The organism is Aquirufa sp. HETE-40SA (assembly GCF_054558635.1).
Map to the genome: position 1 here is coordinate 44,221 of NZ_JBPXKN010000004.1, position 47,004 is coordinate 91,224.

Below are 47,004 nucleotides of genomic sequence, written 5' to 3' on the forward strand. Positions count from 1 at the left end.
GTAGTGAAAAGGTAAATGAGGATTATACTGAAGTAGTAATGAGAGAGAAAGTAGTAGATATAATAAGTTTTGAAAATAATTACCTACTAAAAAAATAAAATTAGTGAAAAGGTAAATGAGGATTATACTATAAGTATGGGGTATGAAAACTACTACCTCAAAACCAAATGGAAACGTAGTTTAACTAAAACCTTATGGTGTATAGGATTGGAAACCATTATTAAAATTATGAGTAAAAGTGAAATGTTTGCGGAACAGTTGTACAATGAATTAGAATCTTTAGGATTTTATGTTTGTAGTAGTGGAAGTGATTTAGAATCAAAAAGAAGTTTGTTTAAACCAAAAGTTAAACCAAATTTTTCTAATCAGACCGAATTAGTAAATTATCTTCATGATTTTGAAGGTATTAAACAATTTACGGAGAAGTATTCAAACGTATGTGAATTTTCAGTAGAATTAATCGGAAAGAAGGAATACTATGTTATATGGGACAGAAGAGTAAACCAACCATACGAAAAGAGTAAAAACTGTGTTCGAAAAGGATTTTTTTACGGAAAATATGACTTTAAAAATAAATCAGAATTTCTGAACCATATTCAATCTGATTACGGATTGTCCGATTAATTATGGAAAAAAATAATATTAAAAAATAGTAACAGTTGATTTGCATTTTATATAAAAGTTTGGTTTTGATTAAAATACTCACTGACTTTGTTGGTGAGTATTTTTGTAACTTTTCATTTCAAAAAAACTGTTTTTTATACTTTTTAAATATTAAACAAATAAAATAAGAACAAAAAAATATAAACGTATAAGGTTTCACTTTCTTTGAGGAACATTTTAAGAGGTTCCTTCCTTTCATTAGGTTAAACTTCTATTTAATTCTAATTTAAGATTTGAATATTCTTCTTTCAGGGTTTTTAGATCACTTTTCAGTTTGTATCCATCGTACATTAATTGCAATACTCTGGGACTGTTGGGAAATTCACCTGAAACCTCAGGTAAATGAGATGCAATATTCTCCAGTTCAGATTCCTTTTTAGGTATTATACGGTTTAATGCATTTATCCTACAACCAATTTGCCATTTTCTTCTCTCATCCATAATACCTAAAATTAACTAAGATGATATTTTCTCACTTTAACGATTGTACTTGATGAAACCCCTAACCTTCCAGATATATCCCTTACGGATTTACCTTTATCCAAAAGGGATATAATCTTCTGGTTAGTTTCCTTCTGAAGGAATTCTTGACGATTCTCTACCGTACCAACCTTTCTTCCTAATTTTCCTCCATTAATTACGAACATCTTTCTCCCCATCTCTGTCCTCTCCATAATGTTCTCCCTCTCTAATTCATATAGGGAACTCATAACGGAAGTAATCAAATTCCAAATTGGATTCTTCTTTCCATTCACTTGGGATTGCAAATTCCCCATCCCTCTCACAACTACATTAACCCCATTGTCCTCTAACCATTTCAAAGTAGTTAGTGTATCAACGGTATTTCTACCTAAACGAGATAGTTCCTCCACTACCAACTCCGTTACCTTCTCCTCCAAAACCAATTTCACCAATACCTTACCATTCTCTCTTTCCATAAAAGGAATCTTACCTGATACCCCTTTATCAAATAGGGTTAAATCATAAAACTCTTTATCCAGTTTAAATCGTTCTCCGTCTTGGGAAATGGTGGAAGTTCTGTTGTATTTGATCCTCATAATGTTTCGATTTAGAATTCAGTCTAAAACTAAAACAAGATTATTCAGGAGTCAAGCCAAATTTCGGGAAAGGTGTATTAAATTTTATTTTAATTAAATAAAACACACTTTATTTGTCCAAAATATAATTTCCGAACTAATTAATAAAAATTACATCCTCTAAATAAAATTATTATCAGAATCAATAAATTATTCGTCAATTTGTATCTTGAAGTAGTTATATTTTGAAATCGAAGTAACTGCTGAATTCAAAAAATACCTAAATATGAAACTATTAAATATTTTCTTCTATTTGTTTCTTTCTTTTTCCTCGATTGGACAAACAATTCAAGAGTTAAAGAAAAAGGTATCTGCAGATGTACAAGCTAGGAACTTTGATAATGCAATTTTAAATTTAAATAAAGCTATTAAAATTACTCCCAAAGATTTTTCATTATTAAAAATGAGAGCTTATTGTTATGAAAATATCAATATGATTGATTTGGCAATTAAAGATAATATTGAGGTATTGAAATATGATCAATCAGGTGAAACACATTTAAGAATAGGATTTGAATATATGCTCCTAAATAAGAATAAAGAGGCAAGAGTGTATTTGAAAAACGCATTATTACTTAAGCCTAATGATATACAAGGAATTTACAACTTTGGACTTTCATTTCAAAGAGATAATGAATTTTTAGAGGCAATCAAAATTTATGATGAATTACTAAAAATAGATAATAAACATATTCCAACTTTAATCTCCAAATCTAGGTGTCTTTTACTTTTAGGTGAGTTAGATAAATCAAAAGTAGTCGTGGATAGGTTTTTTGCAGATAATTATTTTGATCCCGAAATGTTAATGATTCGTGCGGAAATCAATCAAAAAAATGGTTTATTAGAACAATCCTTAAACGATTACAGTAGAGCTATAGTTTTACTTCCTGACGATACGGATTTATTAAATAGATCTGCTTCAATATTGGGAGAACTTGGTTTTCAACAAGAAGAGGAATTTATTAGAAAAAGGATAATTACTTTATATAAGTTAAATAAAGTTGATTCTGAAATGTTGTCATTAGAATATGGACTACTTGCAATTGCTCAAATAGGTTCATCTTCTTTTAAAGATGCCAAAGAGAGTTTAGATATATCAATTGACTTAAATAAAAATAAATCCAATTTGTATTTCTACCGATGTATAACAAAGGTCAAATTGAAAGATTTCGAAGGAGCTTGTGTTGATTTGAAAAAGGCTAATGAATTGAATCCTGAAAAAGCTAATGAGAATAATGAGTATTTTGATGATGATATTGAATTTGGTGAGTTTCAAAAGGTATGTTTTTCAATACCATGAAGGTTTAAAATTTGAATATTATGAACCTGTCTGTTAATTAGGGGTACTTACATAATATTCGGGTGGATTTGAAGAAAATGTTCTGATAATTCTTGGGGGGTATATTCTAATTTAACCTTACAAAAGGGACATTGATATTTAAAAGTCATTTTTTCCATAACTAATCTCAGTTTAGAATTTTAGACAAAATAGTTTCAACTATAAATTCAATAAATCCCACCTATTTAGATATACTTGTTCTATATCTTTAAATTTTCTCATTGAGCTATCATTGTGTTGTTGACCTTTCTTTCCGATAGTTGACAACCACTTTTTATGGTCATTAGTAATATAATCAGATACTACTTTACTGGGAACAATATAAAACTCCGGTAGGATATTTTGGGAAATAAGATTAACAAAAACATACATAATATTTGTATCAATCATTTTTTCAGATTTCTCATTTAACATCCATTCTCTCTTATTGATTTGGTTAGTTTTCACTTGAATTCCTAAAGTTTTTGTTGAGTCTTCGTTGCATACCAATATATCAATACCTTTTGTATTCTTCAAAGTAACAGAACATATATAACCTCTACGAGATAATTCCGCAGCAACGAAATACTCACCAGACACTCCGGCTAGTATACTTGATATTTTCATAATTGTTATTATTTGATATTCGAAGTTAAAGTATTCAGTATTTCACCTTTAATTACTTTACCAATACTAAAAGTTAATGGTGGCGGTACTGAATTTCCAATCAAACCCCATTGTTCATTAAAAGTTCCTAATAATTTAAACTCCAGGGGAAAACCTTGAAGGATTTTCAACTCCTCAATCGTAGGTTGTCTTTTAACTCCATTTTCAATAAAAAACATTGAGGGTGTTTTAGTTACAGTATAAGCAAAGGAATTAACCCCTTTTAGTTTTTTGTCAAATTGACCTCTACTGTGAAAATCAATTCCTTTAATTACATCCCCAATAAATTCAATATGTTCACTATGTTCTGGGAAAACAGGTTCCAAATTCAAATCCTCCCTAACCCCCATAATTATTACTCTTTGTCTTGATTGAGGAACACCGTAGTATAAAGAATTCATGGATTTCCATTTTATCCTATAATTCAAAGTTGAAAGGTCGTCTATGATTTTATTGAAAATACCTTTCATTGGACCTTTCAATAATCCATCTACATTCTCAATAATAAATGTTTTAGGTTGAAGTTCTAAGATAAATCGTTTTACTTGAAAAAAAAGATCATTTCGTTGGTCTCCAATCATCCTTTTACCTGCAATAGAAAAACCTTGACAAGGAGGAGATGCATCTAAAAGATCTAGTTCTCCGACATTTAACCTTAAAGTGTGAAGTAATCCCAGTGGATAAACATCATTTATGTTTTGATTTAACACTAAGGTGTCATTAAAATTTAACAAATAGGAATCACAGGCTAGTTTATTATTATCAATTGCTGCAATTGATTTAAACCCACTTAATGTATATCCAAGTGAAGATCCCCCACAACCAGAAAAAAGAGAAATGAATTTTTTAATGATTTCACGATTTGATATTTGAATTTGTGCATTTTGCACAAAAAAAGCAAATGTCAAATCATAATTGGGAACAGTTTGAAAAAAAGTCAGAGAAATATTTGAATGACCATTTATCAGAATTAGGATATAAGGTTATATTGAAAGGAGGAAGTAATTCTCACGAAACTGATTTGTACCTATATGACAATTTAGGTCATTTTTTGTTCTGTTTGGACTCTAAATTATGTCCAGCACAATGTGGACAAATTGTAATCATTGATAATGGTAGCAAATTTGAACTGTCTAAAGAGCTTAAGTCATCAAATCCATATTCGGAATCTATTTTATCATTGATTAACAAGTCTTACAAACAATTTTCTGAAAATTCAGATGATGTCATTCAAATCCTAGGTGTTGATGAAGTACTTGTTAATTGGGTAAAAAATCACTACCAAGAAAAACAATGTTTATATATAATTACAACCACGAAACTTGATAGTTATTACAGTATAATTCCTTTAGATGAGATTGAAAAAGTATTTGCTGTTTCAGCTGTCTTTAGAAGAAAAAGAAGTGGTACTCGTGATGTACCTAGAAAGAATTTTAAGTCTGTAACTGATTCTCTCACACGTCATTTAAATTCAAACGGTATATCAAAATATCAAATTAGAATAATCGGGAAACAATTGTTACTTGACCTACATCAAAAATCATTACCCAAAGGATTAATGTATTTTGAAGATTATTTCATATCAGATTTAGGACAGGGACTTTATAGAGTAAAAAATAGAGCAAAGACCAATAATGTAAATGTTGTTTTCACTATGAACTACACTGGAAATAAAAGTAATATCGGATTAGAGGTATTAAAGAACTATTTAAATTCCCGATAAAGATTTATTAACCTCTATCAGGATATGTTGAAGAACATCAACAACGACAGAATTCCCAAACTGTTTATATGAATGATTCTTATTCAATGATAATTTGAATGATTTAGGAAAACCTGTAATATTAGCACATTCCCGAGGTGAGAGTTTCCGTATTTTACCATCAATTAAATATAATCCCGTTTTTGCACCAGTGCCTCCACCATAAGCAGACAGGGTTATTGCATTACCATTAGGAGAATAAATTCGATCCCCTTGACTTGCTTTTTTAATTGATCCCAATCTAATAGATTTTCCATCATTTAAATCAAACAATGTATTATTTGAATAATACAGTTCCTCATTTAATTTGAGATTTTTCAACTTCTCTTCTGGAATAATACAATCACTTACATTTTCATTTTCAAGAAAATCAATCAACTTAACATTTTTATTTATTGGTTCTGGGAATTTGAACTTCGTAATATTTAAATCTTTTCTAAAACACACGAAGTAAATCCTTTTTCTAATTTGGGGAACTCCAAAATGTGATGCATTTATTACTTTATAAAAAGTATTGTAACCGATATTAGAAAGTACTTCTATAACAGTTTTCAATGTTTTACCATTATCGTGTTTTTCAAAATTGAAAACATTTTCCAATAATAGTAACTTAGGTTTATGGTAATCAGCGATTCTAGCAATATCAAAAAATAATGTACCCCTACTATCTTCGAACCCTTTTTGTTTACCAGAGATACTGAAAGCTTGACAAGGAAATCCTCCACAAATTATATCATGTTTAGGGATATCTGACTCATTGATTTTTGTAATATCTCCATTAATATCAATGTTGAAATTGTCTTTATATACATTTTGTGCTGCTTTATCCCATTCGGATGTAAAAACACAATCCATTTTAAAAGAACTAAGTGCTAAGTGAAACCCCCCAATTCCAGCGAAAAGGTCTATAAACTTCATCCCACTTAGATTAACATAATCACTTTTTTTAGGGTCTATCATTATATTACAGTAATTCTGATTTATTTATGAAACAAATGGTATTTCTATTAATTTGATCAAATTGACTACCACTTTTTGCCAAACTAACACATTCAATTTTAGAAATTGATCCTATAAATTTTATATATCTATATCTGTCGAATAATTGAAATATTAGATACATATCAACCTCAATATCAGGAATTGCAATTCTACTCGACTCATCCACTCCCAATAGTAAAGTTCTTATATTATTATGAATTACAATATTAGAGGTTTTCAATATCTCCTGTTCATTTATAAGATTTAATTGATTATCCTTTTGAAAAATATAAACAGGAAGTATTTTCTTATACTGATTATTTAGAAATAATATCCCATCTAATTTATCATTCAATTGAAATGAATTTTTCAATTGAAATTTGTTAACAACAGCAGATTTGATTTTATCTAAAAAAACATTGGGTATAATATGTTGTTTATCTTTTTCCATTTACTCAGTCTTTTACCACTTATAACCACAACAAGGGCAATTGTTCTTTGTTAATAATTGACCGTCTCCCTCAACTTCTTTGGGTAAAATTACTTTCATTTCAGGATTATACCTATTTAACCATCTCCTAACCGTCTCCTTACTTAAGCCAACATCTATCAAATAGTTCTCCCATCCTAACTTCGACCCATTTGGGTCGAGGTCATTTCTTACTCCTTGGTTTGTAAGTTTACTTTTCGCAATATATAATTCATTTAGTATTTCAACTGAGATCGTTTTCCAATTCAAAACTAACCTCTTCATTTTCTTGACTGATCCCTTATAATTCCATTCTTCAGGAATTGAAGGGTTTTTTAAATCATAAATTATAATATCATCCATACTTTAGATTTTTAATATTACAATTTAAATAAATGGGAATAAATGCGCAAATAATATTAATCAACCCGAGGTTTATTTTTCAGTTCCAATATTTTTATATTCTTCCATTAGGGTAACTACAGTTGATTTATATAGTTCATCAGTAATAATACCCTCGCCTAACCAAACTTTCAATTCAATTAATTTGTTTTTTAATGTACTACTCGGGGTAATTGACGTCTCCACAGTATGTTCAATCTCAGATTCCCCGTTGACAAAGGAGTACATTTGTTTTAATTTCAAATCATAAGATTGAACATAATTTTTAGTCATACCTAACCCTGTATGTCCCATAGCTGAACTTAAACTAAATGGGTCAATACCTAATATGTTTGCAATTGTTGAATACGTCTTTCTTCCCATGTGAAAAGAAATTGTTGAATGTAGTGGGATATTTTGGTCTTCAGGAGTGTTTCTCCCCACAACTTTCCTTACTAACACTAAATTTTTGAATTCTAGTATTTTCGCAATCTCCTTTAGGTGTCTGTTTGCTTTTGTATTATAATTATCTCGGGTCGTATCATTTTCAATGCAATTCAAAGGAAACAAATAATCATTTTGTGATCTATTCTTAGAGTATTTTCGATATATCCATTCGGAAAGGGGATTCTCTATGATATTTACAGGTTTCTGGGTTTTTCTTTGAATTATTGGATACACTTTTTTTATGAAATCATAGTTACTTATTTTCAGACGGATTAAATCACTCCACCTTATTCCAGTACTACAAGAGAATAAAAACATATCCTTAATTACCTCATATACAGTGAAACAGATCACCTTTTCAGTTGATTCAGATCCTATTATTCTATATTTTGAATCCCTTAAAGCCAAATTGTCCTTTCCACGGATTGTTTTATTTACTTGAACCTTTATTATGAAATTATTATTCCTCCATTCTTTTAAATAATGTTTGTAGCATAAGGGGTACTTATTTAAGAATAATTCATCTGATTCTTGAATAAAATCAAATTCCCTATATTCAAAGAGTTCTTGAATTTGCTCTAATGTCAAAACATTTATTTGTTTATATGAAACATTAAGATTGTGTTTAAACTCTACATTTAATTCAGAAATAAGTTTTTTTCTTTTAGCCCAATTCAGAGATTGTTTTAGTGTTTGAATTACTTTAACGGAGGTTGTATTACTCAGTTTTTTTTGAATTAGGTAATTCAGTAATAACTTGAAGAAACCTTCATCTATTTCATCTGTACCAAATTCTAAGGAGTATTTGTTTTTAATAAATTCCTCAACAATTCCAAGTCGATATTTTGTTGATCGATTTTTATTTTTATCTCCAAGTTGAATAAATTTTACATATTTGTTTATTACATAAAGTAGTGAATATGTGTCTTTTGAAGATTCAACATTTGTTTTTAAACTTACAGATTTTTTCTTTTTATGAAATTCGTCAGATACAAGTTTTACAGTAGGATTATTTCCTCTGGATTGAATTTGGAAAATTACCTCTGAAACTGATTGTTTGAATTGCCTGAGGATTTCATTTTTTAAAATGTAATCTTCTTCAAGTTTCTTTATCGGTGATTCCTGTTTTTCTTTTTGGAAATTTAGGGACAAACATTTTACCCCAGGAGAGAAGTCAACTTGTTCCGAATTGTGATTATAACGGAGCAAAATATATGCATCCTGAGTCGCTTTAATACCTCTTGCAATATACCTTAGTTTCATTCGTTTGAATTAGTAACTGAAGTTACAAAAAATTAGTGAACAATTACACCATAAACGTGTAATTTTTACACGTTTATGTAGATATAATTTAAAATAAAATTATATTAAAATATTGACAATGAGGTAATTATGTTAAATATGATTCTAGAAGTTTGAATACGGGATCTACCACAGCAGTTCAAGCAAGAACCCTTCCTATTTAATTAGGAGGGGTTTTTTGTTGTCCTAGACTCCTGTATTCATTACAACTGACGCAAAACTGACGCAAATATGGGGTGAAAACATCTAATTTGTTGAGCATTTTGCTCATAGTAAAGGTAAGAAATATACTGTTTCAAATTCCCTAGACAAGAAATTCAAATTTGTCAGTAGGTTATTATTGCTCGCACTTCGTGCTCGCTGCATCCCCAAATACTATTATTGCTCGGACTTCGTCCTCGCCCAGCGCTGACGCCACATCCCCTTTATAGTATTGCTCGCACTTCGTGCTCGCTGCATCCCGTGCATTAGAACCGATGAAAAGCGAATCGTCTTATGGCGTATCATTAATATGGGGGCGGTGGGGCTGGTACTGCAGCTCGTGGCTGTAGGGGGCTACGCGTATCATCCCTTATAGTACGAAATCTTCATTTCCCAGGAGGGGGGCATAGAGCCGTTCTTGAAATCGCCACCATTTTGGGGCAAAAATTGGAGTTGGTGAGATGATGGTGATTTCTAAATTTAAAATTTTCTGAAAAAAATGGCTAGGCATGAAAAAACCACCACACTCATTGGCTTGGGATATTGGTATATAGCGGTAATACCTAAAATTACTGGTTATTGAATTAGAAGATCAAGCGTAGATAAATGAAGATTTAAAATCTGTCGCAGCCAGTGTGAACATGTTCGTTGACAGAATCGTCAGTTAATTCTAGTGATATTAGAGCTGATCTTTGTATTTGACATGCGGGCAATTGGTGGGTTAGAGATCAGATTGATAAATTGAGCAGATCATAATCGAGCTATTTTCATAAAACCATTGGTGGCTCCTTGTGTCTGCTATAATTTCAAGTTGATTATTAAATTATTTTACGCGATAATAATTATCAATTTCAAAGCTTAACCAGATTTCATTAGTACCCTTCTCATAAAAATCATCAGTAGAACCAACACGCCATTTCCCCATTTTTTTATCTGTAATTTCTAGAAATTGAGAGACTAAAAGAACAAAATTATAGTTTTGATTTTGATTTGAAACACCATGAAACTTTAGTAAAAAACCTGATACATCACCTCTTTGATTTTTACCAATTATATCACCATATTTATCTGTAATATCTCTATCTAGATTTCTGTATTGTTTTATTTCTTCAATTTCAAATGTACCTTTTATAGTTGCTTGGTATGTATCATAAACTGGTTTAGCATTATAAACATCGTTTAAATTAAACGGGTTTCCTTTAGCCCTACCCGTGCTGAAGCCTAGCATTTTATCTTTTCTTTTCCATGTTACTATTGCCTTAAAATCTCTACCATTTATATTAATCCATCCCCCTCCATCAAGTGCATGCTCTCCCTGAAGTGACATTAATAATTGATTTTCATTAACTGTTCTTAAATCTAAAACCTTTAACTGTTTAACTAGATTAGCAATATCTTTCTTTTGCCGATTTGATTCTAAAGTTTTTCTAATTTCAGCAAGGATTGCATCAGAATTTTTAATGTGAGTTTTCTCAAAATAGCTTGCTGCAATTTCGAGGTTTTTAACCACCCCCTTTCCTTCTAGATAAAGTGCACCAAGATCAAAATTTGCATCTATATTTCCAGCATTAACAGCATTTTCATAATATTGTCTTGCCTTTTGATAATTAATTGGTACTCCTTCTCCTAGAAAATAGCAAGTTCCTAAATTTTGCATAGCCAATCCACTTCCCAAATCGGCAGCTTTTTCCCAATAATATTTTGCAGTGTAGATATTTTTAAATTGTCCAGTAAAGCCGAAATAATGCGCTCTCGCCAAATATATGTATGCCGAGCTTATTTCGTCTTTAAAATTTGAAATATTTGCACCATTTACAAATTTCCCCAACCAATATGCTCCTTTTTCAAAGTTTTCTGGCCCCCAATCTCCATTAAAATATCCGGCTCCAAGGATGTACATAGAAGTGTAACCATTTTTTAAAGCACCTTTTTCGAACCAGGAAATTGATTTGTCAATGTTATTAAAACCTGAATCTTTATCTCTATAAATAAACCCAAGCATTTTCATACCTAAAGCATCTCCTTGATTTGCCAATTCTTCAAACAAGTTTATGGCTTTAATTATCGATTTCGCTGGACCTTTACCATTTAGATACATCATTCCTAGTTGGAATTTTGAAACAGAGTCTAATTGTCTTTGATCAACTGAATTATATATATGGAATGCTTCATCAAAATTTTTGGAATAATAATAGCTTGAAGCAATTTTTAAACTATCATTTAATGACTTTGCTGTTTGACTATTGGTGCTTTGCGCATTTGAGACTAACGAAAACAATGTAAAAATGGAAACAAACGCATATATTTTCATAATCTTGTAATTTTTATTTATTTAAATTTAATAAACTAAAGTTCTTTTTTTTATATAACATGAAAGTATTTAATCGTGTTGCATGGGTGTGCGCGTCGCAACTGCCCTGTCTGTGTTGAATATGATTTTGCAAAGGAAGATTTATGTACCTTCTTCGAGTAATCAATAGGCTTAACATCGCAGGCGAATAATAGAATTATTAAACTTAAATAGATGAGGTTTCTCATTTGATGTATCCTATTGATTTAAGATGTTTCATGCAGGCTTTACGATACCTTTCAGCAAATGCGTTTGCTTCTTGCTCAAAAGGATTAGAGCTGTGCGAAAACACTGCAGCGTAGTCATCATAGTTATCAAAGTCCGGATTCGTGCAATTTTGAATGTGGTGCTTCAATTCATGGAGCGTAGTTCTAACTAAATATTTAAGATTACTCTGCACATGCATTCCATCTGGAAGTTCTTCAAACATGGACAAAACAGTAAATTTTTCAAAAGCCGAGAACTCCTGAAAATTGGAATAGTCCTCGCTCATTAATCTTTGCAAGTCAGCATTGGGAACTAAAAACTTAACACCGAATCGACTTAATGCTAATTGACTTACAGCATCTGAATTATATCCGTAATTCGTGGCAAAGTTGACCAACGCTCCATATAATCTTTTAGAATAAAATCTTCCTTTTACTCCATCTAATGTTACAACCATCGGTAAAGCATAGGTGAAAGCCTTCCGAGAAATAGTGACGAATTTGATACTATTTCGTTCCACGATTTGGATATCATCAACTACATCCTGATCTGTGATATACCAAACAGATTTCACCTCAGCTTTAAACACTGCCAATAAATCATCATTTATCAGTAATGATGGGATTCGCTTAACTGTTTGAAACAGACGAAATGCATCCTCTGGCGTCCAAGGACTAATTTTATCGGATAAAGCAATCCCATGTTTGTTTAATAGATTGATTGAATTGAAGTCCTCTGGAATCTTAATACTTTGATCAAGTACCTGAATCTCATTCGGTTGATTAATGTAACTCTGCTGTGCATGTCCTACAAAACTTGAATCATCTTGCCACTTGTATACGTAATTAGTAGAATTCGATAAAGTGATGGGGTTAAGCGTGATTTCAAAGGTTTTAGCAGTTCCATTTAATTCAAATACTTGAGCTGTCGGAAAATAATAACCTGTTGCATCTAGTTTGAGAGCCCACTTACCATTACTTAAACTTTGGAAGGTATGTTCAACAGTTGAATTTGATGAACCCCCCAATTTTTTAAATTGAAAATTTTCAGAACTTTTCTGAATTTGAATTGTGCATGTATCCCCAGTCTTAAGACCACTTACCTTTACCGTTACAGCATTTTGCGCCAATAAAGTATAATTACAGCAAAAAGCGATTATAAAAAGTAATATAAATCTATGTAGCGAATTGTAGGATATTCTCATTGCTCAAGAGTAGTTTGTAAATAAAATTATGTAAATATTATTTTCTATTACACTTTTAATGGGAGAAAGTATGAAAATCGTTATCTAAATATCTTATCAACACCCGAAACCCACCTATACCAAACCACAAAATTTTTACTATTTTTAGGAGAAATTACCCCTTATGCGCAAATTCCTCCTAAACCTCATTGAACAATTCGGTTACAAAGTCACAAAATTCGATCGCAAGGCCGCTGGGCCCTACGCGGATATTCAGGACAAAACCTTTTGGAGCTTTTACGAGAAATGCCAGCCCTACACAATGACCTCGGTAGAGCGGATGTTTGCGTTGTATCAGGCGACGAATTATGTGATTGATCAACAAATACCGGGGGATTTTGTGGAATGTGGCGTTTGGCGTGGGGGTTCGTCGCTGATGGTGGCGCAGGTGTTAGCGCACCGCGGGGTGAGCGATCGCCACCTCTATTTATACGATACTTTCGAGGGGATGTCTGAACCTACGGCGGAGGATGTGGATTTTAGGGGCCAAAAAGCGGACCAAATGCTCGAGCAAACCCAGGACCAGAAGGAGACTTCGGTTTGGTGTTTGGCAAACTTAGACGATGTGAAATTAACGATGTCGAACAGCTCATTTCCTGCAGAAAATATCCATTGCGTGGAGGGGAAAGTCGAAGACACGATTCCTGTCACAGTTCCCACAGGCGCCATCGCCCTGTTACGTTTAGACACGGACTGGTACACTTCTACCAAGCACGAATTGATTCATTTATATCCTTCTTTAAGCGAAAACGGCGTTATGATCATCGACGATTATGGCCACTGGGAGGGCTGCCGAAAAGCAGTGGACGAGTATTTCGCAGAGCAAAAGACTTCGATTTTATTACAGAGAATTGACTACACGGGCCGTTTGGCGATAAAAAAATAAACCTATGCGCATCCTATTTTTAACCCTTTTAGCATTCAGCACCTTCGCAAAGCAAACACAGCAGAAACCCATGCGATTGTGGTACGATAAACCGGCGACGTATTTTGAAGAGGCGCTTGTGCTCGGAAATGGGAAGCAGGGGGCGACTGTTTTTGGCGGGACAAAAAGCGATAAAATCTTCTTGAATGACCTGACTTTGTGGTCTGGAGAGCCGATGGATCCCTATATGAATAAGGAGGCCTATAAAAATCTGCCAGCGGTTCGCGAGGCTTTGCGTCTCGAGAATTATAAGGCGGCTGATTCTTTGGTCCGTAAAATCCAAGGTAAATTCTCGGAATCTTATGCGCCACTGGGAACCTTATATGTAGACTTTAATCACGAGAATCCGACGGAATACCGCCGCGAATTGAATTTAGACAAGGCGGTTTCGACAGTCCATTACCACGCGGGGACGAACGAGATTCGCAAGGAATATTTCTTCTCGCATCCAGACAATGTGTTCGTGATTCACTTAACGAGTAAGGAGAAAAAAGGGCTGAATTTTACGGTTCAATTCAAGTCGCTGTTGAAATATGCGACTAAATCGACCATCAATCACTTGCACGCGAAAGGAACGGCGCCGGTGCGAGCGGATCCGAATTATGTCCGCAAGCAAGGGAATCCCATTATGTTCGATGATTCAAAAGGAACACGTTTTGCATCCGATATTTTGATTCAGTCGGCGGATGGAAAAGTAGTGAGAACGGATTCGACTTTGCAGATGGTGGGCGGAACGGACGCGACGATTTTAGTGACGATGGCGACTAGTTTTAATGGTTTTGACAAGAGTCCATCGAAGGAGGGTTTGAACGAAGACGAGCTGTCGGAGAAGCGTTTGCAGGCGGCCAGCTTTAAGGGTGCGGAGCAATTGTTAGCGCGCCACTTAGCGGATTACCAGCCGTATTTCAAGCGCGTGAACTTGAGTTTGCCGGCGGATAATGCACCGGAATTGCCTACGGATGAGCGTTTACGTCGTTATGCCAAAGGCGAGAAGGACAACTACCTCGAAACTTTGTACTTCCAGTTTGGGCGGTATTTATTGATTTCGAGCTCGCGGACGCCGGGCGTTCCAGCGAACTTGCAAGGACTGTGGAATCCACACATTCGACCACCTTGGTCTAGTAATTATACGATGAACATTAATGCCGAAGAGAATTATTGGCTGGCAGAAAATACGAATTTGAGTGAGATGCACACGCCGTTTTTAGGCTTCTTAGAGAACTTAGAAAAGACGGGACGCATCACAGCGAAGACATTTTACGATGCACCAGGTTGGGTGGTGCACCACAATTCAGATATTTGGGCGATGTCGAATCCCGTGGGGGATTTCGGAAACGGAGATCCGAGCTGGGCAAACTGGCCTATGGGAGCGACTTGGGCTTCGACCCATTTATGGGAGCATTATTTGTTCACGCAGGACAAGAAATTCTTAGAGGCGAAAGCCTATCCTTTAATGCGCGGTGCGGCGGAATTCTGCCTGTATTGGTTAATTGAAGACAAAAAAGGTCGCTTGATCACGTCTCCATCCACTTCGCCTGAGAACAAATTCATCACGCCTTCGGGCTACGAAGGAGCAACGGCCTACGGAGCGACAGCGGATTTGGCGATGATTCGCGAGTTGTTTTTGGACTTAATCGCAGCAGAAAAAATACTTCAAAAAGACCCGTCTTTCCAGGTGTCTTTAGAAAAGGCTTTGGCCCGTATACTTCCGTATCAAGTAGGTGCGAAAGGTAATCTACAAGAATGGTATTTCGACTGGGAGGACACGGATCCGAAACACCGACACCAATCGCATTTATACGGTTTATACCCGGGAACGCACGTGACGGTGGCAGAAACGCCAACGATAGCAGCGGCGGCTAAAAAGACCTTGGAGATCAAGGGAGATGAAACAACGGGCTGGTCCAAAGGCTGGAGAATTAACCTTTGGGCACGTCTTCGGGACGGAGATCACGCGTACAAAATGTACCGCGAACTCTTGAAATACGTAGAACCAGACGGCGTAAAAGTGAACTACGCTCGCGGCGGTGGCACCTACCCGAACTTATTTGATGCACACCCTCCTTTCCAAATCGATGGAAACTTTGGTGGTTCCGCGGCTGTTGCAGAGATGTTAATTCAATCCACTCCAGAGTTAATTGAAACTTTACCTGCTTTACCAGCTGCTTGGGCTTCTGAAGGAACGGTTTCAGGCTTGAAAACACGTGGCGGATTCGAGGTTTCGATGAGCTGGAAAGACGGCAAAGTGACGTCTCTACACCTGAAAGGACTGAAAGGAAGTACGGCGAAAGTAAAGGTGAATGGCGAGATTAAAAGTTTGTTGATAAAAACGGGAGAAGTTCACGTTTTGTGAAGTTTTAGTGGTATGTTTGTGAAGGATTAGTGCTAGGTTTGTTTTTGACGAAACCACCTAACCACCATGAAAGTCCATACACAGTAAGCAGCTATTAATCCCATGAATTCTTCCCTGAAATACCGCGTCATTGACTCAGATACGCAATACAAAAGCTATTGCGATACAGTAGAAAAACTCGTCTTTAGCACTCACATTACCCCGGCCATTCAAGATGAGATTAATCTCTTGACCTTGCTGATCGAGACCTACGATAAACAAAACAGTACATTCCGGAACCTGGATCCTGTCCAATTATTGAAATCACTTATGACAGAGCACCGCATGAAAGCGGCGGATCTAGCTCGTAAACTACAAGTCAGCGAGGGTTTGATTTCCGATATCTTGAAATACAAAAAGGGAATGTCTAAAAAGACCATTCGTGGGATTGCAGAACTATTTAAGATGCAGCAAGAGGCTTTTAACAGACCTTATGTGACTTCCTCGACCAGCGAACTCACCCAGTCCTGATACAATTCCGTTTCAATCTGAACGGCCACAGCGGCATGCTGTTCCCAGTCTGGCCAAGTAGCTTTTAATTGCGAAATCATCTCTTCTAAGTGCCCCTCTTCTTCTACGATGATGGATTTTACTTGGACTTTTGACTTAGTGTCTGTGAGGATTTGCTGGTAGATCGGATACAGTTCGTCTGCACGTAATTCGATGGCGTAGGTCACTAATAGATAGGCCGCCCATTTCACGTCGTAGCCGGTTAGGCCTAGTTTTTTCTTCGCATATTGGCTGACACGCAGGTCAAGAACGTCTAGATAGAAGCGGGAAGAGCGTGGGTTGATCAAAAAGGAATCGTCGTAAGTCTCGAAGCCGGACAGAACTAATTTGCTGATTTGCTTCTTTAAATAGTAGGCGTGGCGGTGTTCTTCTGCGGCGTGTTTTAGGATGATCAGGCTGACCTCTTTCTTGTGTTCAAACTTAGAAATTTTTCGCGCACCAGAATTTTCCATGAAGGAAAGCGTGTTCAAAAAACGGGCATGGGATTCAGGATTCGCCACAAGGGTGGCGATGGTATTAGCGGTATTCATGATTGACTTAGGCAAAATGTGTAGACAAAGATAGGCTAAAGACAAAAAATTTCTATCTTTAATTTCCAACAAAAATCAACGAATGAAAAAATTTCAACCTTTTTGGCTGGGAGCCCTGTTCCTCTTCGTGAGCACGTCTCTCTTTTCTCAAGTCACTTTCCCAATTAATGACGTCGCAAGTCCGTCGAATGGCTATTATGCCTTCACGAACGCAACCATCGTGAAAGATGCAAAAACGACTTTAACCAAGGCTACTTTGGTAATTAAAAACGGTAAGATCGAATCGGTCGGAGCTGTGGCAGTCCCTAAAGACGCGGTGGTGATCGATTGTGGCGGTAAGTACATTTACCCGTCTTTCATTGATCTGTACAGTGATTATGGCATGAACGCTGTGGCAGCTGGCGGTGGTAGTTACCGTTCACCCTCTCAAATGATTTCGAACACAAAAGGCCCTTATTCTTGGAATCAGGCCATTAAATCAGAGGTTTCGCATGCGAAATTATTCGAGGTGAATGATTCGAAGGCGAAGGAATTGCGCAAGTTGGGCTTTGGCACGGTTTTAACGCACCAAATGGACGGGATCTCTCGTGGAACCGGCGTTTTTGTGAGCTTAGCGAAGCAAAGAGAAAACTTGGTGGTCTTGAAAGAAAAGGCATCTGCACATTATTCCTTTAATAAGGGATCGTCGACGCAGGATTATCCGGGCTCTTTGATGGGTTCGATTGCCCTTTTACGTCAAAACTTCTTAGACGCTGCTTGGTACAAATCGAAGCCGGCGAAAGAGGGAACGAATTTATCTTTGGCCTCATTTAATGAAATACAAAGCCTTCCTCAAATCTTTGAGGTAACCGACAAGTGGTCTGCTTTACGTGCAGATAAAATTGGTGATGAGTTTGGCGTTCAATACATTATCAAAGCGAGCGGTAACGAATACCAACGCATCGACGAGATGAAAGCGTCGAATGCGAAATTCATTTTGCCTTTGGACTTCCCGCAAGCGATGGATTTAGAGGATCCGACGGACGCGCGTTTTGTGAACGTGGCGGATATGAAGCACTGGGAATTAGCCCCTACGAACCCGGCGACTTTTGAAAAAGCGGGTCTATCGTTCGCAATCACGGCGAATGGATTAAAAGACGTGAGTAGTTTTATGCCAAATCTCCGCAAGGCGATTCAATACGGTTTGAGCGAGCAAAAGGCGCTTGAGGCGTTGACTTCAACTCCAGCAACGATCTTAGGCGTTTCTGACATGGTCGGAAGTCTGGATGCAGGCAAACTAGCGAACTTCGTGATCACGAATGGTCCCGTTTTCGCGGAAAAAACGACTATCATTGAGAATTGGGTGCAAGGCGATGCGTATCCGATTGCGAAGGAACAATGGAGTTCTTTGGCAGGAAAATATGATTTACAATTAGGCGCGAACAAGGCGACTTTAAGTATCTCTGGCGAGCCAGGAGGGTATAAGGTTCAGATTTTGGCCAAAGACACCACTTCAGTTGACTTCACCCAAAAAGAATCCCTTATCAACTTAAGTTTCTCTTCGAAAGTAGACAAAGGTAAGCGCACACGCTTAACGGGAACATTCGGAGGCGCGAGCTTCGCGGGAACTGGCCAATTAGCGAACGGCGACTGGATTTCGTGGAAAGCAACGGTATCAGCTGCGGCAGATACGGTAACGAAAAAAGCAGGTAAAAAAGAAGATAAATTAGAATTAGGATCCGTTATCTACCCATTTGCGGGATACGGAACACCCAAGCCAGCGACGGCCGAAACGATCTTGATAAAAAACGCGACGGTTTGGACGAATGAAAAATCAGGCGTTTTAAAGGATAGCGATGTGCTTTTAAAGAACGGTAAAATCGCGGCGATCGGCAAAGGATTGAAAGATCCAACGGCGCGCGTGATCGACGGAACGGGCAAACACGTGACGGCGGGTATCATCGACGAGCACTCGCATGTAGCGGGAACCGGCGGCATTAACGAATGTTCGCAATCGGTGACGGCTGAAGTACGTATCCAAGACGTCATCGATCCAGATGATGTGGACATCTACCGTCAATTGAGCGGTGGCGTAACGTCTAGCCACATCTTGCACGGATCTTGTAACACGATCGGTGGCCAAACGCAATTATTGAAGTTCCGTTGGGGAGCTAACGCCGAGGGAATGAAGTTTGCGAACTGGGATCCGTTTATCAAATTCGCATTGGGCGAGAACGTAAAACGCTCTTGGAATACTTCGAATCCGCGTTTCCCAGACACGCGTATGGGGGTGGAGCAGGTGTTGATGGATGCGTTTACTCGTGCGAGAGACTATGAAAAACAAGGTCCTGGCAAGCGTATTGACTTGGAATTAGAGACTTTGGTCGAGATTTTAAACCACAAGCGTTTCATCACGTGCCACTCGTATGTACAGAGCGAGATCAACGCGATGATGAAGGTGGCGGATCATTTTGGATTCACGGTGAACACGTTTACCCACATTTTGGAAGGATATAAAGTAGCTGATATCATGGCCAAACACGGCGCAAATGCATCTACATTCTCCGACTGGTGGGGCTATAAAATCGAGGTGACGGATGCGATCCCACAAAATGCGTACTTGATGCAGAAGACGGGCGTGAACGTAGCGATCAATTCGGATGATGCGGAAATGGCGCGTCGTTTGAATCAAGAAGCTGCGAAATCAGTGAAATACGCAGGTATGTCTGAGGAAGATGCGTTGAAAATGGTGACGTTGAATCCTGCCAAAATGTTACACGTCGCTGACCGCGTCGGTTCCATCAAAGAAGGTAAGGATGCAGACATCGTGGTTTGGTCTGACAATCCTTTATCGATTTATGCTAAATCTGAGCACACCATCGTAGATGGCGCAGTAGTTTTCGATCGCGCGGCAGATTTGATTCGCCAAGCGGAATTGAAAGCAGAAAAACAACGCTTAGTGCAAAAGATGATTGGCGCGAAAAAAGGCGGCGCATCGACTCGTCCAGCAACTCCATCGTACAAGGCGGAGAACGAATGCGAGGAGGATCACCACCACGGAAACAGCATTTGGGACCGTATTTCGAACCGTTGGGCTAACACTGAAAACTAAGATTCAAGATGAAAAAACAGATCATATATACTCTTTTCTTTGCGCTTAGCGGGATCTCTGCATTCGCACAAGAAACTATGCACCCATCCCCTGCCCAAAGCAAGACCATCGTCATCACCGGCGGTACCATCCACGTGGGTAATGGAACCATTATCGAAAACGGCACGCTCGTTCTCGAAAAAGGTAAAATCAAAACCGTTTCAGCCACTCCTGTGACTATCACAGGTGACGTAGAACGCATTGATGCCACCGGCAAGCAAGTCTATCCAGGCTTAATCGCCCCTAACTCGAGCTTAGGTTTAGTGGAATTCGCTTCTACGAAGTCGACCATCGACATCGAGGAATTAGGCGAAATGAACCCGAACATCCGTTCGATCGTAGCCTACAATACCGATTCGAAAATCATCAACACGGTGCGTTCGAATGGTGTTTTATTAGCGCAAATCACCCCACAAGGCGGGATGATCCCTGGTTCTTCTAGCGTCGTGCAATTAGATGCGTGGAACTGGCAAGATGCCGCTTACGCGATGGACAATGGCATTCACTTTAAGATGCCAGCCTTGATCAATCGTCCAGCTGCTTTTCAAAGAAGAGGAGCGAACGCGGATCCAGTGGCGGCTGGTTTGGCGCGCCTCGAAGAGGCGCGGTCCTTTTTTAAGGAAGCAAAAGCATATCTGAACGAGAAGACGCATACAAGCACGAACTTGAAGTTCGAAGATACTAGAGGCTTATTCGACGGAAGCAAGCCCTTTTTCGTGCACTGTGATTTAGTGAAAGAGATGCTGGCGGCGATTAATTTTGCCAAAGAATTCAACTTCAAACTTGTCTTAGTGGGAGCCACAGACAGCTGGATGATTGCGGATATTTTGAAGGAGAATAAAGTAGCGGTGATTTTGGGAGAAATCCACAGCTTACCCGCTGCGGAAGATGATGCCGTAGATCAACCATACAAGACACCAGGAATGCTTCAAAAAGCAGGCGTCTTATTCTCGATGGGCTTCGAAGGCGGAGACGGGAACTGGCGTCAACGCGACCTTCCTTTCCACGCTGGAACCATGTCCGCTTATGGGATGACTAAGGAAGAAGCGCTTTCAGCTATTACGCTGAATGCTGCCAAAATCCTAGGCATCGCTGACCGCACCGGCAGTATCGAAGCAGGCAAAGACGCAAACATCATCATCTCCACAGGTGATGTGTTGGATATGCGTTCAAGCGTATTGACGAATGCCTTTATTCAGGGCCGCGCCTTGGATTTAGACAACAAACATTCTCAACTTTTTGAGCGTTATAAGTACAAGTACAACGTGAAATAAATTGAATTAAAGTTTAGTATAGAAAGTCCTCAAAAGCCGATTTTGTCTTTTGAGGACTTTTTTTATACTCTCTTTGCGCCTCATTATCAGTGTTTTCATAAAGTTCCGTTATATTGTGACTTAAGTTTTGTTTTTGCATTTATTCTCTGAATATTATCAAAAATATCACTGTAACCACTAATAAATTATGAAAACCAAACTAGTCTTTTCGACCGTTTTGATCAAGTCCCGCTTGACATTACGGATGACACAACAGGAAGTTGCTTCCGCCGTAGGAGTTTCCCAAAGCGCCTACAATTATTGGGAATCCGGCAAACATTATCCCAACGCCACCAAAATTTACCTCCTCATCCGAGTCTTGAAGATTCCCATTGAGGATGTGTTCTCCACTTAAAATTTCTTACCTTTGGGGGGATGATTCGCCTCAGCATTTTACTCTTTTTGACATTCATTGCGTGCACCCCCTCCCCGGAGCCGGCCACTCATTTCTATGACTGGAATAAAGAGCTGAATCACCTATCATCTTCCCCCATTTCGGTAAAAAAGACCGTCATCCTGGATGGCACAGCAGAAGTAATCGATTTGGTTCAGGTGGATTTGGCCAAAGAATGGGCCCTCTTCCGCGAAGCCGACCTCAACAAACCCGCCTACGCCCTCAGCTACGAGAATCACAGCGCTCCTGGCCTGATCCTTTACGTGCTGAAAAAAGGCGAAAATCTTCCCGTTCGATCCTTCCAAATCGCTTTAGACTCAGCCGGCAGACCTTCGTCGGTAGATTTTGAGATCTCATCGGAGAATTTGATTTACATTACCTCCAAAAAATTATCCATGCACCTCATCTCCGGTCGCGTGGTTTCCTATACCATTTCAGGTTCACAAGCTTTGCGCTGGTTTTCATCGCCTACTCGCTATTCAGTTAGTGGGGTGGTGTTGTAGCACTTCGTGCAGTCACTAGTCTCTAGTCGGGAGCCGCTGAGCATATTCATTGCTACGCAATCTGGTCGTCACTTCGTGACTTAGTCGACTTCACTGAGATTATAGAGTAGAGTATAGATTTATGCTTCCCTGCTGCCAATATCCAAAACTACCCTGAAATGCCTGAAACGGCATAGTGTTAAAATATCTTTGAGGCACTCAGAGGCGTTTTCAGGTTTTGACACAATCTGTCAATACCTGAAATTCGACTTTTACGCCTGACGATTTATTTCTCCATTAGTCGATTCTGAGCAATCAGAGCAGTTTCGAACAGCAAGTCGATTCTGAACAACCAAGCCCTTTTGAACAGCAAGGCCATTCCGAAAACCAAGCTATTCTGAATAGCCAGGCAATTCTGAACAATCATACCATTCTTAACGTCTAGGCTATTCAGAACAATCAGAGTCTGTTATGCGTTTGTAACTATACACCCATTCAATGAGGAGCGCGAAAACATCGAAATAATTCGTATTTTTAAGGCATGATTTTACGGACAGAGAATTTAGTCAAGAAATACGGCCAGCGATTAGTGAATGATCACATTTCGTACCAGGTGGCGCAAGGGGAGATTGTGGGTTTATTGGGGCCAAATGGTGCGGGTAAAACTACGTCTTTTTACATCGCGACGGGATTAGTAAAGCCGAATGAGGGGAAAGTGTTCTTGGATGATTTGGACGTTACAGACTTACCAATGTATAAGAGGGCAAAGCTTGGAATCGGGTATTTAGCGCAGGAGGCGTCGGTTTTTAGGACGCTGAGTGTGGAGGAAAATATTCAGGCGGTGCTAGAGATGACGGATTTGTCGAAAGCGGCGCAGAAAGAGAAGGTGGAGAGTCTTTTGGAGGAGTTTTCTTTAACGCATGTGCGAAAGAGTTTAGGTCAGGTGCTTTCTGGGGGGGAGAGAAGAAGAACGGAGATTGCGAGGGCGCTGGCGGTGGATCCTAAATTTATTTTGTTGGATGAGCCGTTCGCGGGGGTCGATCCGATCGCGGTGGAGGAGATACAGACGATTGTGTCGAAGTTGAAATACCGGAATATTGGGATTTTGATTACGGATCACAATGTGGATGAGACGCTGTCGATTACGGATAGGGCTTATTTGCTTTTTGAGGGAAAGATTTTGAAGGCGGGGACGCCACGAGAATTAGCGGATGACGAACAAGTTCGTCGTTTGTATTTGGGTAAAAACTTTAAGCTTAGAGAAAATCAGCGATGAAAAAGGAGACGATTGCGGTACATGGGAGTCATTTGAAGGATGAAACGGCGGGGGCGATTGCGGCGCCGGTGTTTTTGACGACGACTTTTGAACGGGCTTTGGATGGAAGCTATCCGAAAGGCCACATGTATTCCCGCAACTCCAACCCAAACCGCACGGCACTTGAAAAAGGCCTGGCTGCCTTAGAGGGGGCGTCGCGAGGCTTCACCTTCGGCTCAGGCCTCGCCGCAGTCAACGCTGTCTTCCAATGCCTGCAATCAGGCGATCACATCCTGATGCCGGAAGTAGGCTATTATGCCTCGTATAAACTGGCAGAAGAAATTTTGGGTCCCTGGGGACTAGAGGTGACGCAAGTGGATATGACAGATTTAGCAGCGGTAGAAAAAGCGGTGCAAAAAAACACAAAATTAATCTGGGCAGAGACACCGGCGAATCCAATGCTCAGCATTACGGATATAAAAGGTCTGTCTGCCATTGCTAAAAAACACGGACTTAAATTAGGGGTGGATAATACGTTGGGGACGCCCGTTCTCCAAAACCCCATCGCTCAAGGCGCGGACATCGTGATGCACGCGACGACGAAGTACATAGGTGGTCACTCGGATATTATGGGTGGAGCGGTGCTCTTGAAAGAGGATGATGAGTGGGCGAAAAGAATTGAAAGAGTGCAGATTTTGATGGGGGCGACGCCTAATCCGTTGGACTGTTATTTATTAGCGAGGGGTTTAAAGACATTGCCTTTGAGAATGCGCGAGCATAGTGCGAATGCGTTGGAACTGGCGAAGCGTTTGGAAAAACACCCCAAAGTAGAAAAAGTACATTACCCTGGCCTGGAATCTCATCCACAGCACGCTTTAGCAAAGGCCCAAATGCCTCAAGGCTTTAGTGGAATGATTGCTTTGCAAGTCAAAACGGGGGAAACAGAAACAAGGGAGATGGCGGGTAAACTGCAAATATTCCAACAAGCGACGAGCTTAGGTGGCGTAGAATCATTGGTGGAACACCGCAAGTCCATTGAAGGACCGCAGAGTACGACGCCAGGAAACTTGTTACGTTTCTCGATCGGACTTGAACACGTGGATGATTTGTGGGCGGAATTAGAACAAGCCTTGAATACGATTTAGAGATCCTTCTCTAATTTCACCTCAACTTCTTTATCGATTCCTTTCAATTCGATACGTTGGCACTTGTAGCCAGACTTCGAAAGGGAGATAAAATTGTATTGCTTTTCGTCAATCTTAATTTCGATGGGCGTTTTCCCCACGAAGTAACCGTTTAATATAACTTCCGCGCCCGCAGGATCCGATTTAACAGAAATAGTCTTCGTAGCAGGAGCAACGAAAGAACTTAAGGCACTGATTAGCAATACAATAAGAATATTTTTCATATAGATCCTGAACACGATTCGACAAATCTACCGAAAAATAAACGAAATTGTATCCTGAAGGCTAAAAATATCTAGTAGCTGATAAATACAATTGTGTATTTAGCACATTTTTGTCGAGCACCCATTCGTAGTTGCGCATCCAGGCGAAATTCAACTTGCCTGTAAGGGAAAAAGAGCCAAGATGTTTTTGGTAATATCCACCCCACATGAGGTCGACCCATTTGGAATCGTAGTTCTTGAATGCGTCGTAAAAATAGTCCATGTTGTGCGCATAACGCTCGATGCTGAAGCCTGCGATGGAGGAAGGGCGAACGAAGGCGAGGTCGAAGGTTTGGAGGTTTGATCCGGGACCTATGCCCGCGCCTAATACTTGACCTTCATTCGTATAGCCATGGCGCACAAAATCGTGGCGGTACCAGGGACCGTTATTGCGAACGAGGCGATCGGCGGTCATTTCCATGGTGGTGTTTTCGATAGCAAGGCGAATGTAACGGCCTGGAGATTGTTTGAACACCTTACGCATTCCTAAAATATAGGCACGAGAATGTTCCATGGACGTCAACCAATCCCAGAAACTATTCTTGTAATCATTGTAGCCTAGTTCCCCGTAGACCTCGACATTCGAAGCTGGAAAAACCCAGCGCAGGTTAAAGGAAGCTAACTGATCTCTTCGTTTCGCGTCTTCAAAGGGTAGGTTCTTTTTTTCAAAGGGAAGCAAGAACGGGAACACATCTGAAAAACCCGATCCCATTTCAGACGTATATAGGTGGAATGCGCGAGAGAAACCGAGGAATAGTCCGGGCACCCAGCGTAGTTGGTAGTTCAGGGTGATGGCTGAAATGTAGCGGGCATCCGTGGATTTTGGCTCTAAATAATTGATGCCATTAACAATATAGTCGGATGCCAAAGGCTGTACATCAGAACCTTCCAAGCGACCGCCAATGAGCTGGAATTCGAAAGAGCCCAGGAAGGTTTTCAAAGGTTTCACGCTATTGAATGTCCCGTGCAAGAAGCCTGGAGCATTGTTTGATAGGATGAGTGAGTTGCGGAAACCCGGACCCCACCAAAGGTTTTCGGTGGAGATTCCGACAGAAACAGAACGGGAAGAGAGGCGGAGGGCGCTTTGGCCCAGGCGAAAACGGGAATAAGAAGAGGTACCAAAACGTTCCGGGATGTCTGTACTATTCCACAAGACTAGCATGGGGGCACGCAGGGGGCCTTGAAGGGAAAAGGTTTCGAAGTCGCGGTTCTCTGCGTACACGAATTCCGGCATGAGCTGGAGACTGAGGGCTTTGTATTTGGCAAAAAAACCTGCCGTTACATACGTTTGCAAGCCTCTCGCCGGGATCATCGCGCCGTCATTCCAGCCCATGGGAGCGAAGGTATTCAACGAGGTCAGGACAGAGGCGGGCAGCAGACCGGTCGCAGTCGAATCGGAAACGGGCCTGATAGTAAACGAATTATGAGCCCCAGAAATCAATTGCTGATTCCGGAAACGCTCTTCAGAAAAATCCGGCCGACCCACGGGAATGGTCTGTGCATAGATTTGTGCTGTCAGAAAGAAAAAAAAGATCCTTTTAAGCATGGACAAATTTAGGGAGAAATGCGCGCAATGTTGTAAATTTGAGCAATAAAGATTTCAATGAACAAAAAGTCCAACCGGTTTGTGCTGATTCGCTACGTAAACGATGCCCTGGTGGTGATCGCGGCGTATGCGCTTGGACTTTGGAATACCGGTCATCTGGATCAGTGGAATCCCGCTTTTGCGGTGCTTTCGCTCGTATTGTGGTATTTCGTTTCCTCTTTTTCGAAATTGTATGCGGATAGACGCTCGAATAAATTCGCGGAGGAGATCATTTTCATCGTTTACCATCTGATTTTATTTACGATTTTACTCAGTTCGAGTCTCTTCTTTTTGAAGCCGACCGGGGCCTATGATTTCGTCTTTTTTGCCTACTTTATTGGGGCTAATTTCGTCCTAGCCGCCGTAACGAAGTACATTTTACGGAAGAATCGCCACGCCGCCTTTTACCAAGGACGGATGAATGACGTGGTTTTATTAGTGGGTGCGACGGCCGCGGCGAAGAATTTTTACGATACGGTACAGAAGTATTATTACTACGGTTATAAGGTGGAGGGTTTGATTGACGATGAACTGAACAATATTCCGGGGTGTGATTATTTAGGCAAAATCAGCCAGCTGGACTTGATTTTGAAGTCACGCTATGTGGACGAAGTGGTGATTGCCTTGCCTACGGAGGATTATTCGACCATTCAGCACTGCATTACCATTTGTGATTATTACCGGATCAAAGTCCGTATTTTGCCTGACTTCAAACAATATGCTGCCTCCTCGGTCAGCATTCAGACAATCGGACAAGTGCCCGTAATGAACGTGGGACGTCTTCCGCTGGATCGTTTAGAGAACCGGATTTTGAAGCGCATTTTTGATGTGACGTTCTCGCTAGTGTTCTTCCTGACTTTTGGCCTACTACTTTTCCCGCTGATCGCTCTGTTGATTAAGTTGACGTCCAAAGGGCCTGTTATCTTCAAACAAGAGCGTTGGGGCCTCAATAATGAGACCTTGATGTGCTATAAATTCCGCACGATGGTGCAGGAAAGTGAGGATGTGGATGAGGAAGGACATTACCTGCAGGCGCAAATAGATGATCCGCGGATTACGCGTATTGGGGCGTTCTTGCGCAAGAGGAATTTGGATGAGATTCCGCAGTTTTGGAACGTATTAATGGGTGATATGTCCGTGGTAGGACCGCGTCCGCACCCGACGCCTTTGAATATCGAGTCGATGAATACGGTCGATAATTACATGTTGCGCCACATCGTTTTGCCGGGAATTAGTGGCTGGGCGCAGGTAAATGGATGTAGAGGGGAAACGCGGACGACGGAAGATATGCAGGAACGCGTGGACTTCGATTTGAGTTATATTCACCGCTGGTCGTTTTGGTTAGATTGCCAAATCATCCTCCAGACCGTCATTAACTTCTTCAGAGGCGACCAGAACGCGTACTAAGTTCGCTTACTAAACTTTTGTTGTATGATGAGCGGAATGAACACCGGTGCCTCCACAAAATAGCGCCTAAACATCCGCTTAGGCTCCTGCAAGAATCGGTAGAACCATTCCAAACCGCTCTTTTGCATCCATAGCGGCGCGCGTTGAATCATTCCCGCAGCCACCTCGAAGGCTCCTCCGATTCCGATGGCTACGTGTGTATCTAATTCCCCGAGATTTTCTGCAATCCAAATATCTTGCTTAGGCGCTGTCAAACTCACCAATAAAATATCAGGTTTGACTGCATTAATTGCCTCGATCATCGCTTCGTTTTCTTCCTTCGAAAACACCACTCTGAACGGCGGCACGAAGGTTCCCACGATCTTCACCCCAGGATGCTTCGTCTCCATCACTTTTTTTAGTGTTTCAGCCACTCCGGGAGAGGCGCCTAATAAAAAGATGGAGAAATCGTTCCGTGAGGCAAAAGGAAATATCCGCGGCAACACATCCAAGCCCGTAATGCGTTCTTTAATAGGATCCCCAAGGAAGTCTGAGGCCCATTTCACGGGAACGCCGTCGCAAAGAACGTAATCCGCGTGCTGGTAAATCTCTTGAACGCGCGCTGTCGCGCGCGCAGCCAATATCGAATTAACAGGCGTGATACACACCTGCGCCTTTTTCCCTTCTTTGATCACAGTCTCCCAATCGCTGAACAATTCATCCATCGTCAGCGAAGAAACGGGGGTACCTAGAATATTGACTTTATTATGCTTCATTCGGTGCGGCATCTGGTTCCGGGAAAAAATCCTCTAAAAAATACAAGCCCACCCAGGTCCAGAAAGGAAATGCTCCCATGGGACCCTCTAAAAATACGTCGAAGCTACCGTTCAGCCAAAACGTGAACAGCACGCAAGAAATCATCAGCTGTTGGTCATTCAGTTGCCTTTTGAACATCGGCTTGAACAGGCAAACGAGCCAATAGCACCAAAGTAAGAACAGCGGCCAGCCGAAACGCGCTAAAATCGTCAAATTGAAATTATGCGGCGAACGCAAATCATCGATTTCGGTGACCACCTCATCACTTTCCGCCAAACTCATCCCTAGCCCTTTCCCTTGCGCCGCATATTCCGGCGTCACGCTATAATCGATAATGTTCGCCCACCAAACCAAGCGCCAAAACTTATTTTCATCCAGCGTAGCATCTTTACTCACCCCAAAAATCGACCCCACATTCTCCACTAATTGCTCCATCCCCACCTTACGCCCTTGGAAGTTTTCTTTTACTTTAATAGACGCATACAGCGGCAACACAATCAACAAAACGATAGGCAAATAACGCACATATTGCTTAATCAAATCCCGCATCTCCTGGCGTTTCGTGTACACCACAAAAAGCCCCAATCCGATCAAATAAGCTAACATCCCCGAACGTGAATAAGCCGTGATGATCAATAAATTCATCAGAATCGCCACCGCCAACGTGATCTGAAAACGAACCGATCGCTGGTTCAAATAGAGCATCAAGACCAAAGAGGAAATCAACAAATGTACCCCCATATCGCCGTATTTATAAAGAGCAAAGGGAACAGATCCGAAGAGGATGAAGTTCTCGAAGAATTCGGAGAAGTTTTGAAAATAGAAATTCAACAGGGCAAAAAACGGGAACCAGGTATAGATCCAGATAATGTATCCCCACAATTGCGCGCGCAAATCCTTGAACAGAAACACGAAGAACGCAAACCAGGCATATTGAATCACGAAAGAGTCGCGAATCACATCAAAAAGCGCATAAGAACGCAATCCCCAGCCGATATAGCCCACCGTAATCGCTAGCAAAAAGGCCAAGATCTTTGTCCGCTTATCCCAGCCAAACGCATAGTCCTTGCGCGTTAAAAACAACACGATAAATCCACCAGCCCACAAAGCCTCCGCCAAAAAACTATACGCAATCCCTTTGTTAAAGAATACATAGAGTGCCATCACAAAGAAATAGGCCTGCAAATAGCCCTTTTTAACGACGTCCATTGATTTCGTATTTAAGCGAAACCTGCCACTGCTGGTTCGTATAATCTGACTTCGTAGACGAATCTGACCAGTCCGCGATTCCGTCCTCGATGCGCACCCACATGTAATTGTTCACCGAAGTCTGAAGATACGAGGCTCCTAATAAAAGGTTCTTAGTAAGGCCGATTTGCGCCTCCACACCTGTCATCAAATTCACCCAATAGCGATTCTCGTAACCACTTCCGTAATATTGGTACACATAGAAATCGTTATTTTTCGCTACTCGTTCTGCATGCAGACGAATCAAACTACGGCCTCGGTGGAAGCTCAAGTGAATCGTTTGGCTATTCGAACCCGGACCGATTGACGCTCCCAATACTTTCGCATTGTGGGTATATCCCTGGCGCATTTGCGTGCTCGTGTACCAACTATTGCGTAGCGGTTCGCCACCCGGCTGCGTATTGTCGATCACTAAACCCGGATCCATCAGCTGTAATTGCGTAAATTCAATGCCTAGCTGTAAGTACGATTTCTTCTTTTTGCCCAAAGGAAATAACTTCCGACCTCCTAGCACAAAACCAATCTTCGTAGAGTCACCAAAGAAACTGGCTGGTCCCACCACCTTATCCGGCTGACCTAGTTCCGCATAGAACTCCGCGTGATCTTTAGGAAGCGCAAAGCGAAGCAAGAAGGCACCTAATTGCATTTTGGGATTCTCCACAAATGGCTTCCCTGGCTGAGGATCCTCGTTTGTGAAGTAATTCTGTTGTGCAAACGAATAACCTAAATAGAAATTAGGCACCCATTTAGGTTGCCAGTTCACCACAAAGGCCTTTAACATGCGCAAAGAACTATTTTTGCGCTCTATTCCGCCCGCCCATATCGGTCTAAAATTCTTGTCTTCCGGAGATAGCAGATCCGTATTCTCTAGCATCCCGATGATCCCTTTTCCCTCAAAAGAACCGATGGGAGTGATGACCGGCTTTCTGTTTTGGACGAAATAATGTAAAAATCCGGACGCCTCATTCGTAAGTACCAAACTGTTTCTAAATCCCGGACCCCACCAATTATTCTCTGTCGAAACCCCGGTCGCTACATTACCTACATGTAATGCTACGCGCGATTGACCCGGGAAAAAATACTTTAATGGCTCCGTACCGAAATGACTATATTGATCGATGTTATTGTTAATCAAAAAGAACACACGCGTCCAATAATTCCCATCTTGTGGACTTCCCGCAAATGGAATTGTAGGCGAATTCTCCGCCTGTACCCATTCCGGTTGAAGATTCACATCTAAGAATTTCCATGTAAAATGAACCCCCACACTCCAGCGACGCTGAAAACCCACCGATGGATACATGTTGCCCTCATTAAATCCGAAAGGCATCAAATTGTTATTTTGAGACGTATGTCGAAGCGAAATTCCTTGTAATTTAAACTTGTCACTTGAGGCATCCTCTAACTCTTGCAGACGAAACGTTGAGCGAATCATAAAGGATTGGTTCTCATATTTCGATGAATCCTTCCCATTCAATAATTGCGCATTACGCTGCAGATCTTGCAGACTGATATCATCCAGTAAAGTCGTCTGAGCGAAGACCGAGCAAGAAAGCAATAAGAGGCCTAGAACGTACTTTACCATAAGAAAATCGTATTAATGAAGGCATAGACATTCGATTTCGAATGATCCTTTTCCCATAAATAATTGCTGGAATTAACCCATTTCACATCCGCGGTAAATAAGAGCTTTTTGTAGCGATATCCGCCTTGCAAACCGTAGGCGTAATCATCCCATTTCACACTTCGGGTATAAACTGCTGTTCCGCCAGCCGTCGTCGTAGGTCGATTGGCCACGTGTTGAAAGGTGAATCCCAGCTTCGTCCAACCCTGGTTCCAGCTGACCGCAATGGATTGTGCATCATTACCGTGCCCCACTCCATTGGCGATGATCTGGTTGTTGTTTGAGAAGCTTTCTTTTACTTGACTATGTTCATACCAGTTTCCCGCCCCACGCATTAAATAGGATGGCGTTTCTGACATCTTTGTGGCTTCTGCCTGTAACGAGATAAAGCTACGTGCATTTAAAGGGTGCAATTTCTTAAATCCGACTACCCAGGCCGCCGAATGGGACATGTCGAGCATTAAATCACGCAGGTTTTGTTTCGCATCGTTGTAACCAAATTCAGCGTAGACTTCCGCGTGATTCTTCGGCATTAGCCAGCGAGTGGAAATACTCAAAATCTGATCTTTGCCCAGCGTATCGTCGTTATAATCGCTCTTAAATAAGTTATTTAAGACCGGCAAATAGGTGTTCATGAATTTCGCGTTAGGCAGTGGCACCTCGTAGTTTTGAAAAGCACGAGAAACGGAGAAGAACACGTTCTTCATAAACCGCGGCTGGTAGGTCAGGATAATCCCATTGTATTGGCGATTCTTCGGATTAAAGGATAAATCGCGTTTCTTTAAGGCATTATTCTCAAAGCCTTGCAGGGAATCCCGAGTCATCCGGCCTAAAATCAATTGAAATTCAAAAGATCCGATGGGTGTTTTCAAAGGACGCGTCGTATTTAAGCTGTAATGCTGAAATCCTGCTGCATTATTCGTCATCAGTAGCGATGAATAATGTCCAGGCCCCCACCAAAGGTTTTGGTTCGATACCCCCAACGATATTCCACCCGCCTCTAAACGTACCGAAGATTGTCCTAAGCTAAAACGATCTAAAGAAGGATTAACTTCCCCCCAAGCGTCAGTGGTTTCGTAATCTGCCGAACCCGTATGTATAAATTCAGGTTTGAACTGTACGTGCAAAATGCTAAATCGTGCATAAAAACCAGCACTGGCCTGCATTTGATAACCATTCGAGATAGACATCGCCTGATCGTTCCAACCATAAGGACGAGAGGTATTCAGCTTTTGAGAAAAAGATGCGGGCAATAAAATGGCTTGAAATAGGCCTTTTTTATAGCTCTTAATGGAGTCGTTTGCCGTGGGATCAATTAAATGATATAAGTCTTGCATGCTTTGTTTTCCCGTAGAATAAAAGGGCCTGGCCAGCATGGACTGATTCGCGTCTATTTTACCTAATAGTTGCAGATTGCGAACTTGCTCATCGATGTCGGAGAATCCGACGGGGATGGCGTTTTGGGCCCATATTGGAGTCCCAAACAAACACAAAACAAAACAAAGTGACAGCAAAAACTTCATAAACAAAGTTAGGAATAATCCGGTGCTGAACAAAAGGGGGGGGGGAAGACTAAAAAATTAAAGTTTGCATTACTAATATATAAAAGTATATATTTGTAATATAAACTATTGTAAGCTATGCTTCACGACGAACTAAAATCCCTTTTAGAAGACCAACGTATTTATTTTAACAAGCAAGACGGCACCATTGATCGAGATAGTAGTCCTGAAATTAGATTAGACGTGCCATTGGCGGTTATTTTGACCGGCATACGTCGAGCAGGGAAAAGTACGCTGTTAAAGCAATTAGTCAAAGACAAAAGTAAGGTAGGTTATGTTCACTTTGATGATCCCCGTTTTAGCACTTTTGAAGTACCTGATTTTTATAAAATTGAGGAGATTTGGCCCACTATCCACCAATTTCAATTTGATGAAATTCAACAGATAGATGGTTGGGAGACCTATATCAGACAAGGGCTAGAGAGAGGAAATCGCTATGCGATCACGGGTTCGAACGCGAAATTATTGAGTTTAGAATTAGGCACTTTATTAACCGGGCGCCATATAACACATGAAATATTCCCCTTTTCGTTTCGAGAATTTTGTCGGTTTAGGAAGCAGATGCCTACGGCAGATTCCTTCCAAGAATATATCGAAATGGGCGGATTTCCGGAATTTGTTGCCTTCAATATACCGCGTTACCATACCGAATTATTTAAAGATATTATTCAACGAGACATCGCCGTGCGGAACGGGATTCGTAACGTACAAGAATTGACGATTATCGCCTTGCACCTGCTCAATAACATCGCAAGACCTTATACATTGAATAAGTTAGCTAAAAGCTATGGCATAAAGTCCGTTAATACCGTTTCGAATTTTGTCAAATTTTACGAAGACAGCTACCTACTGTTCAGCATAGCTAAATTTGATTTTAGCTTTAGAAAACAACAGGTAAACGAAAAGAAGATCTACGCGATAGACACGAAATTCGCACAACAGAATTCCTCCCAACTACACGAAGATAAGGGCCGGATTTTGGAAAATTTAGTCTTTTTAGAGATCCGCAGGAAGACGAATCAGATTTGGTACTATAAAGAAAACCACGAATGTGATTTTATCTACCAGTTAGCTGGTCAATACCATGCTGTTCAGGTATGCCATGAATTACATAAAGACAATTTAGCGCGGGAAATGGCTGGGATGGAAGAAGCGATGTCCGCCGTCGAATTAGCCTCTACCACGTTTGTTACCTCCCATCAAACAGAGGATTTACACATAGCAGGCAAAAAAGTGTCCTGCATTCCCTTTTTTGAATGGGCTAAGTAAGTACATTTGTATTCTATGAAACTCTCCGTCTCCATGATCACCTTCCAGGGTGCGGCTTATCTAAAGGCGCAAATGGATTCGATTTTAGACCAAAGTATTCCCGTTCAGGAAATTATCGTCTGTGATGATGGATCGACAGATGGCACAAGAGAGATTTTAGCCTCTTATGCTGCTGAATATCCACAAATTCAGCTCCACTATAATGAAAATAATCTAGGCACGGTAGCTAATATGCAGCAATGCCTGCGCAAGACAACGGGGAATCTTATTTTTCTGGTGGATCAGGATGATGTCTGGTTACCTACTAAAGTAGAAAAGACGCTAGCCTTTTTTCAAGAGAACCCTGAAGCTGACGCTGTTTTTAGTAATGCAGACATCATTGATGAAATGGGAGAAACGCAATTTGGAATGACTTTATGGGATATAATTGGTTTTCCGTATGGCCAAGTCGACCTAACAGATTTCGAAACGCGCGTGGACAATGTAGTTACCGGTGCGGGATTAGCTTTTAAGCGAAATCCAGAACTCTTGGAAAAAGACATCCCTCAGATACCCGGATTATTGCACGACGGCTGGATTGGACTCTATTTTGCCGCTAATAATACGTTAATGGCAAACCCGGAAAAACTATTTCAGTACCGCAGCCATGCAAACCAGCAAGTAGGTGGAAAGATTAAGGAAAGACAAGCCTTGCTAGACTTTAACCTAGCCTTATACGATGGGGTTCCGGTAATGAAAGATTTTGCTACGTGGAAAGCGGCGATGAAACGCCTGTATACGAATCTAGATTTGCCTTATATGGACAAGGCGAAGATTCAGGATCAAATTGATTTGTACGCGGAATACGGGAAGACCTATTTCCAGCTGCGCGCTAGTTTATTCCTCTTTGTTAAAGCGATCCGCTAGGCGATTCCATTGCGTACGAAACACCGTATCCGGCAAAATCATCAGCTGCAATACCACAAACCAAGCCAGCGAGAACACCCCTATCACCAGCAAACGCAATAATAGCGTAGGGACAAAGAGCTTAAACAAGAACACGATTCCCAAGTACGGAACCAGTCCTAGCAATTGCTGAAAGAAAACCATCGTGTAATTCGAAAGTGAAATCTCCTTGCGAGTGAAGAATACGAAGGCGATGCAAACCGCTAATTCCGTCAACAGAATCGTGATGGCAGCCCCTTCTTCTTTCAGCGTAGGAACTAATAGGAAGGCTAAAATAATACTGATAAACATCCCAATCAGTGCAGAAATGAGGATGGATTTGTCCTTACCTACGGCGCTGAGGATTTGGAAGCCAAAAATCCCCGACATACTGATGATTAAGATGAGCGGTGCCGTGATTTGCAGCGGTAAAATCACTCTATCGAATGCTGTTCCTAATAAGATATGGATGATTTCTGGCGCGCATGTCATAATTCCTAAAACCAAAGGCATCGAAAGGCTCACCAGCACATAAAAACACTGTTTCACGAGTAAAACGAAGGCCTCTTTCTCTCCCTTGTGGTATAAACTCACTAATCCCGGGAACATCGCCACTGAAATAGCGCTTAAGACGCAGATAAACAAACGGTTTAATTTCAAAGCAGAAGAATAATAACCCACGCTTTCATTGTCTGCTAGAAAGCCTAGTAAGATCGTATCCAGAGAGAAATAAACGGAGATGGTAAAGATGGTTAAAAACAACAAGGCCATCGGCTTGATGTGTTTCTTCAACTCTAGCTTAGTGAAAGAAAGGCCAGAAAAATCGAGCAAATCCCACAGTCTTTTTCCATTGAAGGCGGCTAATATCACGGCTAATCCCACCTGCATCCGGAAATAGTTCACGTAATCATTCGTGTTCCGGATAAACAGAAACACCGCAGCGATGAAGCAAAGGCGAATGACGAGGGAACGAATGGCAATGAATTTGAATTGATTCATTCCGCTGAAGAACCATTCTAATTGAAAGACTTGTAGAATAAAATAACCCAGCGCCCAAGAGAAAAGGGATTTTTCAGCTGCTAATTGTGGAAGAGCAATAATAAAGACGAGGAAAACTAGACTTAGTAATAATGTTCCTAGCGCATTGATAATGAAAATTTCGCTAAAAGTCTTCGTTAATAAAGTACGATCTGAAGCTGCTTTGGCCACTTCGCGAACCCCGTAAATAGGAATTCCCAGGGCCGCTAATAAAACGAAATACTTAGCAAAACTCTCCGCGAAATTTAAGACCCCCACGTGCTCCGGACCTAGGGTACGCGCCAAATACGGAAACGTGATTAGCGGGAATAACACCTGCGTAATCGCTAATAACACATTATAAAAGACATTTTTCCGGGTCTCCATTAGCGGTAACTCGCGTCCACGATCAGTTTATATAGGTTTCGAATCATCCGCGGAATACGTTGGATTTTATAGGCCAAAGGCACTCCGTGCACATAGCGACGGTCTAACACATGATAATGAAAATCTGAGTCAAAATGCGCTGGATTTTCGGCTGCCATTTGGCGGCAAACGCCCTGCACATAGCGAATCTCTTCCAGATTCGTCTTCCCATTCGAGAACACCCGGTTATCCGTACGAATAGGACGCGCGTGCTTTAGTTGCACCCCGTGCACTACGGCGGTTTTGGTCTTTCCTATCAGGCGTTGAATCGTAGGGATCAAATACACATCGAGTCCCGTACCAGAAATAGAATGCTTGAAATGAGGTCCAGCGGCCTGAAATACAGCCTCGCTATAGAAAGGCGACATAATTTCCACCCACCAGGTATCTTGAACTAGATAGCCCGGCTTGTGGAGGAATTGTCGTAAATTATAGTAAGAATCGTGGTTCAAGCTAGGCTGAAACACATCTAGTTTCTCTAAGTTTGCAATGAAAAAGAGCTTATTCAGGTCAGAAACCGAGATGATTTGATCATCGTCTAGAAATCCGATGAATGTCAATGGAGTTGATATCAAGGATGCGTAGATGTTCTGCATCACATCACCCTTACACTCTGATTTTAGGGACAAATAATGCGCCACGGAAATGGGAGCCTCCGTAACAGCACCACTGTAATCGTACAATAACCAATCGAAAGCGGGCTCCACATCGAAATGGATGTGGTCCATGGGGCTAGACTTGCCGTCCCAAGTAATCGCAACGATGGATTTAGGTGTACGCATATTTAACAAAAGTACGATTGTATCGTGTTTCGGCAATAGAAAATCATCCGAATTAATTCAGCGGTCATCAGATGCCTTCGACTCTCGCTTCGAATCAGCGAATCAGATGTACGCCAGGTCGAAATCACTTCCGGGACAATGGCACCCAAAGAAATCTCCTCAGGATTCAAAAAACGCTTGTACATATCCACAGGATAGGCAATCCGCGCTGTTTTCTGCAACAAATACTTCGCGGCCTTCGCATTCAAAGAATACCCATAAGCTCCGTAAACGGACTTAATCAAGGGTTCGCCCACGCCATTTTCTTTCGTGGAGCGTTTCAAACTAGCATACCCATTCCAAGCACCCCAGAAGAACAAATCATATTTCTTCGCGGTTTCGGGCTTTAAAAGTTCCGGCTTCAAGATTCGGCTGTCAGATTCTAGTACCAAGAAATGCTCAGTTGAACTTTCGCGCGCAATCAGCGACCAAACCCTACGATGGCTCAAAATCACTCCAATTTCGGTGGGCAACAAGGCCTTACCAGTCCGAGAGTTAGATTTCTCAATCAGTGCTTCTACAAAAGGAACGTGAACTCTTGACGGGAAAACCGGCTCCACTACCTCTAAAGTAGGAAACACAGATCGCATCGCCTCCACGTGAGCCTTGCGTTCCGTCTCGTGATCCGCAAAAAGAACAAAGGCGCGTTTAAACATGACTGAATTGGCTAAACGTGCTGAAAGATCCAGATGCTAAAGCATCCGGCGTAAAGAAATCCTGTTTACCGCCATCCGGATATAGAATAAGATGGGGCTTGCGGCAGAGATAGGCAAGATGTAAGGGCAATGAATCTGAAGTCACCACATAATCAGACGCCTGAATCAAGTCGATCAATTCCTCAAATGTAGTATAATCCGACCCAAATCGCGCTACTTGCCCATCAATTTGCGACAAAATTGAGGAAGGAATGATACGCTTAGGCAATCGTGCATCCGGCAAGATCAATATCTTGTCGCCATTTCTCTCTAGTTCTTGCACCTGCAAACCATAGGACGCATAAACCGGCTGCCCTGTTTCGAAAATAGCTTTAAACGAATACCCCGTGAAGAAATTCAAGAGACCTAGACGTGCACTTTGTTCGACGAAATCGCTCGAACCTGGATTTGTGCGTATATACTGCTTGATTTTTGATAATTGACGAAATGTGTCAATACTGAAAAACGTCTTATTGGTAAACAGATTTAATTGCGATCCTGTGATCCCAAAGTCCACGAAGTCAATCGAAAGAGGCGAAATACAGCCACGCGATATCAGCGCGTCATACAAAGGTTTCAAATGCAATGAAGCTACGATCACATCGGTCGCAGCAAGGGCTTGCACCGCTATCGCAAAATCTCCGTAAGCGCGCAATAGAAACACCCGACGCATTATTTATCCGTATAAAGGTAGAGGCAAAGGAAGAATCCGACTAAAAGTCCAGCAAACAATCCAGCGAATCCTAAGAATAGATAAGATTTGCGATCATCCATCAGTGGATATTTAGGCACATCCAGTAATTGAATCACCGGAGTCTGGGAAACTAAGGCGATGCGACTCATCTCTAAGTTTTTCGTCACCTCCGCGTAGATGCTGAAGACAATTGATTTATCACGTGAACTCACTTCCGCAGGAACGGACATGGACTTAAAGGCCACGTTCGGATCTAAAATCTGAAAGGAAGCTGCCGTATAGGATTTCGCATTCAACACGCGCAATAATGAATCTCCACGCGCTTGTAAACGCTTCACATTTGCAGCAGCTGTGCTCGTTTTCACATTTACGTAATAAGTGGTGGTCTCTTTCAATAATCTCTCTGCAAAATTCTTCGAGAACACCTGGTTTTGCGAGACTGTCACAATTTTGAAGATGGAACCTTTCTTGTTCAAGCGATCTACAGACACGTTTTTCTTTGCGATTTGCTCGTACATGACGTACAAAACTGAATCTTGGTACACCGAATGAACAGGTGCAACAGCAGAATCAGATGTAATAGCAAACGAAACAGGAGCCGGCAAGCGCTCCCCTAAACCCGTAAAGTCTAAATACAAATCAGCCAATGTTTTCCCAGCAGAACCAGAAATAGGCGTTAATAATACTTTCTCAATAATCACTCGGGACTTGATGATATCTAAAATATTATCACCCGTAAACAAACTAGAGCCACTACCCAAGCCTCCTAAATCCAAGCCTACTTGTGAAGCAAGTCCTGCTAATCCACCACCACTAGCAGATTTCTCCTCTAGGATAAACGTGGTAGCTGCAGCATAAGCAGGCTTCTGCATCGCGCGGTAAATGAGAGGTAAAACTAAGCCCACGAGAGCAAATAATGTGATTAATTTACCTTGAGAACGTAGGTAACTAAAGAATCTTTTGATCGATTCGATGACATCCCCTAGCACGATTGTTTTCTTATCTGCCATTATTTCACCGTGTTAATTAAAGCAATAATTAAGCCTCCTAATGATGCTAAGCCCGTTCCCATCGCAATGTACTCTGGCGTAGAAATAGGACGCTTATCCTTTTTCGCTGGTACGTATACTTCCGCACCTGGCTCTAGGCTAGGGTAGAAGCGGAAAAATAGGAATCGTTTGGTTGTTTTAATCTCGCCATTCGGACGAACCATGTAGGCATAACGGCGAGCTGCATTCGGGGCGAACCAGCCGGACTCTGAGATTAAGCGACGGAAGCCTAAGCCGCTGTGGTAGGCGATTTGGCGCGGAACATTTACTGCCCCAAAAGTCTGTACCGTCTGCGTTAACTTAGGCACTTTGATTACGTCACCTTCTTCTAGAATAATATCATAAAGCGAACCTGGCTTCTCCATTGCCTCCGCAAGACGAATACCTACCGGCTTTTGATCCACTAACAAACCATTCACATTTGACGCAATTTTCGCCGTATCAGTCGCCGCAAATGAATTACCCGAACTACGCTTCGATTGATTCGAAATCGTATTGATCTTCGAAGAGAACAAAGCCTCATCCGCAGACGTCTGATTTACCCGCGTCTTGCGCAATAAGATGGCTCCTGTTGCATAACCTGTTTGCTTTAGACCACCTGAACGAGCGATGATATCCGATAGTCGTTCCTTGTTTCCTGATAAGGTATAATTTCCTGGATAAAGCACTTCCCCCTCTACAGAAACCGTAATTTGCGTACGATAAGAAGGTGTTTTACGCACAGAAACAATGTCAAAAGGTTGCAATACGAAGTTCAAATCCTCCGACTTAGCTGATCCTAAGTCAATCGAATGTATAATCGAATAAGCCGTCGTATCTGAAGTAGCTGTAGATAACAAACGACGGGAAACCTCAATACGCGAACGAGATGCTCCTTCTTTAAAGCCATCCGCTAATAGTATCAAATCTTGCACCCGCATATTGTCAGCAAATGTGAAAGTCGCAGGGCGATTTACCTCGCCGTTAATCGTCACAGAATAAGCCTCACGTAAACTCGTGATGGGGTAAATGTGAATTTTGTCTTCGCGCTGTAAACGAATGTCCGGCTTTCCAGAAAGCACGTCTTTTACATTAAATGGCAGCACGGCCGGCGTTAAATCAGGATTCAAGCGACTCAAAAGCGCACGATCCGTAAACGCGTTTTCCTTCACACGAACGGCAAGCAATAGTTCTTTCAGGTTCGCGAATTCATTCAAGCCATATTCTCCTGGATAATACACCGCTCCATCGATAAAGGCCCGATTCGTGAAGGTATTTGCCAAAGCATCCACCACCAAAGTATCTCCAGAATGCAAAGCAAAACCTGAAAGAGCCTCTGCCTTCACGGATTGTATTTCAAATCCAGTCGCTCCCATTCTCTTCACACGAATACGCTCCTTGAATGCGTCATCCGCAAAACCACCTGCATATTGCAAGATATCCGCTGCATTTTCGCCTTTCTTCATATCGAATAAGGCTTTTTTCTTTACTGCGCCACTCATGGCAACGCGTGACTCGTAGGTTCCCACGCGAATCACATCGTCGTCTTGCAAAATTCTATTTTTAGACAAGTCTCCCTTTAACAAGAAGTCATATAAGTCTAAAGTCGTAATTACTTTTCCATTACGCACTAATTCAATCTTACGGAAAGAACCTAGATCAGATGGACCTCCTGAAGCATATAGCGCATTCATCAAGGTAGACAAAGAAGAAACAGAATAGTTACCTGGCTTCTTCACTTCGCCGACTAAGGTAACTCGAATGGAACGCAATTGGCCTAAAGAAACCATTACCTTAGTGCTTCCGCCAGCGATAGTTGTATAAATTTTAGCAGCAGATTCACGAATCCGAACTTGTGCTTCTTCAATGGTTAAACCACTCACTTTGATAGGGCCAAGGTTAGGGAAACGAATGTATCCCTCCGTGCTTACTTTTAGCTTTTTCGTACTTTCACTCAAACCATAAATATCTACAATCAACTCATCGCCTACCCCAATCGAGTAGTTGCGCGGAGTAGAAATGGTCAAATTAGGCTCAAAACTCAGGTTTTGGTTTTCGAATATCTCGGATCCAAAAACCCGCAGGCCTGAAGGTGCAGCTGATGGCGCCACAATATCGATTTTCTTGCGAGGAACCGTAATTTCATCCTTCGTCTTAGTCTTATAGGCATTAATCGAAGTCGCTGTTAAGGGATCCATCTCCGCGATGCGGCGATTTAAAATGATGATTTGATCTGCTGGAAGACCTTTGGCCTTCATAATCTGCACGATCTCCTCAGGCGCTCTGCCCTGCAATTGATAGCGTACCATAATCTGCGCTAATTGCTGATCGCTGATGTTGTTAATGTCTACCGGAATCTCCTGGGCAAAAACGGGAATCGCCAGGATCAATAATATAAGTATGCGGAATGCTTTCATCTCTAATTTATTTAGGTCTAGTCCGAAGACAGAAAACCAGTCTACAAAATTACTATTTTATTTTATAAGATGTTTACTAATTTATTGAGTGGAGGATAAAACAAAAAGCCCGCCTTCCAGCGAGCTTCTTTAATTAATAATCTGAAAGTATAAATAGTTTATCTATACTCTCTTATCTCTACTCTGAATTACCCAAGTAATTCCTTCAAATTCACCGTCTTAAAAAACACATAAATCAACGAAAAGAACACCCCCACAAACATAAACCCGATCGTAATCAAGCTACGCTTAGGACCATCCTTCTGAATTGCAACCTGCGCCGGTTCTAAGACCTTAAAAACAGGTGTCTCACGGTGTAATTTTACCTTAGACTCCTCGTATTGTCCACTGATGGTCGTGTACAAATTATAGGCCATATCCACCTCGTATTGTAATTTCTTTTCCCGGTCTTTAGCTACGTTCATGAACAAATTCATATTTTGGTCGCGGTATGCACTTAAGGTAAAAAGAGCTTGATCATAACGCGCACGAGATTCCGAAAGACGCTTTTCTAAGAATGATAGCTCTTTTCTCGCCTTCTGTGTACGGTAATCCGTCACATACTTCGTTAGGTAGTGTTGAATTAATGAGGTGATATTCGCCGCTGCCACTGCATTAGTCAGTTTCGTAGTCAAAGAAATAACCCCCGATTTTTTATCAATCTCAAGGACAACTGAAGCTCTGAGCTTCTTAATAGCCGCCTGTTCCTTCTTGCTTAACTTCATTAAATCTGCAGAAAGCGCAGCAGAAGGCACCTTGTCTAATTTCACATCTGAAACTATATCCTCAACAGACGGATCTCCTCCTAAATCGATAGGAGCCGTATCTTGTTTTTCGGATAAGAAGTCCAAAACCGTTTGCCATTTCTTGTGTTTCGTGCTATAGATTTTCGCTTTTAAGACCTCCTGCAACAAAGGAGCACTTTGAACGATGTTAGGGTATAAATCCGGACGAATAGCTTCGGCTCCAGAAGAACTTCCTCCTAGATCTACACCGGCTAAACCTGCTAAAGATTTTAAACCGCCCATTCCGCCTGCACCACCGGATTTAGAATCTAATTCTGGTAATAATTTCGCGTTAGAGCTATACTCGTTAGGCTGAGTTAGGGAATAAATAGCCCCTAATGCCGCAAAAAGCACAGCACAAGTAGCTATTAAAATCCGATACGACTTCAGCGTACGGAAAATCTCACCAAAGTTGATCGAAATTTCCCCGTTATCTTCAAGTTGATTATTTTCTAATGTAGACATGGGGTTTATTTAGTCAAATTGTTGATAAGTGTCGTTAAAGTAAGTGCAACGGAAACTAGTGCAGATGATAATCCTAATGCTTCAGCAGTTGTCAAACCTTTCTTCCTATCCGCCGGAAATTCAGGAACCACAATCTCTGAACCTGGAGGCACTTTCGGGTTAATTCTAAAGAATAAGAATCGTCTTCTTTTCATAGAGATCCCATTCGGCGCTTTCACATACACATTCCTCTTGTCAGCGTATTCCGTATATCCACCAGCCCCATCCAAATAATCCTGAAGATTATATCCTTCTACAAAGGCAATAGCAATAGGGTTTTGGACACCTCCTGTTAGTTTAATTGTTTCCAAAACGCGAGGAATAACTAAACGATCATTTTCCATCAACAATAGGTTATTTTTTGAGGCTGGATTCTTCAAAATTTCTGAGAGTTTTACGCCCACAACTGAAGAGTCACGATATAGAATGGCTCCATCTAAATAACCTTCCGGTTTTAGACCGCCTGCTTCAAAAATCAAATCGGCAATTTTTTGTTCATCTTTAGGTATGGAATATCGTCCGGGAAAGTTCACCATTCCTTCAATGGTCACCACTCTTTGCACTTCATAATTAGGTGATCGACGAATGGAAATGATATCAAAAGGTTTCAATTCGTATAGACTAACTTCGCTATTGATATTTAAGCTACCATCAATATCAAATGTTTTTACGATGATTTTTTCAATACTCCCATTGTCAATTCCGTGTGTAATGACGCGTCTTGAAAGTTCAATTTTAGCAAAACTTGCTGCTTCCTTGAAACCATTTGCCTTTAGAATCAAATCTGCCATCTTCATTCCTTCTTTGAATTCAAAATCTCCTGGTCTATTTACTTCCCCGTAGATACCTATTATTTGTTTTTCACGCAGTGAATCAATTGAATAAACCATTAGAGCATCTTCGCGCTGCAAGGCTATATCAGCTAGTTCGCCTCTTAAGACCTTTCCTAAGTCGAAGGAAATCATTTCAGGATCGTAGTTTTCTTTTCTACGGGAAATAGTCGCCCGATTTAAGAAGGCGTTTTCGCGTGGGCCTTCAGCGCGTTTGATTAACTCTTTTACGGTTGTTAAACCATTTTCGATGGCAAAAACACCTGGTCTAAATACGGCGCCACTCACCGTAACGCGGTTTTCGTAGCGTTCGATGATTTTACCTACAGAAATCGCATCCCCATTTTGAGGTTGGAATGTCGCCACTTCATCTTGTGTGATATTTAATAATTTCAACTCACGCGAAGTATTTCTGCGGACATTTAAGGAGTAGGTGTAGGCCTTGTCTGTGAAACCTCCTGCATAGCGAAGGATGTCTTTTAAAGTTTCTCCTTTTACTGCCTCGAAAACCATCGGGCGTCTTACTTCGCCGGCTAATTCGACATGAGAATCAAAATCACCTACACGAATAATGTCTTGGTCTTTTAATTGGATGTTGTCTTTTTGATCTGCTTTTAATAAGAAATCGTACAAGTCCATGGTGCGGACCACTTTGTTGTTTCGAATCACACGAATGCTACGGAATGAACCATTTTCGTTAGGCCCGCCTGCTAAATACAAGGCATTGAATACGGTTGCCAAAGAAGAAATGGTGTATGATCCCGGATTCTCCACTTCACCCACTAGGGTTACTTTTATGCTGCGTACATTTCCTAAAGTAATGATCGCAGACGATCCACTTCCTGGGCGATTCAATCCTTGGTATAATTGTCTCAAACGACTCACGATGCGCGCAGAAGCTGCTTCCACCGTTAATCCGTTCACATAAATCGGGCTCAGGTTTAGAATCTTAACCGTTCCCTCTGGACTCACGGTAACCGTATAATTGTCCATTACTTCACCAAAGATGTCGATATTCAACTCATCATCCGGCCCCAGCGTATAGTTCACAGGAGTGGCGATACGCAAATCCGGCTCGAAGTTTAATTTCTTGTTATTGAAAAGAAAAGCGCCGTAAATCTTTTTCTTAGGTAAAAGAGTTGAATCGATTATTTCCTCTTCCTCCAAGTCTGCATCTGTCATTTCGTCGTCATCCGCATTCTTATTCCCCTTTTTCGTGCTCAATTTACCCGAAACCGTTCTTTTAGAAGTGGTTTTTGATTTAGTAGATGTTTTTTCTTTTGTTTTCGAGTCTCCAATTTGAGTAAGGCGACTGCGCATTTTTGCTATATCTGAAGAGGTGTAGCCTTGAGCTTTTGCTGCTTTTTCTAGTTGTGCTTCTGTCATACCGCTAGATTGAGCGCGCTCGAAGAAGGTAGATATTTCTTCGTCACTCAGGTCTTCCACTTTGCGTTTCGCCTGGGAAAAGGCTGCATGAACGAGAACTAGGAAGGAAAAGGTCAAAAGAATTCGACTGAATAATTTCATACAAGAATTTTATAATACGTACATAGTTAAACAAATTTAACTAAAATTTATGATAAGCGATGCTTTGGAAGAAAAGATGCCTAAATTTTTATTTAATGGTAGTTTCAACTTATCCTTAAACAAAAAAAGCTCGCCATTTAGCGAGCTTTTAATTTAATATTTATAATTCCTAGTATCTGTAGTGCTCTGGCTTGTATGGCCCTGCTTGAGGAACGCCAATGTAATCCGCCTGCTCTTTTTCTAACTTCTCTAATTTAGCCCCGATGTGCGCTAAGTGTAAGAACGCTACTTTCTCATCTAAGTGCTTAGGAAGAATGTAAACTTTGTTCTCATAGCTCGCTG

Annotated in this window: 41 protein-coding genes; 15 read left to right on the plus strand and 26 right to left on the minus strand. The window is 40.9% G+C overall.

Annotated elements, in window-relative coordinates; genetic code table 11:
• Positions 1 to 228: 228 nt before the first annotated feature.
• On the plus strand, positions 229 to 624 hold the full coding sequence (locus ACRZ9O_RS10445; RefSeq protein ID WP_459458947.1) for a hypothetical protein: 396 nt from the start codon (positions 229 to 231) through the stop codon (positions 622 to 624).
• A 237-nt stretch (positions 625 to 861) separates the two neighbouring features.
• Here ACRZ9O_RS10445 and ACRZ9O_RS10450 read toward each other — a convergent pair whose 3' ends face one another.
• Complete coding sequence (locus ACRZ9O_RS10450; protein ID WP_459458949.1) at positions 862 to 1,104, minus strand: hypothetical protein; 243 nt, start codon at positions 1,102 to 1,104, stop codon at positions 862 to 864.
• Positions 1,105 to 1,115: 11 nt separating this feature from the next.
• Positions 1,116 to 1,721 carry a recombinase family protein gene (locus tag ACRZ9O_RS10455; RefSeq protein ID WP_459458951.1) on the minus strand — a complete coding sequence of 202 codons (606 nt, stop codon included), beginning with the start codon at positions 1,719 to 1,721 and terminating at the stop codon, positions 1,116 to 1,118.
• A 265-nt stretch (positions 1,722 to 1,986) separates the two neighbouring features.
• Between ACRZ9O_RS10455 and ACRZ9O_RS10460 the strand changes: the two genes are divergently transcribed.
• A complete protein-coding gene (locus ACRZ9O_RS10460) occupies positions 1,987 to 3,060 on the plus strand; it encodes a tetratricopeptide repeat protein (RefSeq protein ID WP_459458953.1) in 1,074 nt (357 codons plus the stop codon).
• Between the two features lie 198 nt (positions 3,061 to 3,258).
• On the opposite strand, the gene ACRZ9O_RS10465 is transcribed toward ACRZ9O_RS10460, so the two are convergent.
• Together ACRZ9O_RS10465 and ACRZ9O_RS10470 are read right to left on the minus strand one after the other, a co-directional pair.
• The gene (locus ACRZ9O_RS10465) at positions 3,259 to 3,705 is read right to left on the minus strand and encodes a hypothetical protein (RefSeq protein WP_459458955.1); all 447 of its coding nucleotides are present in this window, start codon (positions 3,703 to 3,705) and stop codon (positions 3,259 to 3,261) included.
• Positions 3,706 to 3,713: 8 nt separating this feature from the next.
• Positions 3,714 to 4,634: a DNA cytosine methyltransferase gene (locus ACRZ9O_RS10470; protein WP_459458957.1), complete on the minus strand. Its 921-nt coding sequence runs from the start codon at positions 4,632 to 4,634 to the stop codon at positions 3,714 to 3,716.
• A gap of 11 nt (positions 4,635 to 4,645) precedes the next feature.
• On the opposite strand from ACRZ9O_RS10470, the gene ACRZ9O_RS10475 reads away from it, so the two are divergent.
• Positions 4,646 to 5,467, plus strand: a complete 822-nt coding sequence (locus tag ACRZ9O_RS10475) for a PDDEXK family nuclease (protein WP_459458959.1) — start codon at positions 4,646 to 4,648, stop codon at positions 5,465 to 5,467.
• On the opposite strand, the gene ACRZ9O_RS10480 is transcribed toward ACRZ9O_RS10475, so the two are convergent.
• The 6 genes from ACRZ9O_RS10480 to ACRZ9O_RS10505 all read right to left on the minus strand — a co-directional run bounded on the left by ACRZ9O_RS10480 (position 5,453) and on the right by ACRZ9O_RS10505 (position 12,871).
• Positions 5,453 to 6,466: a DNA cytosine methyltransferase gene (locus ACRZ9O_RS10480; protein WP_459458961.1), complete on the minus strand. Its 1,014-nt coding sequence runs from the start codon at positions 6,464 to 6,466 to the stop codon at positions 5,453 to 5,455. The two genes, ACRZ9O_RS10475 and ACRZ9O_RS10480, sit on opposite strands and share 15 nt — an antisense overlap.
• A gap of 4 nt (positions 6,467 to 6,470) precedes the next feature.
• Positions 6,471 to 6,938, minus strand: a complete 468-nt coding sequence (locus ACRZ9O_RS10485; RefSeq protein ID WP_459458963.1) for a hypothetical protein — start codon at positions 6,936 to 6,938, stop codon at positions 6,471 to 6,473.
• A 12-nt stretch (positions 6,939 to 6,950) separates the two neighbouring features.
• Entirely contained in the window at positions 6,951 to 7,319 is a 369-nt protein-coding gene (locus tag ACRZ9O_RS10490) for a hypothetical protein (RefSeq protein WP_459458965.1), read from the minus strand.
• A gap of 72 nt (positions 7,320 to 7,391) precedes the next feature.
• On the minus strand, positions 7,392 to 9,047 hold the full coding sequence (locus ACRZ9O_RS10495) for a tyrosine-type recombinase/integrase (RefSeq protein WP_459458967.1): 1,656 nt from the start codon (positions 9,045 to 9,047) through the stop codon (positions 7,392 to 7,394).
• A gap of 1,063 nt (positions 9,048 to 10,110) precedes the next feature.
• Positions 10,111 to 11,598 (minus strand): tetratricopeptide repeat protein, encoded by a 1,488-nt coding sequence (locus ACRZ9O_RS10500; protein ID WP_459458969.1) that lies wholly within the window; start codon positions 11,596 to 11,598, stop codon positions 10,111 to 10,113.
• A 223-nt stretch (positions 11,599 to 11,821) separates the two neighbouring features.
• A complete protein-coding gene (locus tag ACRZ9O_RS10505) occupies positions 11,822 to 12,871 on the minus strand; it encodes an ImmA/IrrE family metallo-endopeptidase (RefSeq protein WP_459458971.1) in 1,050 nt (349 codons plus the stop codon).
• A gap of 340 nt (positions 12,872 to 13,211) precedes the next feature.
• Between ACRZ9O_RS10505 and ACRZ9O_RS10510 the strand changes: the two genes are divergently transcribed.
• The 3 genes from ACRZ9O_RS10510 to ACRZ9O_RS10520 all read left to right on the plus strand — a co-directional run bounded on the left by ACRZ9O_RS10510 (position 13,212) and on the right by ACRZ9O_RS10520 (position 16,875).
• Positions 13,212 to 13,973 carry a TylF/MycF/NovP-related O-methyltransferase gene (locus ACRZ9O_RS10510; RefSeq protein ID WP_459458973.1) on the plus strand — a complete coding sequence of 254 codons (762 nt, stop codon included), beginning with the start codon at positions 13,212 to 13,214 and terminating at the stop codon, positions 13,971 to 13,973.
• A gap of 4 nt (positions 13,974 to 13,977) precedes the next feature.
• Positions 13,978 to 16,365, plus strand: a complete 2,388-nt coding sequence (locus ACRZ9O_RS10515) for a glycoside hydrolase family 95 protein (RefSeq protein ID WP_459458975.1) — start codon at positions 13,978 to 13,980, stop codon at positions 16,363 to 16,365.
• 102 nt (positions 16,366 to 16,467) lie between these two features.
• On the plus strand, positions 16,468 to 16,875 hold the full coding sequence (locus ACRZ9O_RS10520) for a helix-turn-helix domain-containing protein (RefSeq protein ID WP_459458977.1): 408 nt from the start codon (positions 16,468 to 16,470) through the stop codon (positions 16,873 to 16,875).
• Here the strand turns inward: ACRZ9O_RS10520 and ACRZ9O_RS10525 are convergent.
• Positions 16,836 to 17,444: a hypothetical protein gene (locus ACRZ9O_RS10525; RefSeq protein WP_459458978.1), complete on the minus strand. Its 609-nt coding sequence runs from the start codon at positions 17,442 to 17,444 to the stop codon at positions 16,836 to 16,838. The two genes, ACRZ9O_RS10520 and ACRZ9O_RS10525, sit on opposite strands and share 40 nt — an antisense overlap.
• Positions 17,445 to 17,526: 82 nt before the next feature.
• Between ACRZ9O_RS10525 and ACRZ9O_RS10530 the strand changes: the two genes are divergently transcribed.
• The 6 genes from ACRZ9O_RS10530 to ACRZ9O_RS10555 all read left to right on the plus strand — a co-directional run bounded on the left by ACRZ9O_RS10530 (position 17,527) and on the right by ACRZ9O_RS10555 (position 25,163).
• A complete protein-coding gene (locus tag ACRZ9O_RS10530) occupies positions 17,527 to 20,535 on the plus strand; it encodes an amidohydrolase family protein (RefSeq protein WP_459458980.1) in 3,009 nt (1,002 codons plus the stop codon).
• Between the two features lie 8 nt (positions 20,536 to 20,543).
• The gene (locus tag ACRZ9O_RS10535; RefSeq protein WP_459458982.1) at positions 20,544 to 21,848 is read left to right on the plus strand and encodes an amidohydrolase family protein; all 1,305 of its coding nucleotides are present in this window, start codon (positions 20,544 to 20,546) and stop codon (positions 21,846 to 21,848) included.
• Between the two features lie 187 nt (positions 21,849 to 22,035).
• Positions 22,036 to 22,242 carry a helix-turn-helix transcriptional regulator gene (locus ACRZ9O_RS10540; RefSeq protein ID WP_223129953.1) on the plus strand — a complete coding sequence of 69 codons (207 nt, stop codon included), beginning with the start codon at positions 22,036 to 22,038 and terminating at the stop codon, positions 22,240 to 22,242.
• Positions 22,243 to 22,262: 20 nt separating this feature from the next.
• The gene (locus ACRZ9O_RS10545) at positions 22,263 to 22,784 is read left to right on the plus strand and encodes a hypothetical protein (protein ID WP_459458984.1); all 522 of its coding nucleotides are present in this window, start codon (positions 22,263 to 22,265) and stop codon (positions 22,782 to 22,784) included.
• A gap of 520 nt (positions 22,785 to 23,304) precedes the next feature.
• A complete protein-coding gene (lptB, locus tag ACRZ9O_RS10550; protein ID WP_459458986.1) occupies positions 23,305 to 24,039 on the plus strand; it encodes an LPS export ABC transporter ATP-binding protein in 735 nt (244 codons plus the stop codon).
• Positions 24,036 to 25,163 (plus strand): trans-sulfuration enzyme family protein, encoded by a 1,128-nt coding sequence (locus tag ACRZ9O_RS10555; protein WP_459458988.1) that lies wholly within the window; start codon positions 24,036 to 24,038, stop codon positions 25,161 to 25,163. The genes lptB and ACRZ9O_RS10555 overlap by 4 nt, the downstream gene beginning before the upstream one ends.
• On the opposite strand, the gene ACRZ9O_RS10560 is transcribed toward ACRZ9O_RS10555, so the two are convergent.
• Positions 25,160 to 25,426: a PEGA domain-containing protein gene (locus ACRZ9O_RS10560; RefSeq protein WP_459458990.1), complete on the minus strand. Its 267-nt coding sequence runs from the start codon at positions 25,424 to 25,426 to the stop codon at positions 25,160 to 25,162. The genes ACRZ9O_RS10555 and ACRZ9O_RS10560 overlap by 4 nt on opposite strands.
• 61 nt (positions 25,427 to 25,487) lie before the next feature.
• A complete protein-coding gene (locus tag ACRZ9O_RS10565; RefSeq protein ID WP_459458992.1) occupies positions 25,488 to 27,011 on the minus strand; it encodes a capsule assembly Wzi family protein in 1,524 nt (507 codons plus the stop codon).
• A 57-nt stretch (positions 27,012 to 27,068) separates the two neighbouring features.
• Between ACRZ9O_RS10565 and ACRZ9O_RS10570 the strand changes: the two genes are divergently transcribed.
• Positions 27,069 to 28,457, plus strand: a complete 1,389-nt coding sequence (locus ACRZ9O_RS10570; protein ID WP_459458994.1) for an undecaprenyl-phosphate glucose phosphotransferase — start codon at positions 27,069 to 27,071, stop codon at positions 28,455 to 28,457.
• Here the strand turns inward: ACRZ9O_RS10570 and ACRZ9O_RS10575 are convergent.
• Genes ACRZ9O_RS10575 through ACRZ9O_RS10590 form a run of 4 tightly spaced genes read right to left on the minus strand, consistent with a single transcriptional unit; the run spans position 28,454 to position 33,647 of the window.
• Positions 28,454 to 29,212 carry a WecB/TagA/CpsF family glycosyltransferase gene (locus ACRZ9O_RS10575; protein WP_459458996.1) on the minus strand — a complete coding sequence of 253 codons (759 nt, stop codon included), beginning with the start codon at positions 29,210 to 29,212 and terminating at the stop codon, positions 28,454 to 28,456. The two genes, ACRZ9O_RS10570 and ACRZ9O_RS10575, sit on opposite strands and share 4 nt — an antisense overlap.
• A complete protein-coding gene (locus ACRZ9O_RS10580) occupies positions 29,202 to 30,461 on the minus strand; it encodes an O-antigen ligase family protein (protein ID WP_459458998.1) in 1,260 nt (419 codons plus the stop codon). The genes ACRZ9O_RS10575 and ACRZ9O_RS10580 overlap by 11 nt, the downstream gene beginning before the upstream one ends.
• Positions 30,448 to 32,085, minus strand: coding sequence for a capsule assembly Wzi family protein (locus ACRZ9O_RS10585; RefSeq protein WP_459459000.1), 1,638 nt, complete (start codon positions 32,083 to 32,085; stop codon positions 30,448 to 30,450). The genes ACRZ9O_RS10580 and ACRZ9O_RS10585 overlap by 14 nt, the downstream gene beginning before the upstream one ends.
• Complete coding sequence (locus tag ACRZ9O_RS10590) at positions 32,079 to 33,647, minus strand: capsule assembly Wzi family protein (protein WP_459459002.1); 1,569 nt, start codon at positions 33,645 to 33,647, stop codon at positions 32,079 to 32,081. The genes ACRZ9O_RS10585 and ACRZ9O_RS10590 overlap by 7 nt, the downstream gene beginning before the upstream one ends.
• 117 nt (positions 33,648 to 33,764) lie before the next feature.
• Here ACRZ9O_RS10590 and ACRZ9O_RS10595 point away from each other — a divergent pair, with 117 nt between their 5' ends.
• Entirely contained in the window at positions 33,765 to 34,955 is a 1,191-nt protein-coding gene (locus ACRZ9O_RS10595; protein ID WP_459459004.1) for an ATP-binding protein, read from the plus strand.
• 15 nt (positions 34,956 to 34,970) lie between these two features.
• Positions 34,971 to 35,861 carry a glycosyltransferase gene (locus ACRZ9O_RS10600; RefSeq protein WP_459459006.1) on the plus strand — a complete coding sequence of 297 codons (891 nt, stop codon included), beginning with the start codon at positions 34,971 to 34,973 and terminating at the stop codon, positions 35,859 to 35,861.
• Here the strand turns inward: ACRZ9O_RS10600 and ACRZ9O_RS10605 are convergent.
• From ACRZ9O_RS10605 to ACRZ9O_RS10645, 9 genes are all read right to left on the minus strand, one after another.
• On the minus strand, positions 35,832 to 37,283 hold the full coding sequence (locus ACRZ9O_RS10605) for a flippase (RefSeq protein WP_459459008.1): 1,452 nt from the start codon (positions 37,281 to 37,283) through the stop codon (positions 35,832 to 35,834). The two genes, ACRZ9O_RS10600 and ACRZ9O_RS10605, sit on opposite strands and share 30 nt — an antisense overlap.
• Positions 37,283 to 38,104 (minus strand): hypothetical protein, encoded by an 822-nt coding sequence (locus ACRZ9O_RS10610; RefSeq protein ID WP_459459010.1) that lies wholly within the window; start codon positions 38,102 to 38,104, stop codon positions 37,283 to 37,285. The genes ACRZ9O_RS10605 and ACRZ9O_RS10610 overlap by 1 nt, the downstream gene beginning before the upstream one ends.
• 2 nt (positions 38,105 to 38,106) lie before the next feature.
• Complete coding sequence (locus tag ACRZ9O_RS10615) at positions 38,107 to 38,799, minus strand: glycosyltransferase family 25 protein (protein ID WP_459459012.1); 693 nt, start codon at positions 38,797 to 38,799, stop codon at positions 38,107 to 38,109.
• Entirely contained in the window at positions 38,792 to 39,511 is a 720-nt protein-coding gene (locus ACRZ9O_RS10620; protein ID WP_459459014.1) for a hypothetical protein, read from the minus strand. Before ACRZ9O_RS10620 ends, ACRZ9O_RS10615 begins: the two co-directional genes overlap by 8 nt.
• A complete protein-coding gene (locus tag ACRZ9O_RS10625; protein ID WP_459459016.1) occupies positions 39,511 to 40,542 on the minus strand; it encodes a hypothetical protein in 1,032 nt (343 codons plus the stop codon). The genes ACRZ9O_RS10620 and ACRZ9O_RS10625 overlap by 1 nt, the downstream gene beginning before the upstream one ends.
• Positions 40,542 to 42,977: a polysaccharide biosynthesis/export family protein gene (locus ACRZ9O_RS10630; RefSeq protein WP_459459018.1), complete on the minus strand. Its 2,436-nt coding sequence runs from the start codon at positions 42,975 to 42,977 to the stop codon at positions 40,542 to 40,544. Before ACRZ9O_RS10630 ends, ACRZ9O_RS10625 begins: the two co-directional genes overlap by 1 nt.
• Positions 42,978 to 43,165: 188 nt before the next feature.
• The gene (locus ACRZ9O_RS10635) at positions 43,166 to 44,266 is read right to left on the minus strand and encodes a Wzz/FepE/Etk N-terminal domain-containing protein (protein WP_459459020.1); all 1,101 of its coding nucleotides are present in this window, start codon (positions 44,264 to 44,266) and stop codon (positions 43,166 to 43,168) included.
• Between the two features lie 5 nt (positions 44,267 to 44,271).
• Positions 44,272 to 46,662 carry an SLBB domain-containing protein gene (locus ACRZ9O_RS10640; protein WP_459459022.1) on the minus strand — a complete coding sequence of 797 codons (2,391 nt, stop codon included), beginning with the start codon at positions 46,660 to 46,662 and terminating at the stop codon, positions 44,272 to 44,274.
• Positions 46,663 to 46,831: 169 nt separating this feature from the next.
• On the minus strand, positions 46,832 to 47,004 hold a 173-nt coding region (locus ACRZ9O_RS10645; RefSeq protein WP_459458021.1), incomplete at its 5' end, for an adenosylhomocysteinase.

What these genes read in the sequence shown, in the direction of transcription:
- ACRZ9O_RS10460 (WP_459458953.1), top strand. Translation starts at nt 1,987, where the DNA reads ATGAAACTATTAAATATTTTCTTCTATTTGTTTCTTTCTTTTTCCTCG.
- lptB (WP_459458986.1), top strand. Translation starts at nt 23,305, where the DNA reads ATGATTTTACGGACAGAGAATTTAGTCAAGAAATACGGCCAGCGATTA.
- ACRZ9O_RS10535 (WP_459458982.1), top strand. Translation starts at nt 20,544, where the DNA reads ATGAAAAAACAGATCATATATACTCTTTTCTTTGCGCTTAGCGGGATC.
- ACRZ9O_RS10500 (WP_459458969.1), bottom strand. Translation starts at nt 11,598, where the DNA reads ATGAAAATATATGCGTTTGTTTCCATTTTTACATTGTTTTCGTTAGTC.
- ACRZ9O_RS10575 (WP_459458996.1), bottom strand. Translation starts at nt 29,212, where the DNA reads ATGAAGCATAATAAAGTCAATATTCTAGGTACCCCCGTTTCTTCGCTG.
- ACRZ9O_RS10595 (WP_459459004.1), top strand. Translation starts at nt 33,765, where the DNA reads ATGCTTCACGACGAACTAAAATCCCTTTTAGAAGACCAACGTATTTAT.
- ACRZ9O_RS10520 (WP_459458977.1), top strand. Translation starts at nt 16,468, where the DNA reads ATGAATTCTTCCCTGAAATACCGCGTCATTGACTCAGATACGCAATAC.
- ACRZ9O_RS10630 (WP_459459018.1), bottom strand. Translation starts at nt 42,977, where the DNA reads ATGAAAGCATTCCGCATACTTATATTATTGATCCTGGCGATTCCCGTT.
- ACRZ9O_RS10485 (WP_459458963.1), bottom strand. Translation starts at nt 6,938, where the DNA reads ATGGAAAAAGATAAACAACATATTATACCCAATGTTTTTTTAGATAAA.
- ACRZ9O_RS10495 (WP_459458967.1), bottom strand. Translation starts at nt 9,047, where the DNA reads ATGAAACTAAGGTATATTGCAAGAGGTATTAAAGCGACTCAGGATGCA.
- ACRZ9O_RS10455 (WP_459458951.1), bottom strand. Translation starts at nt 1,721, where the DNA reads ATGAGGATCAAATACAACAGAACTTCCACCATTTCCCAAGACGGAGAA.
- ACRZ9O_RS10615 (WP_459459012.1), bottom strand. Translation starts at nt 38,799, where the DNA reads ATGTTTAAACGCGCCTTTGTTCTTTTTGCGGATCACGAGACGGAACGC.
- ACRZ9O_RS10475 (WP_459458959.1), top strand. Translation starts at nt 4,646, where the DNA reads ATGTCAAATCATAATTGGGAACAGTTTGAAAAAAAGTCAGAGAAATAT.
- ACRZ9O_RS10450 (WP_459458949.1), bottom strand. Translation starts at nt 1,104, where the DNA reads ATGGATGAGAGAAGAAAATGGCAAATTGGTTGTAGGATAAATGCATTA.
- ACRZ9O_RS10560 (WP_459458990.1), bottom strand. Translation starts at nt 25,426, where the DNA reads ATGAAAAATATTCTTATTGTATTGCTAATCAGTGCCTTAAGTTCTTTC.
- ACRZ9O_RS10565 (WP_459458992.1), bottom strand. Translation starts at nt 27,011, where the DNA reads ATGCTTAAAAGGATCTTTTTTTTCTTTCTGACAGCACAAATCTATGCA.
- ACRZ9O_RS10555 (WP_459458988.1), top strand. Translation starts at nt 24,036, where the DNA reads ATGAAAAAGGAGACGATTGCGGTACATGGGAGTCATTTGAAGGATGAA.
- ACRZ9O_RS10585 (WP_459459000.1), bottom strand. Translation starts at nt 32,085, where the DNA reads ATGGTAAAGTACGTTCTAGGCCTCTTATTGCTTTCTTGCTCGGTCTTC.
- ACRZ9O_RS10530 (WP_459458980.1), top strand. Translation starts at nt 17,527, where the DNA reads ATGAAAAAATTTCAACCTTTTTGGCTGGGAGCCCTGTTCCTCTTCGTG.
- ACRZ9O_RS10635 (WP_459459020.1), bottom strand. Translation starts at nt 44,266, where the DNA reads ATGTCTACATTAGAAAATAATCAACTTGAAGATAACGGGGAAATTTCG.
- ACRZ9O_RS10580 (WP_459458998.1), bottom strand. Translation starts at nt 30,461, where the DNA reads ATGGACGTCGTTAAAAAGGGCTATTTGCAGGCCTATTTCTTTGTGATG.
- ACRZ9O_RS10465 (WP_459458955.1), bottom strand. Translation starts at nt 3,705, where the DNA reads ATGAAAATATCAAGTATACTAGCCGGAGTGTCTGGTGAGTATTTCGTT.
- ACRZ9O_RS10640 (WP_459459022.1), bottom strand. Translation starts at nt 46,662, where the DNA reads ATGAAATTATTCAGTCGAATTCTTTTGACCTTTTCCTTCCTAGTTCTC.
- ACRZ9O_RS10605 (WP_459459008.1), bottom strand. Translation starts at nt 37,283, where the DNA reads ATGGAGACCCGGAAAAATGTCTTTTATAATGTGTTATTAGCGATTACG.
- ACRZ9O_RS10590 (WP_459459002.1), bottom strand. Translation starts at nt 33,647, where the DNA reads ATGAAGTTTTTGCTGTCACTTTGTTTTGTTTTGTGTTTGTTTGGGACT.
- ACRZ9O_RS10545 (WP_459458984.1), top strand. Translation starts at nt 22,263, where the DNA reads ATGATTCGCCTCAGCATTTTACTCTTTTTGACATTCATTGCGTGCACC.
- ACRZ9O_RS10445 (WP_459458947.1), top strand. Translation starts at nt 229, where the DNA reads ATGAGTAAAAGTGAAATGTTTGCGGAACAGTTGTACAATGAATTAGAA.
- ACRZ9O_RS10515 (WP_459458975.1), top strand. Translation starts at nt 13,978, where the DNA reads ATGCGCATCCTATTTTTAACCCTTTTAGCATTCAGCACCTTCGCAAAG.
- ACRZ9O_RS10480 (WP_459458961.1), bottom strand. Translation starts at nt 6,466, where the DNA reads ATGATAGACCCTAAAAAAAGTGATTATGTTAATCTAAGTGGGATGAAG.
- ACRZ9O_RS10600 (WP_459459006.1), top strand. Translation starts at nt 34,971, where the DNA reads ATGAAACTCTCCGTCTCCATGATCACCTTCCAGGGTGCGGCTTATCTA.
- ACRZ9O_RS10510 (WP_459458973.1), top strand. Translation starts at nt 13,212, where the DNA reads ATGCGCAAATTCCTCCTAAACCTCATTGAACAATTCGGTTACAAAGTC.
- ACRZ9O_RS10625 (WP_459459016.1), bottom strand. Translation starts at nt 40,542, where the DNA reads ATGGCAGATAAGAAAACAATCGTGCTAGGGGATGTCATCGAATCGATC.
- ACRZ9O_RS10610 (WP_459459010.1), bottom strand. Translation starts at nt 38,104, where the DNA reads ATGCGTACACCTAAATCCATCGTTGCGATTACTTGGGACGGCAAGTCT.
- ACRZ9O_RS10525 (WP_459458978.1), bottom strand. Translation starts at nt 17,444, where the DNA reads ATGAATACCGCTAATACCATCGCCACCCTTGTGGCGAATCCTGAATCC.
- ACRZ9O_RS10490 (WP_459458965.1), bottom strand. Translation starts at nt 7,319, where the DNA reads ATGGATGATATTATAATTTATGATTTAAAAAACCCTTCAATTCCTGAA.
- ACRZ9O_RS10620 (WP_459459014.1), bottom strand. Translation starts at nt 39,511, where the DNA reads ATGCGTCGGGTGTTTCTATTGCGCGCTTACGGAGATTTTGCGATAGCG.
- ACRZ9O_RS10540 (WP_223129953.1), top strand. Translation starts at nt 22,036, where the DNA reads ATGAAAACCAAACTAGTCTTTTCGACCGTTTTGATCAAGTCCCGCTTG.
- ACRZ9O_RS10570 (WP_459458994.1), top strand. Translation starts at nt 27,069, where the DNA reads ATGAACAAAAAGTCCAACCGGTTTGTGCTGATTCGCTACGTAAACGAT.